Here is a 56,155-nt window from a genome sequence, read left to right on the forward strand (position 1 = left end):
GGCGGTCAGCGAGGCCCCCAGGTCGTCGTGGATGTCGCGGGCGATGTGGGCCCGCTCCTCCTCGCGCACCCGGTTGAGGTGTTCGGAGAGGCGGCGCAGCGCATCGCCGGCCTGGCTCAGGCGCGTGTTGGCCGCCGACAGTTCGGCGGTACGCTCGGCCACCCGGCGTTCCAGTTGTTCGTGTGCGGCGCGCAGCGCGGCCTCGGTGCGCTTGCGCTCGGTGATGTCGTTGAAGGTGACCACCGCCCCCACCACCGCCTCGCCGTCGCGGATCGGGTAGGAAGCATATTCCGCCGGGAACGAGGAGCCGTCGCGCCGCCACAGCACTTCATCCTCCACCCGCACGCCACGCCCTTCCTTGAAAGCCTTGAAAATGCGGCAGTCGTGCACCGGCATCAGGGCGGCATCGGGGTGGGAGTGATGGATCAGGTAGTGCATGTTGCGCCCGAGCACTTCGTCGGGCGTATAGCCGAGAATTTCCGCGCCGGCACCATTGATGAAGATGCAGCGCCCGCGCAGGTCGATGCCGTAGATGCCCTCGCCCGTCGACTCCAGCAGCATCTCGAGCTGGCGCCGCCAGGCAGCGTGGTGGGAAAGATGGTGCAGGTCAGCGAACATGGCGGCTCGGAAAAACGTACCGCCGGTGTTTCGCAAGAACAGTGCCGGAATCGCCGGGAGGCCGTGCTGCGCGGCACGGCACGTTCCTCAGGCGGGCGCGCCCTCGCCCAGGGCACCATTTCGATGCATCGCACCCGGGGCGTGCCTCCGTGCGATGCACGGCGTAAACGCACAACCCCCGGCCGAAGCCGGGGGTTGTGTGGTGCGCGGCCCCGCCGAAGCGGGCCGCAAACGAGGGCTCAGATGCGCTCGAAGATCGCCGCGATGCCCTGGCCGCCGCCGATGCACATGGTCACCAGCGCATAGCGGCCGTTGATGCGCTGCAGCTCGTACACCGCCTTGGTGGCGATGAACGCGCCGGAGCAGCCCACCGGGTGGCCCAGGGCGATGGCGCCGCCGTTGGGGTTGGTCTTCACCGGATCCAGGCCCAGGCCCTTGGAGACGGCGATGGCCTGCGCGGCGAAGGCTTCGTTGGACTCGATGACGTCCATCTGGTCCAGGCTCAGGCCAGCGCGCTTGAGCGCCAGCTTGGAGGCCGGGATCGGGCCTTCGCCCATGACGTCGTTGGGCACGCCGGCGATGGCGTAGGACACCAGACGGGCGATCGGCTTGTAGCCGGCGCTGGCGGCCAGGGCGGCGTCGGCAAGCACGAAGAAGGAGGCGCCGTCGTTGATGCCGGAAGCGTTGCCGGCGGTCACCGTGCCGTCCTTCTTGAAGGCCGGCTTCATCTTGGCCAGCGATTCCAGCGTGGTCGCGCGCGGGTGCTCGTCGGTGTCGAATACGGTCTCGCCCTTGCGGGTCTGCTGCACGATGGGCACGATCTGCGACTTGAAATGGCCGGCGGCGATGGCCGCGGCCGCGCGGTTCTGCGATTCCAGCGCGAAAGCATCCTGCTCTTCGCGGCTGATGCCCCACTTGGTCGCCAGATTTTCGGCGGTGATGCCCATGTGGCCAACGCCGAACGGGTCGGTGAGCACGGAAACCATCATGTCGATGGCCTTGGTGTCACCCATGCGCGCGCCGGTGCGCAGCGCGGGGAGCAGGTAGCCGCCGCGCGACATCACTTCCACGCCGCCGCCGATACCGTAGTCGGCGTCGCCCAGCAGGATGGACTGGGCGGTGGACACGATGGCCTGCAGGCCGGAGGAACACAGGCGGTTGACCTGCATGGCCACGGATTCGTACGGCAGGCCGGCCTGGATGGAAGCCAGGCGCGGCACGTAGGCGTAGCGCGCCTCGGTGGGAATGCAGTTGCCCACGGTCACGTAGCTGATCTGCTGGGGGTCGACGCCGGAGCGGGCAATCGCCTCGCGCATCACGGTACCGGCCAGATCTGCGGGTTCGATGTTGCTCAGCGAGCCGCCGAAACCACCGATTGCGGAGCGCACCGCGCTCAAAACCACCACTTCACGATTTGCCATCTGATACTCCCTCCAGGTCAATCAACCGCCGACCCAGCCGGCAATGCCGACCAGCGCCAGCAACAACAGGCAGAGCAGCAAGGCGCGCCAGACCAGGCCCACCGTGCTCTGCATGTAATCGGCATCGGCTTCCTCGCCGATCCCCATTTCCGGCCGTTCGAGCACCTCGCCCGAGCGGTGTACCGGCATGCCCAGCCGCACGCCCATGGCCCCGCCCCCGCTCGCGAGGAGTATACCGGAGGCCTTGTCGGCCCAAAGCATGGCCTGGGTACGCCAGCAGAACACCGCGTCCTCGAAGTCGCCGACCACCGAGAACGACGCGGCGGTGAGGCGTACCGGAACGAAATCGATCACCTCGAAGGCACGCCGCGCGAAGCTGCCGAACTCGCCGAATTCCGCATCGCGCCGCTCGCCCCATTCCTCGGCGAAGTGGCGCGCGAGGCGGTACAGCACCGCGCCGGCGGGCCCCGGCAGCACGATGAACCAGAACACTACACCGAATACGTTACGGTGCGCGGACACCAGCGCCTGCTCGATGGCCAGGCGGGCCACCTCGCTGGAGCTGGCCTCCTGATACTGGCCGCCGCGCCATTCGCCGAGCAGCACGCGGGCGCGGTCCAGTTCGCCCATGCGCAGGGCGAGATGGATGTCGGTGAAGAAATGGCTTTCCTGCCGGAAGCCCATGGTGAGGTAGAGCACGCCGACGTTGAAGGCGAAGGCGAACAGCGGGTGGATCTCGCAGAGCAGCCAGTACACCAGCACGGTCGCCAGCGTGCCGAGGCTGACCACCAGCCACCAGGCGACGCGCCCGTTGCGGGCCTGGCCGTCGTTGAAACGCTCGGTCAACAGCGCGGACAACCGGCGCAGCGGGTCCAGGACAAACTGCTGCACCGGCAGCGGACGCACCTGCTCGATCAGCAGGGCAACGATCAGCGAGAAGAGCGTCATTCGGGGTCGTCGGGGGTGGTATCGGGCCGCCGGCCCGCGCATGCGAGCCTTGCGCCGACGATACCACAACTGGGCGTCGGATAATCGCGCGGTGCGATGCCAATGCCCTGTTCATGCGGCTTCGCACACGAAGGCGGGGCATCCGGACGACGTTTCCGATGAAGACCGGCGGGTAAACGTGCGCGGGGCGCACGGCACCGGCGATCAGGCCGGCGCCGTGCGCCCCGCGTGTTTTCCTCGCCTGCTCAGTCGCGGAAGTTGCCGTACTGCAGCGGGAAATCGGTGATTTCCTTGCGCACCAGCGCGATGGCTTCCTGCAGGACATCGCGCTTGGCGCCCGACACCCGCACCGCGTCGCCCTGGATGGCGGCCTGCACCTTGAGCTTGCTGTCCTTGAGCAGCTTGACGATCTTCTTCGCCATGTCCTGCTCGACGCCCACGCGCACCTTCACTTCCTGCTTGACCTTGTTGCCGGAGACCTTCTGCACGTCGCCGTAGTCCAGGCAGCGCACATCGACCTTCTTGCCGGTCATCTCGGGCAGCAGCACGGCGGTCATCTGTTCCAGCTGGAACTGGCTGTCGGCGTGCAGGGTGAGCAGCTTGTCCACCTGCTCGATGCGCGCATCGCTGCCCTTGAAGTCGTAGCGGTTGGCGATCTTGCGGTTGGCCACGTCGACCGCGTTGCGCAACGCGACCTCATCGACCTCGGACATGATGTCGAAAGACGGCATGCTCCCCTCCCCGGCTCAGCCGAAATGGCAGACGTAGTGGTAGGGCTCGTCCGCCACCTCGATGTCGAAGGCGGAATTGCCCGGCACCGCGAAGGATTCGCCTGCGCCGTAGGTCTTCCACGCACTCTCACCCTTCAGGCGAACGCGGCAGTTGCCGCCCACGCCTTCCATGATCTCCGGCGCACCGGTATTGAAGGTGAGGCTGGCCGGCAGGATCACGCCCACCGACTTCCTCGTGCCGTCGGCCAGCACGATGGAATGGCTGACGCACTTGCCGTCGAAATACACGTTGGCCTTGGTGGTGACGGCGACGCCGTCGAACTTCTCAGTCACGCTCATTGTTCGTTCCGTTCTACTCGATGCCCATGAACTTCTGGATCAGGGCCTTGGAAACAAAACCGACGAAACCCAGCCCCAGACCGATGAACATCCACATCGCACCGTACTTGCCCGCCTTCGACTCCTTCGCCAGGTTGCCGATGATGAACAGCATGTACAGGATCAGTACGGTGAAACCGACCTTGAGGGAGATGGACTCGAACTCTTCCAGGGTCAGACCGAAGAGGAAGATGTCGCTTTCCATGCCGGTACCCGCCTCAACCCCGCTTGGCCTTCGCGTTGGCCGCGATGCGCATGCGCAGCGCGTTCAGGCGGATGAAGCCGTGCGCGTCCTTCTGGTTGTAGGCGCCGGCATCGTCCTCGAAGGTGGCGATGGTCGGATCGAACAGCGAGTCGGTCTTGGAGTCGCGTCCGGTGACGATCACGTTGCCCTTGTACAGCTTGATGCGCACCCAGCCATTGACGGTCTGCTGGGTATGGTCGATCAGCGCCTGCAGGGCCTGGCGCTCCGGGCTCCACCAGTAGCCGTTGTAGATCATGCTGGCGTAGCGCGGCATCAGGTCGTCCTTGAGGTGGGCGACTTCGCGGTCCAGGGTGATGGATTCGATGGCGCGGTGGGCGCGCAGCAGGATGGTGCCCCCCGGGGTTTCGTAGCAGCCGCGGCTCTTCATGCCGACGTAGCGGTTTTCCACCAGATCCAGGCGGCCGATGCCGTGCTTGCCGCCCAGTTCGTTGAGCCTGGCGAGCAGTTCGTGCGCCTTCATGCGGGTGCCGTTGATGGCCACCAGATCGCCCTTCTCGAATTCCAGGTCGACATATTCGGCGGCATCCGGCGCAGCTTCCGGCGACACGGTCCAGCGCCACATGTCTTCCTCGGCCTCGGCGGCCGGATTTTCCAGGTGGCGGCCCTCGAAGGAGATGTGCAGCAGGTTGGCGTCCATCGAGTACGGCGAGCCGCCCTGCTTGTGCTTCATCTCGATGGGAATGCCGGCCTTCTCGGCGTAGGCGAGCAGTTTCTCGCGCGACAGCAGATCCCATTCGCGCCACGGGGCGATCACCTTCACGCCCGGCATCAGCGCGTAGTAACCCAGTTCGAAGCGCACCTGGTCGTTGCCCTTGCCGGTGGCGCCGTGCGACACGGCATCCGCGCCGGTGGCACGGGCGATCTCGATCTGGCGCTTGGCGATCAGCGGACGGGCGATGGAGGTGCCCAGCAGGTACTCGCCTTCATAGACGGTGTTGGCGCGGAACATCGGGAAGACGAAGTCACGCACGAATTCTTCGCGCAGGTCGTCGATGAAGATGTTTTCCGGCTTGATGCCGAACTTCAGCGCCTTCTGGCGCGCCGGCTCCAGCTCCTCGCCCTGGCCCAGGTCGGCGGTGAAGGTCACCACCTCACACTGGTAGGTGTCCTGCAGCCATTTCAGGATCACCGAGGTATCCAGCCCGCCCGAGTAGGCGAGCACCACTTTGTTCACGTCGCTCATGCTCTTTCCCTGTCTTCTGCTGTGTTGCCGACGCCCGCGCCCGCAGGCACCGTGATATTCACGTAGGAGCGGGGCTTGCCCGCGATTCGTTGGCAAGCCGAACGCCGAATCGCGGGCAAGCCCGCTCCTACCGGTTAGTTCGCCTCCGCCCGGCCGAGCACCAGATACTCCATCAACGCCTTCTGCGCGTGCAGGCGATTCTCAGCCTCGTCCCACACCACCGATTGCGGGCCGTCGATGACCTCGGCGGTGACTTCCTCGCCCCGGTGGGCCGGCAGGCAGTGCATGAACAAGACATCCGGCGCGGCCACGGCCATCATTTCGGCATCCACGCACCAGTCGGCGAAAGCCTTCATGCGTGCTTCGTTCTCCGCTTCGTACCCCATCGAGGTCCACACGTCGGTGGTCACCAGATGCGCACCCTTGCAGGCTTCCAGCGGATCGGCGAACTGCTCGAAGTGGCCGGTGCCGTGCAGGCCGGCGCGCTCCGGCTCCACCTCGTAACCCGGCGGCGTGGAGACGTGCACCTTGAAGTCAAGCAACTCGGCGGCCTGCAGCCAGGTGTTGCACATGTTGTTGGAGTCGCCCACCCAGGCCACCGTCCTGCCCTGGATGGGGCCGCGGTGCTCGATGTAGGTGTAGATATCGGCGAGGATCTGGCAGGGATGGTATTCGTTGGTCAGCCCGTTGATCACCGGCACGCGCGAGTTGGCGGCGAAGCGCTCGATGATGTCCTGCTCGAAGGTGCGGATCATCACCAGGTCGCTCATGCGCGAGATGACCTGCGCGGCGTCCTCCACCGGCTCGCCGCGCCCCAGCTGGGAGTCGCGCGTGTTCAGGTAGATGGCCGAACCGCCGAGCTGCTGCATGCCGGCTTCGAAGGACAGCCGCGTGCGCGTGCTGGCCTTCTCGAAGATCATCACCAGGCTGCGGTCGAACAGCGCATGGTGCGGCTCGTAGCGCTTGTACTTGTCCTTGATCCAGCGGATGCGCTCGAACAGGTAATCGTACTCGTCGCGGGTGAAATCCTTGAATTGCAGGTAGTGCTTGAGTGCCGTCATCGGTTTCCAGCCTTCCTCATTGCGCCAGAAAGTCGCGCACCACCGGGGCGAGCAGGCTCACCAGCGCCTGCGCGTCGTCCTTGCTGAAGATCAGCGGCGGCAGCAGGCGGACCACCCGCTCGGCGGTGACGTTGATCAGCACGCCGGCTTCCAGCGCCTTGCCGACCAGCACGCCGCAGGGACGGTCCAGTTCGATGCCCAGCATCAGGCCGCGGCCGCGGATATCCACCACGCCCGGCACGCCGGCCAGCGCTTCGGCGAAGCCCTTGCGGATTGCCGCGCCGACTTCCTCGGCGTTGGCCATCAGGCCGTCGGACTCGATGACCTCCAGCGTGGTCAGGCCGGCCGCGCAGGCCAGCGGATTGCCGCCGAAGGTGGAGCCATGGTTGCCCGGGCCGAACAGGCCCTTGGCCAGGCCGGCGGTCAGGCAGGCGCCGATCGGCACGCCCGAGCCCAGGCCCTTGGCCAGCGTCATCACATCGGGCTGCACCCCGGCATGCTGCCAGCCGAACCACTGACCGGTACGGCCGACGCCGCACTGCACCTCGTCGCAGATCAGCAGCCAGCCGCGCTGGTCGCAGATCTCGCGCAGTTCGCGCTGGAACCGGTCGTCAGCGATATTGATGCCGCCCTCGCCCTGGATCATCTCGAGCATCACGGCGACCACGTTGTGATTGTGCTCGGCGACCGAGCGGATGGCATCGATGTCCTTGTACGGCACGCGCACGAAACCGCTCACCAGCGGCTCGAAGCCAGCCTGCACCTTGCGGTTGCCGGTTGCCGACAGGGTCGCCAGGGTACGCCCGTGGAAAGCGTTCTCCATGACGATGATGGTGGGCAGCTCAATGCCCTTGCGATGGCCGTGGAAGCGCGCCAGCTTGATCGCCGCCTCGTTCGCCTCACAGCCGGAATTGCTGAAGAACACCTCGTCCATGCCGGACAGCGCGGCCAGGCGGTCAGCCAGGCGCTCCTGCAGCGGAATGCGGTACACGTTGGAAGTATGCAGGACACGGCCGGCCTGCTCGGCAATGGCCTTCACCAGACGCGGATGGTTGTGCCCGAGCGTGGACACTGCGATCCCGGAGAGGGCATCCAGGTAGCGTTTGCCGGCCTCATCGTGGATCCACGCGCCGTCGCCGTGCGTGAAGGCCACGGGCAACCTGGCGTAGGTGTTCATCAGATGCGACATGGAAAACCCCGACAAAGAGGAACCATAAAACGCACACGGCGGCTGAAGCCGCCGTGTGCAGGGCAAGGCAAGGATGGTAAGGGAATCCGCGCGGGTTGTATATATTGCCCCCGCAGGGCCGCCCGGCGCGGCGCGCGGCATCGAGCGCGGCGCTTTTTCTGTTAGAATCCGCCGGCCTCGCGAGGCGCGCCCTATAACAACAGCGCCCGCGACCGACTCCAGATGTCCGCACCAATGCGAGCTATGAATCAGAAGATCGAAAGCTTCGTCATCATCGGGGTCACGAGAGAGGGAAAGACATTCCGCCCCAGCGACTGGGCGGACCGCCTGTGCGGCATCATGTCGGCCTTCGGTGCCGACCACCGCATGACGTATTCCCCCTACGTGCGCCCCGGCTGCACCCTGAAAGGCGCCAAGACGGTCCTCGTCGATGCCCGGCTCTACGACATCGAGCCGCTGGCCTACAAGTTCCTGATCAATTTCGCCAACGACAACAACCTGCAGATGGAACCGTTCGACCTCTGAGGTCGACTCCGTCTCCCCCTGGCGCCACCGTGCCACGGCGGACCTGCGGAAAACAAAACGGCGACCCTCGGGTCGCCGTTTTGACATACCGGAGAACCAGTCTGGTTCAGGCGGCAGCCATTGCCTTGATCGCGGCCGACAGGCGGCTCTTGTGGCGAGCGGCCTTGTTCTTGTGGATGATCTTCTTGTCGGCGATGCTGTCGATGGTGCTTTCGGAGATGCGGAACACCGATTGAGCCGCCGCCTTGTCGCCACCCACGATGGCCTTGCGAACGGCCTTGATCGCGGTACGCAAACGAGAGCGCAGGCTGGCGTTATGGGCGCGAGCCTTGACCGCCTGACGGGCACGCTTGCGGGCTTGTGCGGAGTTGGCCATAAGATTTACTTCCGTGTTCGGGTTTAGAAAACACGCGATTCTAACTGCCGCCCAGGCCCAGCGCAAGGCCTTTCATGACGAAAAGGACCCGTACGCCGCGATTGGAAGCCCTTCGCCAGCGGCGCATAATCGCCGCACCGCGCCTCCCGCCCGCTCCATGCCCGCCATCCTGTATCAAGACGCCCACCTGGTCGCACTCCACAAGCCGTCCGGCATGCTCGTGCACCGTTCCAAGCTCGACGCGCACGAAACCCGCTTCGCCGTGCAATGGCTGCGCGACCGCCTCGGCCGCCAGGTGCATCCCGTGCATCGGCTGGACAAGGGCACATCGGGCGTGCTGCTGTTCGCCCTCGACCGCGACACCCTGGCGCGTCTCGCCAGCCAGTTCGAAACCCGCGCGGTGGGCAAGCGCTATGTGGCCGTCGTACGCGGCCACCCACCCGAGGCCGGCCTGATCGACCATGCGCTGAGCCGCCGCTTCGACGATGCCGAACGCGCCGCCGCCGAACTGCCCGGCGCACCACAGCCCGCGCTCACCCGCTACCGCCGCCTGGCGACTGCCGAACTGCCGCATTGCGTAGACCGCTATCCCACCAGCCGCTACGCCCTGCTCGAACTGTGCCCGGAAACCGGACGGCGCCACCAGCTGCGCCGCCATCTGAAGCACATCGCCCACCCCATCATCGGCGACGCCACCTTCGGCAAGGGCCTGCACAACCGCCTGTTCCAGCAACTGTTCGACAGCCACCGCATGCTGCTGGCGTGCACCGAACTGACGCTGCGCCATCCGTGGAGCGCTGCCCCGCTTTGCCTGCGTGCCCCGCTCGACGACAGCTTCATGCGGGTGATCGACGCGCTGGGCTGGCGCGGTGCCGTGCCCGGCGGACTTCCAGCTGACATCGAAACATAGCAGAATGATCCGTTCCGCAAGCCCCACGTTTTCACCGAGACCCACATGAATCGCCTGCTTCAAGTCCGCGCCCTGGGCCAGCAGATCTGGCTGGACAACCTTTCCCGCACGCTGATCCGCGACGGCCACCTGGCCCGCTTCGTCCGCGAGGACGGGGTAACCGGGGTCACCACCAATCCGGCCATCTTCCACAAGGCGATCGCCGACGGGCGGTATTACGAAGAAGACCTCGCCGCGCTGAAATCCCGCCCGGGCGAAGCCGAGGCGCGTTATGAGGCGCTGGTGATTCCCGACGTGCGCGCGGCCTGCGATCTGCTGCGGGCGACCTGGGAGCAGAGCGCCGGCGAGCTTGGCTATGTCAGCCTGGAAGTATCCCCCGCACTGGCGCACGATCGCGCCGGCACACTGGCCGCCGGCCTGCGCCTGCGTGAAGCGGTGGCACGCGACAATCTGCTGATCAAGGTGCCGGCCACATCGGCGGGCCTCGGCGCCATCGAGGATCTGATCGCCCACGGCGTCAGCGTCAATGTCACCCTGCTGTTCTCGCTCACGCACTGCGACGCGGTGGCCAAAGCCTATCTGCGCGGCCTCGAACGCCTGCACGCGGCGGGCGGCGACCTTGGGCGCGTGTACTCGGTGGCCAGCCTGTTCCTCAGCCGGGTGGATTCGCTGATCGACCCGCAACTCGCCGCGCACGGCCCGGCCGGTGCGGCACTGGCCGGCAAGACCGCCGTGGCGATGGCCAGGCTGGCCTATGCGCGCTATCGGGCGCGCTTCCACGGCAGTGCGTTCGACGCCTTGCGCACATCGGGAGCACGCCCGCAATACATGCTGTGGGCGAGCACGGGCACCAAGAACCCGGCTTACAGCGACCTGCTGTACGTGGAACCGTTGATCGGCGCGGAAACGGTGAACACCCTGCCCGACGCCACGCTCGCCGCGCTCATCGATCACGGCCAGGTGGCGGCCACGCTGGACAGCGGCGTGGACGCGGCGCACGCGACCTTCGCCGCCCTCGGCGCGCTGGGGATCGACCTGGACGAAGCTGGCGAGCGCCTGCAGACCGAAGGGCTGCGGCAGTTCGAGGAAGCCTTTTCCCGCCTGCTCACGCTGACTGCCGACTGAACACGCGGGCCGGTTCCAAAGCCCACCGGCCCCACTCAGCCCGCGCCGCCCTCCAGGTGCGTCACCGCGCGGCCCAGCCGCTCGCTGGCGCAACGCAATGCCACCCCCTGTTCGCACATCGCAAGCAGGCGCCCTTCCATCATGCGGGTGACGCTGCGCACCGCGTTGAGCGGCGTGCCGGCCGCCGCGCGGGCACGGTCGATACACCCCTGCATCTCGCGCAGACGTCCGGCTTCTTCCTCCGGGCGTTCGCCGATGAAGCCTTCGATGACACCGCGCCGGGCGCGGAAATAGGCTTCCGGATCGCGCTCGGCAAGCGCACACCAATGATCGAAATCGAAATCCGCCACGCGCCCCCCTCTGCGGAGCACGCTGCGAATGCAAAGCCCCGCCTTACTTCATCGTAGGCAAGGGGCAGGTGGGGAACAAGCAAGACGGCCCGCCAGGCGCGGCGGGCCACACGTTTTTACAAGTCAGCGGACGGCCACCGACTGCGAAGCGTTGAGCAGGGCCGCACGCGACACACCGCGGAATTCACCCGCACCACCGAGCAGTTCCTTCATGTCGAGGATCAGCACGATCTGCCCGTTGGACAGCGTGGTCACACCGGCCACGCCCTTCGGGCGGAAGTCGTCGAGGGACTTGATCACCGCGTCCTCGCGGCCGGCGAAACTGTCGATGGCGAGGATGAAGGACAACTCGGCGGTATGCATCAGCACGCCGTATTCGGGCGAACGTTCCTGCGGCCAGCCGAGCAACCCCGCCAGCGGCAGGATCGGCAAAACCTCGCCGCGCACCACCATGGTGGCGCGCCCGCCGACCTCCTGCACCTGTTCGGTGTCGATCGGCAGGATCTCGCGCACCATCGACAGCGGCACGGCGAAGGGCTGTTCGCCCAGGCGCACCAGCAGCACCGGCAGGATCGCCAGGGTCAGCGGCAGGCTGATGATGAAGGTGGTGCCCTTGCCGAGCTGCGAGCGGATCTCGATGGAACCGTTGAGCTTCTGGATGTTGGTGCGCACCACGTCCATGCCGACGCCGCGGCCCGATACGTCGGAAACCTGCGCCGCGGTGGAGAAGCCCGGCAGGAACACCAAGTTGTAGCTCTGGCGCTCGTCCATGGTGTTGGCTTCCTCATCGGTGATGAGGCCCCTTTCCACCGCCTTGGCGCGCAGCTTCTCGGCATTCATGCCGTGGCCGTCGTCGGCCACCATGATCAGGATGTGGTCGCCCTCCTGGCGCGCTTCCAGGCGCAGGATGGATTTTTCCGGCTTGCCGGCGGCGCGGCGGTCGGTGGCCGACTCCACGCCGTGGTCCACCGCGTTGCGGATCAGGTGGATGATCGGGTCGGAAAGATCCTCGATCATCGTCTTGTCGATTTCGGTTTCCTCGCCAGCCAGCACCAGTTCGACGTCCTTGCCGAGGTTGCGCGCGAGGTCGCGGGCGATGCGCGGGTATTTCTGGAACAGCCGGCCGATGGGCTGCATGCGGGTCTTCATCACCGCGTTCTGCAGATCGGACACCAGCAGATCGAGCTGGCTCACCGCCACGTCCAGGGCATGCAGCGTCTCGGTGTCGTTGAGGCCGTTGAGGATGTCGCTGCGCAGCGCGTTGAGGCGGTTCTTGGTCAGGCCGATCTCGCCGGACAGGTTGAGCACCTGGTCCAGGCGCGCGGTATCGACGCGGATCGAGTTGTCGCGCGTCTTTTCGCTGTCGCGCCGCCCGCTCGGCGCGGAAGACCCCGGACGGTCGGAGGCACGTCGACCGATGGCGGCCTGCACCACTTCTTCCGGTTTGGTGCCCGGCGCCGCGGGCAGGCTGGCGGCCTGGGCTGGCGCCTCGACGGCAACCGGCAGGCCGGTGACCGCGTTGAACAGATTGTTCCAGTCCGGTCCGCCCTGTCCGGCGGGGGCCGCCTCAACCACCTGTACGGGTTCGGCAGCGGCCGGATCCGCCGTGCCGCCCACGAGTTCGCCGGCGATGGCGCGCTTCAGGCGGTCGATCAGGTCCGCATCGGCGGCGGGCGGCTGCACGCCCTGCTCCAGGAAGCCGAACATGTCGCGCACCACCCCGGTGGCGGCGAGGATGACGTCCATGGCCTCGGGGGTGATCGCCAGTTCACCGTTGCGCAGCTTGTCGAACAGGTTCTCGGTGAGGTGGCACAGCGTCACCAGTTCGGTGGCGTTGAGGAACCCGGCACCACCCTTGATGGTGTGGAAGCCGCGAAAGATGTCGTTGAGCAGGCTGCGATCATCGGGCGCGCGTTCCAGGTCGACCAGCTTGTTGTCGACGCCGGAGAGCAGATCGCCCGCCTCGATCAGAAAGTCCTGCAGCAACTCCTCCATGCCGGCAAAGTCACTCATGGTCCTCACGCTCCTAGATTCCGGGGCGGCCCGAGCCACTCCCGTACGCCGCCGTCCGCCGCGCGGACGGCCGGTTGTTCAATCGCCTGCCGCGCCTCAGAAACCGAGGCTCTCCAGCAGATCATCGACCTGCTCCTGGCTGGTCACCACGTCGTCGCGCCCTTCGGCGGAGATCACCGGGCCGTTCATCAGGCCGGCGTGCTTTTCCGGCACCTTGTCCGACGGGGCGACCTCCAGCAGCACCTGCAGCAGCTGGGTTTCCAGCACCTGGGCCAGATCGACGACCTTCTTGATCACCTGCCCGGTGAGATCCTGGAAATCCTGCGCCATCATGATTTCCAGCAACTGGGCGTTGGTCGCCCGGCTGCTGTCCGCCACGCCGCCGACGAACGTTCGCGTGTCGGCAGACAGGGCCTTGAATTCCTCCACGCTCAACTGGTTGGCGAACAGCTTGTCCCAGCGGGCCTTGAGCGCCGTCGCATCCGCCTCGACGCGGTCCTGGATGGGACGCGCGATGTCGGTGGCGTTGAGCACGCGGCTGGCGGCCTGCTCGGTGAGCTGGGCGATGTAGTTGAGGCGCTGGCGGGCATCGGGAATCGACGAGGCGGCCTCCTGCAACGTGGCGTCGTAGCCCAGTTCGCGCAGGGTATCGTGCACCTGGCGGGTCATCTGGCCGATGCGCTGGAACACCACCTCGTAGCTGCCCTCCACATGCGGCTCGGCAGCCACGGCCACCGGCGCGGGACGTACCGCCGGGGCGGGACGGGCGGGCGGCACGGCCGCCGGCGCCGGTTGCGGAGGGGGGTCGAACTGGCCGGCCACCGAATCGAACAGTGCCTGCAATTCGTCGCTGTCGCCATCCGCCGCCGGCCCGGGGGCGACCTCCAGCCGGGGCTTGGCCGCCGGCGCCGAGGCGATGCTGTCGAACAGCGCCTGAAGATCGTCGGAGTCTCCGGACTCGTCGAATTTCAGCTTCTTCGCCATGGTTACGAACTCCCTTGCTCGTTGTGCGCGCCGACCGTCAGGCCGTCGTCTTGCCGAACTTCTCGAAGATCTTTTCGAGCTTCTCGGCCATCGTGGCGGCGGTGAACGGTTTGACGATGTAGCCGCTCGCGCCGGCCTGCGCGGCCGCGATGATGTTTTCCTTCTTGGCCTCGGCCGTGATCATCAGTACCGGCAGGTGCTTCAGGTGAGGTGTCTGGCGGATGGTCTGCAGCAGCGTCAGGCCATCCATGTTGGGCATGTTCCAGTCGGTGACGACGAAGTCGAACGGCCCGCTGTTGAGCTTCTGCAGGGCCACCGCGCCATCCTCGGCCTCGTCCACGTTGGTGTAGCCGAGTTCCTTGAGAAGGTTGCGCACGATGCGGCGCATGGTCGAGAAGTCGTCGACGACGAGGAATTTCATTTTTGGGTCAGCCATTTTCGATCTCCGGTGTTCTGCTGCGGGCCAGACCGCTCAGTGCCCCCGATTGAGCATCGGGCGCAAGGTGTCGGCCAGCACGTCCGCGTCGAATTTTGCCACGTAAGCATCGACACCGACCCGCTTGCCCATCGCACGATTGGCCTCGGAGGACAGCGAGGAGTGCATGACCACCGGAATGCCTTCGAAGCGTGGATCGTTCTTGATGTTGCGGGTGAGCACGTAGCCGTCCATCTCGGGCATCTCGGCATCGACCAGGATCAGGTCGACTTCCTCGGCCAGCGGGCGCCCGGTCTGCTGTGCATGGCTGGCCATGCCTTCCAGGCGGGTCCAGGCTTCCAGGCCGTTCTGCGCGTGCTTGTGCTTGACGCCCAGCTTGTCGAGCACCTCGGCGATCTTGCGGCGCGCCACCGCCGAATCGTCCACGAAGAAGATATTCACGTCGTGCCCGCCGGAGATCGGCGCGATGCTGCCGATCACCGCTTCGCCGAAGGTGTTGGCGAGGATGGTCTCGACGTCGAGGATGGACACCAGGCTGCCGTCGGGCAGTTCGGTGATCGCGGTGATGAAGCTATGCACGCTGGAGGAGACGTTTTCCGGCGTGCGCACCTTGTCCCATTCCACCCGGATGATGCGGTCCACCTCCTCGACCAGGAAGCCGAGCGTGCGCTTGCTGTATTCGGTGACCATCATCGCGGCGCCCAGCGCGTCGCCCGGTGCGGCGATGTCGAGCACCTTGGCCAGCGAAAGCACCGGAATCACGTTGCCGCGCAGCGAGATCAGCCCTTCCACGCCACTGGGCATGTTGGGCGCGCGGGTGATGAAGGGCGTCTTGGAAACCTCGCGCACCTTGAACACGTTGATGCCGAAGGTTTCCTTGGTTCCCAGGGAGAACAGCAGGATCTCCATCCGGTTGGAGCCGGCCAGCATGGTCCGGCCATCGACCGCTTCGAGGAAGTTGTTTTCCGGGATTTCGAGCTTCATGGAAGACCTCGGCTCAGTTGCCGGCCTGGCCATCGGTGCGCAGCAGGCGGCGCAGCGTGGAGGCCAGACGCTGGGGTTCGAACTTGGGCACGTATTCGTCGACCCCGACCGACTTGCCCAGGTTCTGGTTGGACATGCCGGACAAGGAGGAATGCATGATCACCGGCACGCCTTCGAAGCGCGGATCGGACTTGATCGACTTGGTGAGGATGTAGCCGTCCATTTCCGGCATTTCCACGTCGGTGAGCACCAGGCTCACCAGATCCCTGACCCTGCGCCCGCTCGATTCGGCATAGGCGGCGACCTTCTTCAGTTCTTCCCAGGCCGCCCGCCCGTTCACCGAACTGACGTAGCGCACGCCCAGCGCATCCAGCGTGCGCGTGATCTGCTTGCGCGCCACCGAGGAATCGTCGGCGAAATACACCGTGTGCTCGCCGTATTCGGACGCCAGCGGCTCGATGTTCTGGAACAGGTATTCGTCATCGTAGCGCGTGGTTTCGGAGAGCACCTTCTCCACGTCGAGCATCATCACCAGCTTGTTGCCCGGCAGTTCGGTCACCGCGGTGACCAGCCCGCCCATGTTGGCCACCAGCATGTCGGGCGGCACGCGCATCTGCGCCCAGTCCAGACGCAGGATGGTATCCACCGCCTCCACCAGGAAACCCTGGGTGTGGCCGTTGTACTCGGTGACGATCATGATCTCGCGCGGCGTATCCGAGCCGATGCCGACATACTTGGCCAGGTCGACCACCGGCACCAGCACGCCACGCAGGCTCACCATGCCTTCCACCGAGGAGGGCATTTCCGGCGCGGCGGTGATGGCCGGCGTGCGCATCACCTCGCGCACCTTGAACACGTTGATGCCGAAGGTTTCGCGCCGGCCCGTGCGCTGGTCCGTGCCGAGGGTGAACAGCAGGATTTCCAGCTTGTTGGTTCCCGCGAGCTTGGTGCGGGCATCGATGTTCTTGAGCAGTTCCGACATAGGTCTCTCCGCGGAGCGGGTCCGGCGGCGCCCGAACCCCGGGCGCCTGGTTTGTTGAGCTTATCGACAGCTTACGTGGTTTCTTTAGGAAACACCGCCATGCAAATCAAGCGGCCGGATATTCTCGCATCAACGCCGATGCGCACACACCGATTCCCGCATCGCATCCCATTGTATCGGGGGCCGTCCACGCACAACCGTGGAAAAAGCGGGATTTCAGCCCTCAATCCCGGCCCACTGCGCCGCAATCAGGCCGAAACCGCCCCTCTCGCCCCGGCAAGGCGCTGCTGGATGCGCGCAGCGATCTCGCCGAGCGGGGTCACCTCGCTGGCGGCGCCAAGGCCCACCGCCTCGCGCGGCATGCCATACACCACGCAGCTGGCCTGATCCTGGGCGACGGTCCAGGCGCCGCTGCGCCGCATCGCCAGCAGGCCACGTGCGCCGTCCTTGCCCATGCCGGTGAGCAGCACGCCCAGGGCGTTGCCCCCCACCTGCTCGGCGGCGGACTCGAACAGCACGTCCACCGAAGGGCGATGGCGGTTGACCGGCTCCGAGCGCTCCAGCCTGCACTGCAGCCCGCCGGCGGGCTGGCGGACCACCGACAGGTGGGAATGTCCCGGCGCGACATACACGGTGCCGGGCTGGACACGCTCGCCATCCTCGGCCTCCTTGACGCGCAGCGCGCACAGGCTGTCCAGCCGGCGCGCGAACGAGGCGGTGAACATTTCCGGCATGTGCTGGACGATGAAGATCGGCGGCATCTCGGCCGGCAGGCCGAGCAGCACCACCTTGATCGCCTCGGTTCCTCCGGTGGAGGCCCCGATGAAGATCGGCCGTCCGCAACTCACGCCGCAAGGTGCCCTGTTGGTGGCTGCTGCGGGCGCCGCCGGGGGAGTCGACCCACCGCCGCGCGCGGCGGCTGGCGGCGTGGCGGACGGACGGGGAGATGCCGCCGCCCGGGCGCTCAGTTTTGCCTGGCTGGCCGCGCGCAGACTGTCGCCAAGACGCTGCGCGTATTCTTCCAGCGCCCGCGGGCTGCGATTCTGCGGTTTGGCCAGCACGTCCACCGCGCCCAGTTCCAGCGCGCGCAGACTGGCCTCCGAGCCGCGTTCGGTGAGGTTGGAGACCATGACCACCGGCATCGGGCGCAGGCGCATCAACTGGGCGAGAAAGTCCAGCCCGTCCATGCGCGGCATTTCCACGTCCAGGGTCAGCACGTCGGGATCCAGGCTGCGGATCATCTCGCGCGCGATCAGTGGGTCGGCGGCCGTGCCCACCACTTCCATGCCGGGCTGCCGGCCGATGAGTTCGGCCAGCAGCACGCGCATCAGCGCGGAATCGTCGCAGATCAATACCCGGATGGCCATCCTGCCTCAACCCTTCCGGCGTTCAGCCATGATCCGCATCCTTGCGCTTGTAAACAGTGCGCCCGAGCGAGCGGAACAGATCGGCGGCGTGCATGAAGCTCTCGGAATGGCCGGCGAACAGCAATCCCTCCGGACGCAGCAGCGGCACGAAGCGCTTGAGGATGCCGTACTGGGTGGGCTTGTCGAAGTAGATCATCACGTTGCGGCAGAACAGCGCGTCCAGCGGCCCCTGCACCGCCCAGTTGGGATCGAGCAGGTTGATGCGGCGGAAGGTGATCAGGCGCTGCAGTTCGGGACGCACGCGCACCTGGCCGTCCTGGCTGCCCGCACCGCGCAGGAAGAAGCGCTGCAGGCGCTGCGGCGACAGGCGCTCCACGCGTTCCTGGCGGAACACGCCGCGCTCGCCCTGGGCGAGCACGTTGGTATCGATGTCGCTGGCGATGATCTGCACCGGCGGGTTCAGGCTGTCGAAGGCCTCGCAGGCGGTGATCGCCAGCGAATACGGCTCTTCGCCGGTGGACGCCGCGCAGCACCAGATGCGTGCCGGGCGGCGCTCGTTGTCCTTCAGCTTGCGCAGATGGTCGGCGAGGATGTCGAAATGATGCGCCTCGCGGAAGAACGAGGTGAGATTGGTGGTCAGCGAATTGACGAAGGTTTCCCACTCCGCGCGGTCGCGCTCCAGGCGCTGCAGGTACTGCGCAAAGGTCTTGTCGCCGCAGGCCCGCAGCCGGCGCGCCAAGCGGCTGTAGACCATGTCCTGCTTGGCCGGCGACAGGGCGATGCCGGCATGCTGGTAGATCAGCTTGCGGATGCGCTCGAAGTCGGCATCGGTGAATTCGAATTCACGCTCGCGCGCCGCCACGGGCGGCATCACCGGCCACTGCAGTCCGCCCGCGCCCGGCCGGGTCGGCGCGCCTCCTGCCGGCTTGTCCGCCGGTCGCGTCCCGCTCTGGATGGAAGACGGGCGGGCCGCCGCAGGGGAAGACGGCCGGACGGCAGGGCCGGAAGAAGACGGGCGCGTGGTGGACGCGCCCGGTGGCTTGAGCGGCGCACGGGGGCGGTCGCCGGTGGTCATGCTCAGAACTCCTCCCATTCATCCTGCAAGGCCTTGTCGACCGCCGCGCGCTTGCGCACTTTGCTCAGCGGCGCGCCGCGCGCAGGCCGTTTCGGCAGTTTAGCAATTCCCTCGGCAACTGGCTCGGCCCGCACGCCTGCGGACGGGGGCGCCGCGCCGGTGCGGAAGGCGCCGACCGCGGCCACCAGACCCTGCGCCTGATCTTCCATGCTGGCAGCGGCTGCGGCAGCCTCCTCCACCAAGGCCGCATTGTGCTGGGTCATTTCATCCATGTGGCCCACCGCCATCGCCACCTGCTCGATGCCCAGACTCTGCTCGCGGCTCGCCTCGGCGATCTCGCCCACCAGACCCGCCACCCGCTGGAAGGCCGCAACGATCTCTTCCATCGTCCGCCCCGCTTCATCCACCAGCCGCACCCCGCCGGCCACCTTGCCCACCGAGTCGGCGATCAGCCCCTTCACCTCGCGCGCCGACTGCGCGCTGCGCTTGGCCAGCGCACGCACCTCCGCCGCCACCACCGCGAATCCGCGCCCCTGCTCGCCCGCACGCGCCGCCTCCACCGCCGCATTCACCGCCAGGATGTTGGTCTGGAACGCCAGCGCGTCGATCACCCCGATGATGTCCTCGATGCGCCGTGCCGCCTCCTCGATGGCCCCCATGGTGGTGACCACCTTGCGCATCGTCGAGCCGCCGCGCTCGGCCACCGCGTTCGCACTTTCCGTCAGCTCGCGCGCCACCCGCGCATTGTCCGCGTTCTGGTGCACCGTGGCGTTGAGTTCTTCCATCGCGCTGGCCGTCTCTTCCAGCGAACCGGCCTGTGCCTCGGTGCGCGCGCTCAGCTCGCCGTTGCCCGCGGCGATCTCCCGCGAGGCCGCGCTGATCGCTTCGGCCGAGTCCTTGATGCGTTCGACCACTTCGCGCAGGCGCACCACCGTGGCGTTGGTGTCGTCCTTCAGCCGGCCCAGCGTGCCGCGGTACTCGCCGGCGATCTGCTCGGTCAGTTCGCCGCGCGCCACCGCGTCGAGCACCCGCGCAACATCCTCCACGCTGCCCGAGACCACCTCCATCAGCCGGTTCAGCCCCTCCGCCAGTTGCAGGAAGAACCCCTTCTTGCCATCCACCGAGACACGGCCGGAAAAATCACCCGCCGCCGCGCTGTCCACCAGACCGGTCAGTTCAGCCTCGGTCGCCAGTTCATCGGTGCGGTCGCGCCATTCACCCACGGTGCCGAGCATGCGCCCGTCCGCATCGATGATGGGGTTGGTGGTCACCAAAAAATGGCGGCCGCCGATGCGCATATCCACGCGCGCCTGTTCGCGCTGGGTGGCCAGCTGGCGCACGGCGGCCTGCGGATCGGGGTACAGCGTGCCGATGTTGCTGCCGACGAAGCGTTCGGTGCTGAAACCCGGCACTTCCTGCTGGATGCGCGCCTCCACCCGGCGCAGCGTGCGCATCAGCGCCGGGTTGGCGTAGATGACCTTGCCGTCCACGTCGGCGATGCGCACATTGGTTTCCACGCACTCCAGCGCCTCGCGGATGCGCCGGTTCTCCGCCGCCGTACGGCGCTGCTCTTCCACCGCATAGCCCAGGCGGATCTTCATCGATTTGAGCGATTGCAGCAGGCGGCCCATCTCGTCGTTGCGGATCGCCGAGAATTCCGCCTGGAAGTTGCCGGCCGCCATGCGCTGCAAGGCGGCGTGCGCATCGGCGAGCGGACGGGTGATGGTATTGGCCACCAGCCACACCAGCCCCGCACAGACGGCCGCGAAGGCCAGCATGCCGCCGGCCAGCAGGCCACGCACCCAGCCGCCCCCGTTCCAGTCCGCTGTCGCATGGCCCACCGCATGCCAGCCCGCGCCCGCCATGCCGAACACCAGCAGCATGGCCAGCAGCAGCGACCACCACAGTTTGCCGACCAGCGGGTAGTCGGCATACCAGCGCGCGAAACGCGCGAACAGGCTGTTGCCGCTCACGCGGCCGTGGCGGATCACCCCGCCGCCTTCGCGCAGGCGGCGATAGGCACGCTCGGCCTCGTCCACCTGCTCGCGCGGCGCGCGGCCGCGCACCGAAATGTAGCCGGTGATGCGCCCGCCCTCGACGATGGGCGCGATGTTGGCGAGCATCCAGTAATGGTCGCCGTTGCGGCAGCGGTTCTTGACCAGGCCGGACCACGGCCGGCCGGCCTTCAGGTCGCGCCACATGTCGGCGAACAGCGCTTCGGGCATGTCCGGATGGCGCAGCAGATTGTGCTCTGCGCCGATCAGTTCGCTCTCGGCAAACCCGCTCAGCTCGATGAAATCCCGGCTGACGTGGGTGATGCGCCCGCTGGCGTCGGTGCGGGAGACGATGGTGCGTTGCGCGCCGACCTCGACTTCCCGGCCGGTCACCGGCTGGTTGTTTCTCATGCTCGTTCCCCGTGCTTGCTCATCCGCGCGGCGCCCAGGGCGCGGCGCGCTGCGGGCCGGTGCGGAAGGCGCCGACGGCTTCCACCAGGCCCTGCGCCTGCGCCTCCAGGCTGGCCGCCGAAGCCGCCGCCTCTTCCACCAGTGCCGCGTTGTGTTGCGTCATTTCGTCCATCTGGCCGACCGACACCGCCACCTGCTCGATGCCCAGACTCTGCTCGCGGCTCGCCTCGGCGATCTCGCCTACCAGCCCCGCCACCCGCTGGAAGGCCGCAACGATCTCTTCCATCGTCCGCCCCGCTTCATCCACCAGCCGCACCCCGCCGGCCACCTTGCCCACCGAGTCGGCGATCAGCCCCTTCACCTCGCGCGCCGACTGCGCGCTGCGCTTGGCCAGCGCACGCACCTCCGCCGCCACCACCGCGAATCCGCGCCCCTGCTCGCCCGCACGCGCCGCTTCCACCGCCGCATTCACCGCCAGGATGTTGGTCTGGAAGGCCAGCGCATCGATCACCCCGATGATGTCCTCGATGCGCCGTGCCGCCTCCTCGATGGCCCCCATGGTGGTGACCACCTTGCGCATCGTCGAGCCGCCGCGCTCGGCCACCGCGTTCGCACTTTCCGTCAGCTCGCGCGCCACCCGCGCATTGTCCGCGTTCTGGTGCACCGTGGCGTTGAGCTCTTCCATCGCACTGGCCGTCTCTTCCAGCGAACCGGCCTGCGCCTCGGTGCGCGCGCTCAGCTCGCCGTTGCCCGCGGCGATCTCCCGCGAGGCCGCGCTGATCGCTTCGGCCGAATCCTTGATGCGTTCGACCACTTCGCGCAGGCGCACCACCGTGGCGTTGGTGTCGTCCTTCAGCCGGCCCAGCGTGCCGCGGTACTCGCCGGCGATCTGCTCGGTCAGTTCGCCGCGCGCCACCGCGTCGAGCACCCGCGCCACATCCTCCACGCTGCCCGAGACCACCTCCATCAGCCGGTTCAGCCCCTCCGCCAGTTGCAGGAAGAACCCCTTCTTGCCGTCCACCGAGACACGGCCGGAAAAATCACCCGCCGCCGCGCTGCCGATCAGCGCAGCCAGTTCGGCGCGCAGCGCGGCCTCATCGGTGCGGTCATACCATTCCACCACGGTACCGGTGCGCTCGCCCCGCGTGTCATAGACCGGATTGACGACCAGTTGGAACGAGAAATCCCCCAGGCGGATCTCGCTCACGTGCGTGTCACGCAGCCCGGCGATCAGCTTGCTCAGGCCCGGCCCGCGGTGAAAGAGATCGAAATGCCGGCCGGTGATGTGCTTCGCGTGCCCGCCGCCCGGCAATGCCCCGCCCATGCTCTGTTCGGCACGCTGCAGGATGCCGATCGCCGAGGCGTTCAGGTAGGTGATCACCCCATCCAGGTCGGCCAGCATCAGGCTGACCCGGGCCGTGTCCAGCGCGCGGCGCACGCGCAGGTTCTCCTCGGCCGCGCGCCCTTCCTCCTCGCAGCGGCGCGCCAGTTGCTCGCGCATTTCTTCGAGCGCGCACAGCATGGCGCCGATTTCCCCGCCGCCCTCGATCTTCGCAGGCAAGGCATCAAAACGTCCGGCGCCGATCTCTTCGGCGATCTGCCGCGCAATCCGCAACCTCGCGGCCTGTCTGCGCGCCAGCACAAGCGCCGCGGCGCAGGCCAGCACCAGCGCGCCGAGCAGCAGCACCGCGAGCAGGACGGGCTGGTCGGTCCGGGTGAGCGCCAGCACGGGCCCCGCGAACAGCGCGCCGGTGAGCAGCACCAGCGCACACAGAAGCCCGGAGAACGGGAGCGAATCGAATGCTTTCATGATCTGCGCGCGTCCATGTTCATGTTCCCCCACGCTCCGGGCCGCCGGCAAACAGCGCCAGTTCGGGCGAGCACATCAGTGCCTCGATATCCAGCACCACCAGGGTCTGCCCCTCCACCTCGGCCAGCCCGCGCACATGGCGGATGCCCGCGCCGAACTCGGGTGCCGGGCGGATGGCCGCCGGCTCCAGCGCCACCACGTCGGCCAGCGCATCCACCTGCACGCCGACCAGGCGTTCATCGATCTGCAGCACCACGATCACCGTCGCCGGCCCGACCTGCGCCGCGCCCAGCCCGAGATGCAGGCGCAGATCGACCACCGGCACGATCACCCCGCGCAGGTTGATCACCCCGCGCACCACCGGCGGTGCGCCGGCGATGCGGGTGGCCGGTTCATGGGCACGAATCTCGCGCACGCTGAGGATATCGACGGCATACATCTCGTCGGCCAGCGCAAAGGCGATGAATTCGCGCGCGGTGGCCGACGGCGTGTCGTCGCGGTCCGCCGCGGGCTCGGCGTCGAACATGGTGATGCGTTTCCTGAATGGCTACGTACGGATTTACGGCAGATGGCCGGGCTTCTGAAGCCCTTCCGCGCTACGTTCTTTTGATGGGGTCCGTTGCCCCGTCAGGCGGATCGATGTCAGGCGGCGAGACCCGCGGCGCGCGCGCCATCGATCAGCGCAGCGACGTCGAGGATCAGCGCCACCTTGCCGTTGCCCAGCACGGTGGCCGCGGAAAAGCCGGCCACCTTGCGGAAATTGGCCTCCAGGCTCTTGATGACCACCTGGCGCTGATCGACCAGCGTATCGACCAGCAGCGCCGCCCGCGCGCCGTTGGCTTCCACCAGCACCATGATGCCCTCGGTCCACTCCGCATGCGCGCCGGGCACCGCGAAACGGCGGCCCAGTTCGATCACCGGCAGGTAATCGCCCTGCACGCGCAGGGTGCGCGGCTGCCCGCCGATGCGTCCGATGGCCTCTGGCGGGGCCTGCAGCGTTTCGCCGACGAAACCCAGCGGAATCACGTACAGCTCGTCGCCCACCCCGACCACCAGCCCGTCGGCGATCGCCAAGGTGAGCGGCAGGCGCACGCCGATGCGGGTGCCGCGCCCGGGCAGCGAGCGTATCTCCACCTGCCCGCCCAGCTCGGCGATGTTGCGCTTGACCACATCCATGCCGACACCGCGCCCGGACACCTCGGTGACCGTCTCGGCAGTGGACAGGCCGGGCTCGAAGATCAATTGCCAGACTTCCGCGTCGCTCAGCGCGTCGGACGCCGGCAGACCGCGGGCACGGGCGCTCGCCAGGATGCGCTCGCGCGACAGGCCCGCACCGTCGTCCTCGACCTCGACCAGGATGTAGCTGCCCTGGTGCAGCGCGCGCAGCACCAGTTCGCCCTCTTCGGGTTTGCCGGCAGCGCGGCGCGCCGCCGGACTCTCGATGCCATGATCGAGCGCGTTGCGCACCAGATGGGTGAGCGGATCGACGATGCGCTCCACCAGGCTCTTGTCCAGCTCGGCCTGCTCGCCTTCCAGGCGCAGACGCACGCGTTTGCCCAGGCGCGCGCCCAGGTCATGCACCAGGCGCGGGAAGCGCGCGAACACGTTGGCAACCGGCACCATGCGGATGGCCATCACCGAGGACTGCAGCTCACGGGTATTGCGCTCCAGCAGGCCCAGTCCGTTCATCAGCCGGTCGAACAGTTCGGTGGCCTCCATCTCGCCGGCCAGTTCATTCAGGATCGAGCGGGTGATGACCAGTTCACCGACCAGGTTGGCCAGTTCCTCGACCTTGTCCACGCTGACGCGGATCGACGCATCGGCCCCGCCGCGCGACATCGCGTGTGCTTCCTGCGGCGGCGCCGTGTCCCCATCCACGGCTTCCGGCCGCGGCTCGTCATGGGCCGGCACGTCGGCGGGCAACTGCGGGAAAGGCTCGAACAGCGTATAGCTGCCATCCTCGGCCTCTTCCTCGTAGGGCGTTTCATCCGCAGTGGGCGCCGGCGGTGCATCGACGGCCCGGATGACGAGTTCCCCCGGGTCGGTGACCAGTTCCAGCACCGCGCGCAGGCCGGCTTCATCCTCGGGTCCATGGATGCGGACGCGCCAACTGCCGTCGCCGCCCAGCGGCCCGGGGCGCTCGAGCACCTCGCATGCCCCCAGCCGGGCGAGTTCCTGCAGCATGTTGTCGACCAGCAATTCACTGCCGGCCACCACCCGCGCCAGGCGGAACACGGCCTCCCAGGCCGTTCCCACGTCCTTGCCGGCCACCGCCCCGGCCGTGGCGGACGGGGCCGCTCCCTGCGCCAGCGCGGCCAGCCGGGCAGCGGCCTCCCGGGCACGCGCGGCATCGGCCGGCGGGCCGCCACGCCGGGCATCGAGCAGGTTGCGCAGCGCATCGCAGGCCGCGAGACCGGCCTCGACCATGCGCTCGTCGAAGGGCAGTTCGCCCTTGCGCACACGGTCGAGCAGCTCTTCCATGGCATGCATCAGCGCCGCCACGTCCTCGAAGCCGAACGTGGCCCCGGAGCCCTTGATCGAATGCGCAGCGCGGAAGATCTCGGCGACGTCCTCCTGCGCCGCGTGGCGCGGATCGATGCGCAGCAGGATCGCCTCGATGTTCTGCAGATGTTCCCCGGCCTCCTCGAAGAACAGCTGGTGGAACTGGCTCAGATCCAGGCTCATCGCGCGCTCCGTCCGCTCAGCCGAGCACCCGCGCAGCCACTTCGAGCAGGCGCGCCGGCTCGAACGGCTTGACCAGCCAGCCGCTCGCGCCGGCCGCGCGGCCACGCGCCTTGGCTTCGCCGGACGATTCGGTGCTGAGCACGAGGATGGGCACGCGGCGATACTCGGGACGGCCGCGCAGGCGGGCGATCAGCGCCAAGCCATCCATGCGCGGCATGTTGAGGTCCGTGAGCACCAGATCGAAACGCGCCGCCTCGGCCTTCTCGGCGGCGTCGACGCCATCGACCGCCTCGGTGACGCTGTAGCCCGCCGCGCGCAGGGTATAGCCCACCGCCTGCCGGATGGCGGCCGAATCGTCGACCGCGAGAATGCGTTTGGTCATGGCCGGATTCCAGGAAATTGCAATGGAGCCGCCGCAACGCGGGCTCCCCGGGAGTTTATCGACGCCGCCGGCCGGCGACTTTAGCGCAGGTTCAAGGAAGGGGCGCGGACGCGCCGTCGGCGGCGGGCGCCAGGGAGCCCGGATCGAGCGGCGCATCGCCGCCGACCAGCACCTCGCGCCCTTCGCTGCGCAAGGCTTCCTCGGTTTCCTTGTTCATGACGATGATGGAAATCCGCCGGTTGGCGGGATCGAGGGGGTTTTCCCGGTTGAGGTGGATGGTGTCGGCCAGGCCGACCACGCGCAGCACCTTGCCGCTGTCCAGCCCGCCCGCCAGCAATTCACGCCGGGAAGCGTTCGCGCGGTTGCTCGACAGTTCCCAGTTGGAAAAGCTCAGTTCGCCGCCCGCGTAGGGCGCGGAATCGGTATGCCCCGACAGGCTGATCCGGTTGGGCACCTCGTTGAGCGCCCGCCCGATGGCATGCAGCAGGTCGCGCGTATACGGGCGCAGTACCGCGCTGCCGGTCAGGAACATCGGCCGGTTGTGTTCGTCGATCAGCTGGATGCGCAGCCCTTCCAGGGTGATGTCCATGAGAATCTGGTCGCGGAACTGCCGCAGCGAGGCGTCGGCCTCGATGATCGCCTCGATGCGCCCCTTCAGGTCGATCAGGCGCGCGCGCTCCACCCGGCGCTCCTGCGCCGTGGCGTCCTCGACCTCGGGCGGCAGGCGGTGGCGGCCGGTGGCCGCATCGAGGTTGATGGTGCGCCGGCCTTCCACGTCGCCGCGCTTGACCTGCCCCACCGAACGGGTCAGATCCTCGCCGCCGCCGCTCACCACGCTGGAGCTGTCGCCCACCCCGCTGCCGCCTTGCAGCGAGAGCTTGAGCGGGTTCTGGAAGTAATCCGCGATGCCTTCGAGATCGCCCTGCGCCGTGGAGCCGAGCAGCCACATCAGCAGGAAGAAGGCCATCATCGCGGTGACGAAGTCCGCATAGGCGATCTTCCAGGCGCCGCCATGGCCGGCCGCACCGCCCTTCTTGATGCGTTTGACGACAATGGGCTGCTGGGTATCGTCGCTCATGTGCGCGCCTCAGCCGACGCGGCGGGCGGGACACGGAAAGGACAGCCGGCGCGCAGAAGGCCCATCTTGCCGTACGCCCTCAGCCCTTGCGGCTCTTGATGTCCTCCTCCAGCTCGGAGAAGGTCGGCCGGTCGGTGGAGAACAGCACCTTGCGGCCGAACTCGACGGCCACCTGCGGCGCGTAGCCGTTCATGCTGGCCAGCAGCACCACCTTCATGCACTGGAAGATCTTGCCGGCCTCTTCGGCCTTCTGCTCCAACTGGCCGGCGATCGGCTGCACGAAGCCGTAGGACAGCAGGATGCCGAGGAAGGTACCCACCAGCGCGCCGCCGATCATCTTGCCCAGTACGGCGGGCGGTTCGCCCACCGAGCCCATCACGTTCACCACGCCCATCACCGCCACGACGATGCCGAAGGCCGGCAGCGCGTCGCCGACCTTGGCGACGATGTGCGCGGGGCCGTGGGCTTCCTGATGGTGGGTTTCGATTTCCATGTCCATCAGGTTCTCGATCTCGAAGGCGTTCAGGTTGCCGCCCACCATCATGCGCAGGTAATCGGTGAGGAACTCGATGGCGTGATGGTCGGCCATCACGCTCGGATACTTGGAGAAGATCGGGCTGGATTCCGGGTTGTCCACGTCGTTCTCGATGGACATCAGGCCTTCCTTGCGCACCTTGGCGAGGATCTCGTACAGCAAGGCGAGCACTTCCATGTACAGTGCCTTGTTGTAGCGCGAGCCCTTGAGCGCCGAGGGCAGCGCCTTCAGCGTGGCGCGCATGCTGCGCCCGCTGTTGCTCGCGACGAAGCCGCCGATGAGCAAGCCGACGATGGCCATGTATTCCACGGGCACCCAGATCGCCGCCAGGCTGCCATGCAGCGAGTAGGTACCCACCGAGGCAAGCAGCACAATCACGTAACCGACGATCAGTAACACCCGCCACTCCCATTCAAGACAGCCGCTGCAAAGCCGGCAGACATGCCGTCCGGCGCCCCGACGGCAACACAGGAAAATACTTTGAAACTAACGTCGCTGCAAAGTGAAACTTGAACCCGACTGCCAAAAAAGAACGGGGCCGCCCGCATCGCGGACGGCCCCGTGCTGCACGGCGTCAAACGCCGGATGGATCAGAGCCTGTCTACGCTCTTTTCATGGGTCCCGTTTCCCCGCCAGGCCGGTCGATGCAAGGCACAAAACGCAGTCGGGCTGGTGGCCCGGCGAGTATTTGTAACGCCGCAGCGGCCGGCCTGGCGGGGCAACCCGTAGGGCAGTCGCCCAAAGCGCCCCGCTCCGCGTTGCGCGCCTTGCCAAGACCACCGGTATTGGCTGCGCCGCGCGCCTTGAGCGGAACACTTTGGGCGGCTGCGGGACCCATGAAAAGAGCGTAGACAGGCTCTCAGACCAGTTCGGCCTTGGCGCGGCGCGCGGCGCGCTTGGTCTTGCCGGCGCGCGAGGGCATGTTGCACAGGCCGCAGACGAAGTTCTGCGTCGGGTCGTAGGCATGCGCCACGTAATGGCCGCCGCAGCAGGTGCACGGCGCCATCTGGATCAGATCGGCATCGTAGAAACGCACCAGGGTCCAGGCGCGGGTCAGGCTCAGCACCGGCTCCATCTGATCCGACTCGATGTGGTCGAGATACAGGTGATAGGCCTTCAGGATGGAATCCAGCCCGCGCAGACCGGCGCGATCGCTGAAGAAACGGTAGAAGCCCATGAACAGCGACGAATGCACGTTCGGCTGCCAGGTCATGAACCAGTCGGTGGAAAACGGCAGCATGCCCTTCGGGGGCGACACGCCGCGCACTTCCTTGTAGATCTTCAGCAGGCGCTCGCGGCTGAGCTTGGTCTCGGCCTCGAGCATCTGCATGCGCGCGCCGAGGCGCACCATTTCGACGGCGCGCTGGATGTCCTCGGCTTCCTGGATGATGCTCTTGTTCTTCATTGTTCCGCTCCCTGAAACTGCTCCTCGAGCGGCCTGGACGCCGCGATGATCGCCGCGTGCAGCCCGGAAGTCGCCGCGTCGCGGCCGTTGCCCGCCATCAGCCCGGCCAGCATGCCGTCGTCGAAACGGAAGCGCGGCAGCAGCGTCTGGCTGCCGGCCATGCGTACCAGCTTGGCGGCGGACAGGCCCAGAATCAGATCGGCCATCTCGCCGCCGATGCCGAGCCGGTACATGGCGGTTTCGCGATCGCTGCGCAACATCTGCTGCGCGAGCATCAGATAGGCCAGGTTCAATTCACGGATTTCGGCCTGAAAATCGGGGCGATCCATTTATAAGCTCCCAATCAGGGACAAGCTACTCGAAGTTAAAGTGAATTCTGAAGAATTGCAACCTACCTGCCCATCGGTGTAACAGGAAATTTACAGTAGCAACAAAAAGAAAACGCCTGTAAGGAATTCCCTTACAGGCGCTCGATCCGTCTACCGGTTCACGGTCGAACGCGGCCCGACTTTAGCGGATTTTCCCGCCAATAGCGCCAAGGGGCGCGGTTTTGCGGGATTTTCCGGGAGGGAATGTTGCGTAAACGCCCGCCTCATGCCCACCTACGCGCCCGGCATGACCCCATCCGCCCTGCCGGCGGGCGCAAGGCGTTCAGCACGGGGGCGTGGAAAACACCAGGCGTTCGAGCGGTACCGGACGGCTGAAGTGGAAGCCTTGCAGGAAATCGCAGCCCGCGGCGCGCAGCACCTCGGCCTGCTCGGCGGTCTCCACCCCTTCGGCGATGGTGGACAGGCGCAGATTGCCGGCGAGCGCGATGATCGCGCGCACGATGGCGGCATCGCCCTCGTCCTCGCACAGATCGCGCACGAAGGACTTGTCGATCTTGACGATGTCAATCGGCAGGCGCTTCAGATAGGACAGCGACGAATAACCGGTGCCGAAGTCATCCACCGCCACCTGCACGCCCATGTTCTTCAGCGCGCGCAGCATGCCGACGGCCGACTCCACGTCGGTCATCAGCGAACTCTCGGTGATCTCCAGCACCAGGCTGGCCGGCGGCAGCGCGCTGTCGCGCAATGCGTCGGCGACCACCTCGAGCAGGCGAGGCTGGGCGAACTGGACGGCGGAGACGTTGACCGACACCCGCACGCGCTCGTGCCCGACCTCCAGCCAGCGGCGCGCCTGGCGCGTGGCCTCGCCGAGCACCCAGGCGCCGATATCCACGATCAGGCCGGTCTCGTCGGCCATCGGGATGAAGCGGTCGGGCGACAGGCGCCCGAGGCGCGGATGCTGCCAGCGCACCAGCACTTCGGCACCGACGGCCCCCAGGTGGCGCGCGCTGATCACCGGCTGGTATTCGAGGAACAGTTCGCCGCGCTCCACGGCGTGGCGCAGGTCGCTTTCCAGCGCGAGGCGCTCGGCGGACGCGGCATTCATCGTGCGCTCGTAGAAGCGCACGCCGTTGCCCCCGTCGCGCTTGATCTGGCGGATGGCGGTCTCCGCGTTCATCAGCAGATCGAGCACGGCCTCGCCGTCGGTGGGAATCATGGCGACGCCGACGCTGGCGGTGAGGAACAGCTCGATGCGGTCCTTCATCAGCGGGCGGTCGAAGCTGCGCACGATCCAGCCGGCGAGCATTTCCACGCTGCCACGATCGCCGGCACCCGGCAGGAACACGCCGAATTCGTCGCCGCCCAGGCGCGCCAGCACCACTTCCGGCCCCAGCCCTTCCCGCAGGCGCTGGCCGATGTGGCGCAGCAGTTCGTTGCCGGTCTCGTAGCCGAAGCTGGCGTTGATGCGCATGAAGCGGTCGATGTCCACTACCAGCACCGCCCCGGCGGGCGGGCGTCCGCGTTCCTGGCTGTCGCGGATGGCGTCATTGACCTTGTTGCAGAACAGGTGGTGGTTGGGCAGCGCGGAGAGGCCGTCGAAGAAGGCCAGTTGCTGGATGCGCGAATCGGCATGGCGCACCGCGCGGCGGGCGCGGGCGCCGCGCAGTTCGCGCTCGATGACCGGCACCAGGCGCTCGTAATCGCCCTTGCTGACGTAGTCGTCCACCCCGTCGTACATGGCCGAGATCGCCTGGCGGCTGGAAATCTGCCCGGAATGGATGATGAAGGGCACATCGCGCGCGCTGCGCTTGAGCACGTCGAGCGCGGCCAGGGCGTCGAAACCCGGCATGTGATGGTCGGCCAGGACGATGTCCCAGTCTTCCGCGGCCAGCGCGGCGGCCATGTCGAGCGCGCAATCGACCCGGCGGCATTCGATCGCCATCCCCCGCCGGCCGAGTTCGGCGCGCAGCAGGTAGGCGTCGTCCTCGCTGTCGTCGACCAGCAGCACGCGTACGGGGGCATCGGTGCGCAACGGCAGTTCCTCGTTCATGCGCCCCATCGATCCAGGACTGTGCACCCGGCGAGCCTCACCGCCCATCACTCCGCCCGTGCTGCAACTGCACTGCTTCGGTGCGATTGCGGCCAAGCTGCTTGGCGCGGTAGGCGCCCTGGTCCGCGCGCTTGATCAGCGCGTCGAGGTCGGCCATGGCGGCCTCGCGTACCGCCACGCCGATGCTGATGCTCACCCGGATGAGCTTGTCGCCGATCCGTACGGTAAGCCCATCGACCGCGTGACGCAGGCGCTCGCCGCACACCAGCGCGGATTGCAGTTCGGTGTCCGGGCAGATGGCGAGGAATTCGTCGCCACCGGTGCGGCAGATCACGTCCTGGCCGCGCAGCGCCCCGCGCAGCGCATCGGCGGCGGCGCGCAGCACCGCATCGCCGGCGTCGTGGCCGAGGGTGTCGTTGATGCGCTTGAACTCGTCGATGTCGATGATCATGCACGACAGCGGCCGTCCGCTGCGGCTGGAGCCCTGCCATTCCTGCTGCATGCGCTCGATGGCATAGCGGCGGTTGGGGAAGCCCGTCAGCGCGTCGGTGAGCGCGGCTTCCTGCAGGCGCCGGTTGCTCACCGCCAGTTCGGCGGCGAAGCGGCGGATTTCCTCGCGGTCGTGCTCCAGCTCCTGCTGCAGGCGCACCACGCGCAGCGCGGCCCGCATGCGGGCGGCGAGCACGCGCGGGTTCAGCGGCTTGCCGATGAAGTCGTCGGCGCCGGCTTCGAAAGCCTCGATGAGCCCCTCGTCCTCTTCCGTCTCGGTCAGCAGCAGGATGTAGAGATTGCGGCCGATGCGCGTCGCGCGCAGCGCGCGGATCAACTCCAGCCCGTCCATGCCGGGCATGGCCGAATCGCACAGCAGCACGTCGGGCTGCAATTCCAGGGCGGATTCCATGCCGGCATGCCCGTCGGTGGCCTCATGCACCGCGTAGGAGGCCTCTTCCAGCACGGCGCGCAGTTGGGCACGCACCTCGGCATCATCCTCGACCACCAGCACGCGTACGGCCGACTCTTCGTCCTCCTCGGCGGCGCTGCCCTCCTCGGCCGGCTCTTCGCGCACCGGCTGCGGCATGCGCAACGTCTGCGGCCCGCCCCCCTGCTCCAGCAAGGCCTTGAAATCCGGCGCATCGACCGGTTCCAGCTGCAGCATGCCGCGCCATTCCAGCCAGAGCGTGGCGATATGCTCGCCCGCGGAAGCCAGTTCGGCCGGCGGCAGATCGATGGTCGCGCCCAGTTCGATCATGCGCGCGGCAATCTCTGCATGCCCTTCGCGCGGCGCCTGGCACAGGTCGGCCACCATGCCGCCCAGCACCAGGGTATTCAACAGCATGTGGATGCGCGTACCGGGCGCGCAGCTCATGCGTTCCGGCGTTTCGTAGAGGCTCACCGGTTCGATGAGCACCTTCGGCACACCCCAGTCGCTGAGCATGGCGGCGCCCAGTTCGGTGTGCGTCATCGCGAAGGCGCGGTGCTCCAGATCGCTCAGGCGCAGTTCGGGAAAGCGGCGCGCCTCCACCAGCACCTGGCCGTACTCGACCGGATACAGCGTGGCCAGCGCCAGCCGCCCCACGTCGGCGAGCAGTCCCAGGCTGAACAGTTCGTCCGGCGCGCCGGCGCGGTTGCGCTGCGCAAGCACCTGGGTGGCCAGCGCCATGGCCAGCGAGCGCGACCAGAACAGGCCGTAATCGAAGCCGCGGCAGGCGCCCCGGCGATAGTTGGAAAGCAGCGAGAAACCCAGCGCCATGCTGCGCACGGCCGGCAGGCCGAGCACCATCAGCGCTTCCTGCACCGACACCACCGGCCGGCGGGTCAGCGCCACGATGCCGTTGGCGGCCTTGATCAGGCGGCCGACGAAGGCCGGATCGCTCTTGATCACCCGCGCCAGTTCGACCATCGACACTTCGTCGTGCTGGGTCAGGCGGATGATGGCCAGCGCCACGCCGCGCGGGGACGGCAGATCCCCGGAGGCCTTCAGTTGTTCGTAACGCTTTGAATCGAACGTGTTGGTCATGGTGCATCCATTTCGGTACCGCGGCGCGTCCCGAGTTCGCGATGCGGAGCGGACGGGGGCGGCGCCCCGTCCGGGGAGGGACTATGAAGCATCTGCGCCGCGGAGGGAAGCGTTTGCCCGAACCCGCTCCTCCACGCCCCGGGAATCCACCTCGCCACCCGTCATGCGACAGCACTGCGCGTGCGGAAAAGCGGGCTAGAATCCGCGCATCGACAATCCGGCCTTCCCCCATGAAGTTCTGTTCCGATTGCGGCACGCCGGTGGATCTGCGCATCCCGGCGGGCGACTCCCTGCCCCGCCACGTCTGTCCCGCGTGCGGCAGCATCCACTATCAGAATCCCAAGCTGGTGGTCGGCGCGCTGGCCGAATGGGAAGGCCGCGTGCTGCTCTGCCGCCGCGCCATCGAGCCGCGCCACGGCTACTGGACATTGCCTGCCGGCTTCATGGAGAACCAGGAAAGCACCGCCGACGCCGCCGCGCGCGAAACACTGGAGGAAGCCTGCGCGCGCATCGAGGTCGGCGAGATGTTCACGCTGTACGACATTCCCCACATCAGCCAGGTGCATATCGTCTACCGTGCCCGGCTGCTCGACCTCGATTTCCGCCCCGGCGAGGAATCGCTCGAGGTGGGCCTGTTCGACGAAGCCGACATCCCCTGGGAGCAGCTCGCCTTCCGCTCCATCGAGTTCACCCTGCGGCGCTACTACGAAGACCGCCGCCAGGGGAGCTACCGCTTCCACACCGGACGCATCTCCCCGCCGCTCGGGCTCTGACCCATCCGCCACACCTGACCTGTAAACACCGGCAGCGCTTGCCGTCGCCCCCCGCGATCTGTTCTGATTGCACGATCGCCGGCGACATCCACGCCCGCCGGGATGCATTGCGCGGGAGGTCCTGTGCGGGTTGCAGCCGATTCATCCTTGTCAGCGTCCAGGCATCCGGACAGCCCGGCCGTCTTCCCATGGATTCTCGCCCTCGACGTCCACGGCCAGCCGCGCCGCTGGATCGGCTGGCAGGATGCCTGCCACTACCATGCGCGCGGCCTGGTGGCCTGGAGCCTGGGCGAACGCCAGTTCCGCATCCGCGGCGGGCTGTGCCGCGCCACCGGGCAGCGCTCGGAGATCACCACGCACAGCATCATCGCCATCCAGGGGCGCGCACCCTGGCTCGGCGATCAGGCACACGCGCCGCGCCTGGACAACCGTGAACTGTTCCGCCGCGACCGGCAGCTGTGCGCCTACTGCGGCCGGCACTACGGCATCGCCACCCTCACCCGCGACCACATCCACCCGCTCTCGCAGGGCGGACGCGACGCCTGGATGAACGTGGTGACCGCCTGCCGGGCCTGCAACCAGAAGAAAAGCGGACGCACGCCGGAGCAGGCCGGCATGCCCCTGCTGTACGCCCCCTATGTGCCCAGCAAGGCCGAATACCTGATCCTGTGCAATCGCGGCATTCTCGCCGACCAGATGGACTTCCTCGCCCTCCATGTGCCGCGCCCGAGCCGCGTGCGCAGGACGGACTGAACGGTCCTTCCCCCTCGCGCACGGACCCGATGCGCGCATGCGGGTGCCGCAATCCGTAACCTCGGGGTAAACTCCGCGCCTGAACCGCCGGCACGCCGGCACGCGAACTCGCCGAAAGCTCCCGCGAGCACCGCGAAAGCACAGAAAATTCAGGGAATTGCCGGACACGATGAGCTCACCCAGCCCGACCGCGGGCACCACGCCCCGCCTCAGGCTCGCCGGCATCCGCAAGGTCTATCCGACCGTGGTCGCCAACGACGGCATCGATCTCACCGTCGAGCCGGGCGAAATCCACGCGGTGCTGGGCGAAAACGGCGCCGGCAAATCCACGCTGATGAAGATCATCTACGGCGTCACCCGTCCGAGCGCCGGCGAGATCCACTGGGAAGGCGAACGCGTGGAGGTCGCCAACCCGGCGCGCGCCCGCGCGCTGGGCATCGGCATGGTGTTCCAGCACTTCTCGCTGTTCGAGACCCTCACGGTGGCGGAAAACGTCGCCCTCGCCCTGCCCGGCCGCCCGCCGCTGGCCGAACTGACGCAGCGCATCGCCGAGGTCTCCGAACACTACGGGCTGCCGGTGGATCCGCGCCGCCACGTGCATGCCCTGTCGGTGGGCGAACGCCAGCGCGTGGAGATCATCCGCTGCCTGCTGCAGAACCCCAGGCTGCTGATCATGGACGAGCCCACCTCGGTGCTCACCCCGCAGGCCGTGCGCCGCCTGTTCGACACCCTGCGCATGCTGTCGGTGGAAGGCTGTTCCATCCTCTACATCAGCCACAAGCTCGACGAGATCCAGGAACTCTGCCACACCGCCACGGTGCTACGCGGCGGCCGGGTCACCGGGCACTGCAAGCCCGCCGAGGAAACCCCGCAGTCGATGGCGCGGCTGATGATCGGCAAGGATCTGCCGGTATGCGAGCATGGCCCGGCGGCCACCGGCGGCGAAGCCCGCCTGCAGCTGTCCGGCCTCTCGCACGCCAGCGACGATCCCTTCGGCACCGATCTGCGCGACATCCATCTGGATGTGCACGCGGGCGAGATCGTCGGCATCGCCGGGGTCTCCGGCAACGGCCAGCAGGAGCTGCTGCGCGCCATCTCCGGTGAGGAACGCATCGCCGAGAAATTCCCGGTGCGCATCGGCGGCGTGGAGGCCGGCCGCCTGAACGCCGCGCAACGCCGCCGCCTGGGCCTCTGTTTCGTGCCCGAGGAACGCCTCGGGCGCGGCGCGGTGCCGTCGATGTCGCTGGCCGACAACGCCGTGCTCACCGCTGCGCGCAATGCCGGCCTGGTACGCGGCGGCTTTCTGTCGTTCGCCCGCGCGCGCCGTTTCGCCGCCGAATGCATCGAGCGCTTCGACGTGCGCTCGGGCGGGCCGCGCGCCGCCGCCAAGTCGCTGTCGGGCGGCAATCTGCAGAAATTCATCGTCGGCCGCGAAGTCCTGCAGACCCCGCGACTGCTGGTCTGCGCGCAGCCCACCTGGGGGGTGGACGTGGGCGCGGCGGCCTTCATCCGCCAGGCGCTGATCGACCTGCGCAACCGGGGCTGCGCGGTGCTGGTGATTTCCGAGGAACTGGACGAGCTGTTCGAGATCTGCGACCGCATCGCGGTGATCGCCAAGGGCCGGCTGTCCCCCGCGCGGCCGGTGGCGGAAACCAGCGTGGAAGACATCGGCGTGTGGATGAGCGGCCTGTGGCCGGGCGCCGAACCCCTGCCGGCGGAGGTGGCCGATGCTGCGGCTTGAAGCGCGCGCGGAGCCCTCGCGGCTGATGAGCTGGTGCTCGCCGCTGCTCGCGGCCGTGCTCACCCTGCTCGCCGGCATGATCATCTTCTGGCTGCTCGGCAAGGATCCGCTGCAGGGCCTGCGTTATTTCCTGATCCATCCCGTGAAGGATCTGTACGGGGTCTCCGAACTGCTGCTCAAAGCCACGCCGCTGATGCTGTGCGCCATCGGCCTGGCGGTGGGCTTCCGCGCCAACGTATGGAACATCGGCGCGGAGGGCCAGTTCATGCTCGGCGCGGTGGGCGCCACCGGCGTGGCGCTGTACTTCGCCGAGTCGGACAGCGCGCTGATCCTGCCGGCCATGGTGGTCGCCGGTGCAGCCGCCGGCGCGGCCTGGGCGGCGATTCCGGCGCTGCTGAAGACGCGCTTCAACGCCAACGAGATTCTGGTGTCGCTGATGCTGGTGTATGTGGCGCAGCTGTCGGTGTCCTGGCTGGTATTCGGGCCGTGGCGCGACCCGATGGGCTTCGGCTTCCCGCAGACCGCCATGTTCCACGATGCCGCGCTGCTGCCCGCCGTGCTGGAGGGCACCCGCCTGCATCTGGGCTTCGGCTTCGCGCTGGCGGCGCTGGCGGCCGGCTACGTGTTCATAAACCGCAGCTACACCGGCTTCAAGATGCGCGTGGCCGGCGAGGCCGCAGAGGCCGCGCGCTACGCCGGCTTTTCCGCGCGCCGGGTGATCTGGATCGGCCTGCTCACCGGCGGCGCGGCGGCCGGCGTGGCGGGCATGGCCGAGGTGGCCGGGCCGATGGGCCAGCTCACCGACAAGATCAGCTTCGGCTACGGCTTCGCGGCCATCATCGTGGCCTTCGTCGGCCGCCTGAGCGCGCCGGGCATCTTCCTCGCCAGCCTGCTGATGGCGCTGCTGTTCATCGGCGGCGAACAGGTGCAGCAGTACATGAACCTGCCCAGCTCGATCTCCATGGTGTTCCAGGGCCTGCTGCTGTTCTTCCTGCTCGGCTCGGACGTGTTCATCCACTATCGCCTGCGTTTCGGCCGGGCCGGGGCCTAGATCATGGACGGCGCCTTGTTCACCAACATGCTGTTCGCCACCGTGGTGGCCGGCACCCCGCTGATCATCGTCGCGCTCGGCCTGCTGGTCAGCGAGCGCGCCGGCGTGCTCAACCTCGGCGCCGAAGGCATGATGGCGATGGGCGCGGTGGCCGCCTTCGCCGTCACCCACGCCACCGGCAGCCCCTGGCTGGGCGTGCTCGCCGGGCTGGGCGCGGGCATGGCGATGGCGCTGGTGTTCGGTTTCCTCACGCTCACCCTGCAGGCCAACCAGGTGGCCTCGGGCCTCGCCCTGGCGATCTTCGGCGTGGGCCTGTCGGCCTTCATCGGCAAGCCCTTCGAATCGGTGGCCCTGCCCACCGTGCCGGCCATCCGCATTCCCTTCATCGCCGACATTCCGCTGATCGGCGAGGCGCTCTACAACCAGCAGGCGCTGGTGTATTTCTCCTGGGCGCTGTTCTGGGCGGTGCTGTGGTTCCTCGCCCGAAGCCGCGCCGGGCTGGTGCTGCGCGCGGTGGGCGAATCGCCCGCGGCGGCGCATGCCATCGGCTACCCGGTGGTGCTGATCCGCTATCTGGCGGTGCTCTTCGGCGGCGCCATGGCGGGCGTGGGCGGCGCCTTCCTGTCGGTGTATTACACGCCGATGTGGATGGAAGGCATGGTCGCCGGACGCGGCTGGATCGCCCTGGCGCTGGTGGTGTTCGCCACCTGGCGGCCGCTGCGCGTGCTGGTCGGCGCCTACCTGTTCGGCGGGGTGATGATCACCCAGCTGTTCATCCAGGGCTCGGGGCTGCAGATCGACTTTCCGTCGCAGTTCCTTTCGTCGCTGCCCTATTGGGCCACCATCGTGGTGCTGGTGGTCATCTCGCGCAACCCGAATCTGATCCGCCTGAACTCGCCGGCCTCGCTGGGCCGATCGTACCGGCCGGATGCCTGACCGTCCCTTTCCTTCATCGCTTGTACCTACGGAGACTCCTTCCATGACCGATCGTCGCCAGTTCATGCTGTCCGCCAGCGCTGCCGCGCTGGCCGCCGCGCTGCCGGGCAGCCTGCTCGCCCAGGAAGCCACCCGCATCGGCTTCGTCTACGTCAGCCCCATCGGCGACGCCGGCTGGACCTTCCAGCACGACGAGGCGCGCAAGGAGATGGAAGCCAAGCTTGGCAACAGCATCCAGACCAAGTACGTGGAGAACGTCGCCGAAGGCGCGGACGCCGAGCGCGTGATCCGCGAGTTCGCCGCCAGCGGCAGCAAGATCGTCTTCGCCACCAGCTTCGGCTACATGAACTACGTGGAGCGCGTGGCCCGCCAGTTCCCCAACGTCACCTTCCTGCACGCCACCGGCTACAAGTCCGGCAAGAACTTCGGCCATTACAACGCGCGCTTCTACGAAGGCCGCTACCTCAACGGGGTGATCGCCGGGCGCATGACCAAGTCCAACATCCTGGGCTACGTCGGCGCCTTCCCGATCCCCGAGGTGCTGCAGGGCATCAACGCCTTCACGCGCGGCGCGCGCAGCGTCAACCCGAACGTCGAAGTGCGGGTGATCTGGGCCAACAGCTGGTACGACCCGGGCAAGGAGCGCGAGGCCGCGATGACCCTGATCAGCCAGGGCGCCGACGTGGTCACCCAGCACACCGACTCCACCGCCGTGGTGCAGGCCGCCGAGGAACGCGGCGTGTACGCCTTCGGCTACCACTCCGACATGTCCAAGTACGGCCCCAGGGCGCACCTGACCGCCACCACCCACCACTGGGGTGATTTCTACGTGCGCACCGTGCGCGAAGTGCTGGCCGGCACCTGGAAGCCCGAGAGCATCTGGGGCGGCTTCAAGGACGACATGGTGCGCCTGGCGCCGCTCAACCCGGCGATTCCGGCCGAAGTGCGCGCCGAGGTGGCGCAGATCGAGGAACAGCTGAAGGCGGGCAGCTTCCATCCGTTCGCCGGCCCGGTCATCGACCAGTCCGGCAAGGAGCGCCTGTCGGCCGGTGCCGTCATGGACGACGTCGCGCTGGGCAAGATGGACTTCTTCGTCCAGGGCGTGGCCTCGCGCCTGCCCAACACCCGCTGAGCATCCTCCCCGGGAGTCATTCCTGAACGGCGGCCACCGCGTCCTCTCCGGCGCGGTGGCCGCCGCCACATCGGAGTCCGCGCATGCCTGCCGCCTTTCCGCTTCGCGCGCTACGCGCGGAAATCGTCCACTTCCTCGCCGACCCCGCGGAGCGTGGTGCCGATGCGCTGCAGCACTTTGCCGACGGCCTGCTGGTGCTGCGCGACGGCCGCGTCGCCGAATGCGGCCCGGCCGCCGATCTGCTCGCCACGCTGCCGGCCGACACGCCGGTGGAAGACCTGCGCGGGCGGATGATCCTGCCCGGCTTCGTGGACACCCACGTGCATTACGCGCAGACCGACATCATCGCCAGCCACGGCGAGCAGTTGCTGGCCTGGCTGGAGAAATACACCTTTCCCGCCGAGCGCCGCTTCGCCGACCCGGCGCACGCCGCCGAGGTGGCCGGCTTCTTCTGCGACGAACTGTTGAGAAACGGCACCACCACCGCGATGGCCTTCGCCACCGTGCATCCGGCATCGGTGGATGCCCTGTTCGAAGCCGCGCAGGCGCGGCGCATGCGGCTGATCGCCGGCAAGGTGCTGATGGACCGCAACTGCCCGGACTTCCTGCGCGACACGGCCGAATCGGGCGAGCGCGAATCGCGCGCGCTGATCGAGCGCTGGCACGGCCGCGAGCGCCTGCTGTACGCCGTCACCCCGCGCTTCGCGCCCACCTCCACACCCGCGCAGATGGACACCGCCGGCCGGCTGTTCGCCGAGTACCCGGGGCTGTACCTGCAATCGCACGTCGCCGAGAACCGCGGCGAGGTGGCCTGGGTGGCCGAACTGCACCCCGAGGCGCGCAGCTATCTGGACGTCTATGAACGCCACGGCCAGCTCGGCCCGCGCAGCGTGTACGCGCACTGCATCTGGCTGGACGACATCGACCGCGCGCGCATGGCGGCCACCGGCAGCGCGATGAGCTTCTGCCCGACCTCCAACCTGTTCCTCGGCTCCGGCCTGTTCGACCTGGAGCGCGCCCACGCGCTGGGCGTGCGCGTCGGCCTGGGCACCGACGTGGGCGGCGGCACCAGCTTCTCTATGCTGGCGACGCTCAACGAGGCCTACAAGGTGCTCCAGCTCAACGGCCAGAACCTGTCCGCGGAACGCGCCTTCTACCTCGCCACCCTGGGCGGCGCGCGCAGCCTCTATCTGGACGAGCGCATCGGCAGCTTCGCGCCGGGGCGCGAGGCCGACTTCATCGTGCTCGACCCTGCCGCCACACCGCTGCTGGAACGCCGTCTGGCACGGGCCGAAACGCTTTCCGAGCGCCTGTTCGCGCTGATGATGCTGGGCGACGACCGCTGCATCGCGGAAACCCATGTGCTCGGCGAACGCCGCTGGGTACGCAGCGGCAAGCTGAAAGGACATATTCAGGCAAAGTAATTGCTACAGTCTTCCGGCCCGGATTCCGTTGATGTACGGACCTGCTCACGGAGACTCTCCCATGAAATCTCTCCAGACCAAGCTGATCGCCTTCGTCGTGGCGATGATTCTGCTGACCGCCACGGTCAGCGGCGCCCTTTCCTACTTCCAGCTGCGCGGCCTGCTGCTCGACAGCGTCGGCCGCGAAGGTCACGGGGTGGCCGCCGGCTACGCGGAACTGGTGGCCGAGTGGGTGGAATCGCGCACCCGCCAGGTCACCGCGCTGCGCCCGGTGGCGCTCGACGAGGAGGTCGGGCCCTGGCTGCGCCGCATCCACGAGGCCGGCGGCTTCGATCTGGTGTATGTCGGCCATGCCGACCGGCGCACGGAGTTCAGCACGCCGATCGACCTGCCCGCGGGCTACGACCCGACCCAGCGGCCGTGGTACCAGGGCGCGGCGACCGCCGGGGACCAGCCCTTCATCTCCAAGCCCTATGCCGATGCCTCATCGGGCGAACTGGTCGTCTCGCTGTCTTCCGCCGTGCGGCATGGCGGCCGCGTCGAGGCCGTGGTGGCCGCCGACGTATCGATGAATTCGCTGGTACGCGCGCTGCTCGACAAGCAGGTGCCCGGCGAGGGGCAGTCCTTCCTGCTGCATCGGGACGGCACCATTCTGGCGCACGCCAACCCCGGGCTGGTGCTCAAGCCGGTGAGCGAACTGTCCGCCGGGCTGGATGCCGCACGCCTGGTTGCGCTCGCTGGCAGCCGGGGGCTTGCCGAAGCGACCATCGGCGGGGATGAGCAGTTCGTGCTGGCCCTGCCGGTGCGGGGCACCGAATGGCTGCTCGGCCTGACCATGAAACGCGATGTGGTGCTGGCTCCGCTGCGCACCCTGCTGATCGGCTTCGCCGTGGTGCTCGCGCTGGCCGGCGCGGTCGCCGCCGGCATCGCCTCGGCCGTGCTCGCCCGCCTGCTCGCCGGCCTGCGCACCATCCGCCGCGCGCTGGCCGACATCGCCCAGGGCGAAGGCGATCTGACCGCCCGCCTGGACATCCGCTCCGACGACGAGATCGGCAAGGTGGCGCAGGCCTTCAACACCTTCCTGGGCCGCCTGCACGAGATGTTCCGCTCCCTCAGCGGCGAAACCGCCCAGCTCACCGCCGGCGTGCGCGAACTCGAACGTACCATGGGCACCATCGCCGCCGAATCCAGCCAGTTGGCGGACATTTCCAGCGCCAACGCAGCCACCATCGAGCAGATCACCGTGGCCGTCTCGCACATCGCCGACAACGCCGGCGACGCCGACCGGCTGATGCGCGAGACCGGGGAACTGTCGACCAGCGGCGTCGAGCAGGTGCGCGAGGCCGCCGGCAACGCCGAGCGCACCATGGGCGAGGTGAACGCCCTGTCCGGCGTGCTGGAACAGCTGGAAAGCAGTTCCGGGCAGATCAGCGGCATCGTCGAGGTGATCCGCGAGATCGCCGACCAGACCAATCTGCTGGCGCTCAATGCGGCCATCGAGGCGGCGCGCGCCGGCGAACAGGGGCGCGGCTTCGCCGTGGTTGCCGACGAGGTGCGCAAGCTCGCCGAGCGCACCTCCGGCGCCACGCTGGAAATCAGCCACATGATCGAGCGGGTGCGCACCGACACCAGCCAGGCCGCCACCCGCATGCGCACCACCACCAGCGAAGTGCAGACCAGCGTGGAGCTGAGCCACACCGCCGCCGAGCGCATCGCCGAAATGCAGGAACGCCTGCAGGAAGCGGTCGAGCGCATCGGCGAGATCGCCCTGTCCACCCGCGAACAGACCCAGGCGACCACGCAGATGGCGCAGAGCACCGAGCAGATCAATGCCCGCCTGCTGGCCGCCGACGACGCACTGCAGGTCTCGCGCAAAACCCTGGCGGGCATGCGCACGGTGGCCGACACCACGGAAAAGCAGCTCTCCAGCTTCCGCCTGTAAAAACGGCCGAAGCGGCGGGATCACCCCGCCGCTTCGTTTTTTCTGCAGGCGCTCAGATCCGGAAACGCGACACCGAACGTTCCAGCATCCTCGAAACGTCCGCCAGCGTCCGGGAAGTACCGGCCACGTTGGCCACCGCTGCGGCCCCCTCTTCCGACATCTCGGCAATGCGCTCGACGTTCTGCGAGATCGCGGTGGCCGCTGCCGACTGTTCCTGCGTGGCGCTCTGGATGTCCCCCACCAGCCTCATGCAGCGCTCCGCCGCACCCTGGATCGCCGCCAGCGCGCCACGCGCGGACTCGGTGAGCTGCACCCCGGATTGCACCTGCGCCTCGGCATTCTTGGCGCCGCTCGCGGCCTGGCGGGTTTCGTCGCGCAGGGCATCGAGAATCTGCGAGATTTCCGCAGTGGCCGTGCCGGTACGCTCGGCGAGCTTGCGCACTTCGTCGGCGACCACGGCGAAGCCGCGCCCCTGTTCGCCGGCGCGCGCCGCCTCGATGGCCGCATTGAGCGCCAGCAGATTGGTCTGGTCGGCGATCTCGCGGATCACCGTGGCAATGCGCCCGATGTCTTCCGAGGAAGCGTTCAGGCGGTCCATGGCCTGCGCGGTCAGTTCCGCCGTGCGCGCCACCTTGCCGATCTCGTCGGCCGCCAGACCCACGCGTCCCAGCCCCTCGCTGGCCAGCGTGGAGGATTCGCGCGCCACCTCGGCGGCGGTGCGCGCGTGCTCGGCCACCTCGTTGATCGCCACGGTGACCTGCTGGATCACCGCCGCGGTGGACGAGGCCGCCTCGCTGGAGGCCGCCGCGCCGCCGGACACCTCCTCGCTGCTGCTCGCCAGCACGCCGGACTGCGTGGCCACCCGGCAGGCGGACTGCTGGATGGACACCAGGATGGTCTGCATGTTGGCCACCATGCAGTTGAACGCATCGGCCAGCCGGCCGATCTCGTCGTTGCGCGTGACACGCACCACCCGGCGCAGATCGCCCTCGCGCTGCGCCAGCACCACCATCTGTTCCAGTTCGCGCAGGTCGCGCACCACGCCGCGCACGTAGAGGAACAGATACGCCTCGAAGGCCAGCACCAGCAGGATCAGTGTGCCGAACAGGGCCAGCGCTCCCTGGTAGCGCCCCTCGGCCGCGTGCATCTCCTCCTCGCCCACGCGCAGTTGCACATCGACCAGGCTGTCGAGCAGGCTGGCCATGCGCTCGTGATCGAAGCGCGCGTCGTCGCGCGACAGAAGACGCGCCGCCACCGGATCATTGGCGGCCAGCAAGCGCCGGCCATCGTCCACATAGCGGAAGAAGCTGCTGAACAGCCCGTCGAGATCGTCGGCCAGACGGCGTTCGTCGGGCAACAGCGGGGTGGCGCGGTACTCCTGCCAGCGCACGCGCAGACGCTCGGCCTCGGTGTCGATGCGGGCCATCCGCTCGGCCAGCATGTCATCGTCGGCGGTCGCCAGCACCATGCGCGCCTGATTGGCCGCATCGCGCACGTCGGCCAGTTCGCTGACCACCAGCAAGCGGTTGTTGTACACCGACTGCATGGCATCGCTGGCGGCCTTGAGGCCCACGTAGCCGGTTACCCCGGCGGCCAGCACGGCGAGCAGGATGGCCACCATGCCGACGGCCAGGCGCGCACGCATGCTCATGCCAAGCAGGCCGCCGAGCAACCCGGTACGCACCACCTGGCCATTGCGGATCGCCAGCCCGCGCGCCCGTCCTGCGCGGAAACGCCGGTACAGGCGCTCCACTGCCCGCACGCGCGCCGGATCGGCACGCCGCCGCACCGACTCGTAGCCGACGATCTGGCCGTTCTCGCGCACCGGCGAGGCAAAGGCTTCCACCCAGTAGTAGCCGCCATCCTTGCGCCGGTTCTTCACGAATCCGCGCCACACCTCGCCGCCCTTCAGGCAGTTCCACAGGTCGGCGAAGGCCTCCGCCGGCATGTCGGGATGACGGATCAGGTTGTGCGGCTGGCCGATCAGTTCCTCGCGGGTGAACCCGGAAAGCTCGATGAACAGATCGTTGGCATCGACGATGCGTCCCTTCAGATCCGTGCGGCTGTGGATGAAGCGCCCGTCGGGGACTTCGGTTTCGACATCGGTGACCGGTTGATTCACTCTCATGGTGTCTCCCCCTACCGCTCGGATACCCGCTCGCCAGGCCGGGAAGCGGAAGCGCCCCGGCCCCGCCCGGACAGCCCGCGCAGGCGGCGGAAAGCACCGTTCGGCGGGCATTGGCAACAATCCTGCACCGTCGGGAAACACCTTGCAACGCCTGAAAAATTAATAACTTATCGCTTTTGGAGAAGCTTCCACGGCACCCTTTCGGCATGCAGGAATAGCCATTCCGAGCATCCCGGAATCCCTGCCTGGCCAGCGCGAACAAGGTATCCACGCATTCGCACGTATATTGCGAAGGGCATATCAGGACGCTTCTTGCATACGACTTTGCGGAGCAATCCGCAAATCGCCCGAAAACCGCGAAAGTACGTGCTAATCTGCCTCCCCGCTTTTTGTCCGGCTGATTCATGGCTGCTTCACCACGCACCGGGGCGGCCTTCGCTCCGCGCTCGCCGCTCGATCTGTTCCTCACTTTCACCGCCCTCGCCCTGCAGGGTTTCGGTGGCGTGCTGGCGATCGCCCAACGCGAACTGGTGGAACGCAAGCGCTGGCTGAGCCGGGAAGAATTCATCGAGGTCTACGCGCTCTCCCAACTGCTGCCCGGCCCCAACATCGTCACCATGGCGCTGCTGCTGGGCGACCGTTTCTTTGGCTGGCGCGGAGCCGCCGCCGCACTGGCCGGCATGCTGGGTGCCCCGCTGGCCATCGTGCTGGTGCTCGCCGCCGGCTACGTGCGCTTCGCGGAATTGCCCGCGGTGGCCGACGCGTTGCGCGGAATGGGCGCGGTGGCCGCCGGGTTGATCGCGGGCACGGCGATCAAGCTGATCGGCGGACTGCGCGGCAACCCGCTCGGCGTGGCGGGCTGCGCCGCGCTGGTTCTCGCCACGCTGGTCGCGGTGGCCATTCTGCGCGTTCCATTGCCCTGGGCGGTCGGCGGACTCGGCGGCCTGGGCTGGTGGCTGGCCTGGAGACGCCTGCGCCGTGCGGGAGAGGGGCAATGAACGCGCTGCCGCTTGCCGACCTGGCGGATCTGCTCGGGCGCCTGCTGGTGCTCTCGCTGCTGTCCATCGGCGGCGCGATGGCGACGGCGCCGGAACTGCACCGCTATCTGGTCGACGGGCGGGGCTGGCTGGACGATGCCACGTTTTCCTCGGCGGTCGCGCTCGCGCAGGCCGCACCGGGGCCCAACGTGCTGTTCGTGCCCTTGCTGGGCTATCAACTGGCCGGCCTGACCGGGGCATTCGCCACCCTGGCAGGCATTCTGCTGCCCTCCACCCTGCTTTCGCTGAGCATCGGACGCTGGGCGCGGGCGCATCGCCATACCGCCGGCGCCCGCGCATTCACCGCCGGCCTCGCGCCGGTGGCCATTGGCCTGCTGCTGGCCACCGGCTGGCTGATCGCCCGGCCCTATCTCGCCAATGCCGGGCAGCGCGTCGGCACGCTGGCGCTCATCGCTATCACCCTGGGAATACTGCTGAAAACCCGCGTGGCACCGATCTGGCTGCTGATGCTGGGCGCGCTGGCCGGTCTGCTCGGTCTGGCCTGAGCCCTTTCCACAAGACACAAATCGCCACATTTCATTTGAAGACGGGCGTGACCTACGTCACGGGCAATCCAATCAACATCATCGTAAATAATGATGTTCTTATGGGGCAAGTTATTACGTTCGTGCTAGGCTTTCCCGCATAATAAACCGGCTCCGGTCCCGGTCCGTACCAGAACGGACAGCCGAATCAGCGGGTTGGGCGGCGGATCGCGCCCCTCGCACCCCTCCCCTCGTGAGAGCCATGCGCAAGAACCTCCCCGTCAACAACGTAGAAACCTTGCTACCGGAAGGCGAGTTCATCTACTCGCGCACCGACCTGCAAAGCATCATCGTCGAAGCCAACGACGCCTTCGCGAAGATCAGCGGATACCAGCGCGAGGACATGATCGGCCAGCCGCACAACATGGTGCGCCATCCGGACATGCCGCCCGAGGCCTTCGCCGACATGTGGCGCGATCTGCAGGACGGACGCCCGTGGCGCGGCCTGGTGAAGAACCGGCGCAGCGACGGCGGCTACTACTGGGTGGTGGCCAACGCCTCCCCCGTGCGCGAGAACGGCCGCGTGGTGGGCTACCAGTCGGTGCGCTCGCGGCCCACGCGCGAAGAAGTCTCGGCGGCGGAAAACGCTTACCGGCGCATCCGTTCCGGAGACCGTTCGATCACCGTGCTGCACGGCCGCGTCGTACCCGCGCGCATCTCCCTGCCGGCCCGCCTGCGTTCCGCCCCGGTGCAACTGGCCGGTGCCGGCGTGCTGCTGCTGGCGCTGGCCGGCGCCGCGCTCACCGCAGGGCTGAACGCCACCGGGATCGGCGCCCTGCTCGGCATCGGCGCGGGCTCGGTCGGCCTGCTGTGGGCACTGTACTTCCTCTTCGGCTTCCTGCCCGGCCTGCATGCCGATACGGCCGCCCTGCGCGACTACCTGGGCGGGCTGCTGGCCTCCGGCGACCTGCGCCGGCGCTTCGAGCTGAAGCGTCGTGACGGGCTCGGCGACATCGCACTCGAAGTGGATCGCTTCGTGTCCTCCGTGCAGGCCACCATGCAAGGCATGGGCGATACCGCCGAGCAGGTCGCCAAGGTGTCTTCCGAGGTCGGCAGCGGCGTGGGCCGGGTCAACGATGCCGCGCAGGTGCAGGGCGAAGCCACCTCCAGCGCGGCAGCCGGCATCCAGCAGATCACCGTCTCCATCGGCGAGGTCGCCGAGCATGCCGCCGCCACGCGCAGCGCGGCGCAGACCGCCAGCGAGGTTTCCGAGCGCGGCGCGGAACTGTCCTCCAAGGCCAGCGCGACCATCCACGACCTTGCCTGCACCGTGCGCGACACCGCCGAGCAGGTGGAACTGCTGGGCTCGCAATCCGCGGAGATCTCCCGCATCACCGGCGTCATCCGCGAGATCGCCGACCAGACCAATCTGCTGGCGCTCAACGCGGCCATCGAGGCGGCGCGCGCCGGCGAACAGGGGCGCGGCTTCGCCGTGGTCGCCGACGAGGTGCGCAAGCTCGCCGAACGCACCAGCCAGGCCACCGCCGAAATCGGCGGCATGGTCGGCGCCATCCAGGTCGAGACGCAGAAGGCCGTGGACGGCATGCGCTCCGGCGCCCAGCAGGTGGAAAGCGGGGTGACCCTGGTGCAGGAGGCCCAGCATGCGCTGCGCGACATCAACCAGCAGATGCGTCTGACGCTGGAGATGGTCAACGACATCTCGCACTCCTCCGCCGAACAGCAGGACGCGATGGTCTCCATGGCACAGAACGTCGAGCGCGTGGCCAGCATGACCGACCGCAACATGGCCGTGGTCAGCGAAACCCACGGCGCCGTCTCCAGCCTGGAACAGGCCGTGGGGCGCATGCGCAAGTCCGTCGGCCAGTTCAGCATCTGAACGTCGCCGCCCGCCGTGCGTGGGCGGTGGGCGGCTCCCGGGCGCGCTCTTTTCAATCCTCCGCCGGCAGCACCGGCGGTATCCGCTCGCCGCGCGCATCGGCAGTCGCCTCGTCATCCGCCGGCTTCCCCGCGTGCAGGCAGGCGGCGATGGCGGTGGCCAGCTCGTCGGCCATGCGCGCCTGATGGAGCGGGTCGGCCAGGCGCAGCTCCTCTGCGCGGTGGCGGATCACTCCGCCCTCGAACAGCACCGCTGGCATCCGCGCATGGCGCAGCACCGCGAGTTCATCGTAGTAATGCACCGCATGGGCATGGTCCGCATATTCGCGGCGCTGCCCGTTCTTGTGCGTGGGCGCGAACCCGCCGCGCTGCAGCCGCGCGCCCATCGCCCGCGCGCACAGCACGCTGCGCGCGGTGTCCAGGTTGGCGCGCGAGACGAACAGCGAATGGCCGGCCCAGCGGTCGCTGTAGAACTGCCGGCGGCCGGCCCAGTGCCAGGCCCGCAACTCGTGCTCGCCGACCGAATCGTGGTGGATGGACACGAGGAAATCCGCGCCCGCCCCGGCCGCCGCGCGCGGGCGCTCCTGCAGGGAGGCGATGCGCCCGTCGGCGTTGATCAGCAAGGTGCGCAGGCCGCGCGCCCGCAGCGCCTCCACCAGATGCGCGGCCAGTTCGCGGTTGAAGGACAGCTCGCTACGCCCGCGCGCGCTCATCGCGCCCGGCGCCGCCTCGGTATGGCCGATATCCACCGCCACCAGCGGCGCGGCAGCGCCGGATGCCGGCGCGCAGGGCGCGACGCCGCACAACGCGAACATAGCGGAAGCGACGCGGACGGCAAGTGGACGCATCGGGACGGGCATGCGGGGAGACAAATGGAAACAATGCCCCAGTCTACCCGCACCCGCCGCCCGTCGCGCCGGCGTTCCAGGGCCGGCATAATCACCTCGTGATATTTGCTGGGAGCGGCACATGAAAACCATCACCCTGCTGGTACCGGTACTCGCCGTGGCGGCGCTGGCTGGCTGCACCAAGCTCACCGCCGAGAACTACAACCGCCTCAAGCCCGGCATGAGCTACGAGGAAGTGCGCGCCATCCTCGGCAAGCCGGACAGCTGCAGCGACCTGCTCGCCGCGCGCAACTGCACCTGGGGCAACGAGCAGCGCTCGATCAATGTCAGCTTCGTCGGCGATCAGGCCGTGCTGTTCCAGTCCGACAACATCCGCTGAAGCCGCTGCGGCGCACCATGAGCAAGCGCGCGCACCACCGACCTCCCCACGGCGGTGCGCAAGCACACTTCGCGTAGCGCGAAGTTGGTCTCATTTTCCAGACTTTCACCGCATTTCGACGCAAAACACCCCTTGGCACGCTGAATGCTTTGTCTGGCCTGACTGGTCTGACCGGTCGGTCCTGTTCAATCAGCGCATCCATCGTCCATGCCCAGCGTCTCCAGCATTGCCGCCCAAGCCCTCCAGCGCCGCATCGTCTCGGGTGAATTCGCCCAGGGCGCGATGCTGCCCGCCCAGCGCGAACTGGCCGAGAGCCTGAACATCAGCCGCGCCTCGCTGCGCGAGGCCGTCTCGATGCTCGAAGCCCTCGGCCTGGTGCGCGCCCAGGCGGGCAAGGGCGTGCTGGTGACCTGGGGCCGCAAGGCCGATCCGGAGCACGTGCCCGCCGGGCCGTCGGCGGTGCCGCCCAACGCCCTGTTCGAGTTCCGCCAGGCGCTCGAACCGGCCTGGGCGGGCCTCGCCGCGCAGCGCGCCAGCGCCGCCGACCACGCGGAACTGCACGCCATCCAGCAGGAAATGGAAAACGCGCTGGCGGCCGGCGATCTGGTGCACGCCTCGGAGATGGATCTGCGCTTCCACCTGCGCCTGGCGGGCCTGTCCGGCAATCCGCTGATGCGCGCGGCGGCCGCGCAGTTCTCCGCCCAGATCGCCCACTGCCTGCGCCTGCCGTTCGCCGACGTGGGCGGCATGTGGGCGCCCGCCGACGAGCACCGCGCCATCCTCGCGGCCATCGAGGCGGGCGACGGCGCGGCGGCGGCGCGGGCCATGCGCGCGCATCTGGATTCGGCCGCGGCACGAACAGGCATCGACTTCGCCAGACCCGACACCCCTTCTTCCCCCCGTCCCTAGGAGCCTTGCCATGTCCAACCAACGCCGCAACTTCCTCCGCAGCGCCCTCGCCGGTGCCGCCCTGCTGGCCTGCGCCAGCCTGCCCGCCCACGCCGACACCCTGGCCGACATCCAGCGCAACGGCACGCTGCGCGTCGCCGTGCCGCAGGATTTCCCGCCCTTCGGCAGCGTGGGCACCGACCTCAAGCCACAGGGCTACGACATCGACACCGCCGCGCTGATCGCCAGGGAGCTGGGCGTGAAGGTGGAGCTGATTCCGGTGACCAGCACCAACCGCATCCCCTTCCTGACCACCGGCAAGGCTGATCTGGTGATCTCCAGCCTGGGCAAGAACGCCGAGCGCGAACTGGTGATCGATTTCTCCGACGCCTACGCGCCCTTCTTCAACGGCGTGTTCGGCCCCGAGGATGCGGCGGTGGCAACGGTCGCCGACCTGGACGGCAAGACCGTGGGCGTGACCCGCGGCTCGGTGGAAGACCTGGAACTGAGCAAGATCGCCTCCGACAAGGTGACCATCCGCCGCTTCGAGGACAACAACGCCACCATCTCCGCCTACCTCACCGGCCAGGTGCAGTTCATCGCCACCGGCAACGTGGTGGCCGCGGCGGTCAATGACCTGACCAAGCTGCGCCGCCTGTCCGCCAAGTTCCTCATCAAGAACTCGCCGTGCTACGTGGGCGTGGCCAAGGGCCAGTCCGCCCTGCTCACCCGCGTCAATGAAATCATCGCCAAGGCCAAGACCGACGGTTCCCTGGAAGCCGTCTCCCAGCGCTGGCTGAAGGCCCCCCTGCCGGCCGATCTGTAAGCCGCCGCGCGCCGGGCGCCGCGTGCGGCGCCCGGCCATCTCTTCCCGTACGCCACAGGACGATCCATGGCCTACCAGTTCGACTTCGCCCCGGTGCTGGCGCATACCGACCTGCTGCTGCAGGGCGCGGCCGCCACCCTGGGCCTGACCGCCGCCGGCGCCGTGCTGGGCATCGCCCTCGGTGTGCTCGGCGCCATCTGCCGCGCGTGGCGCATCCAGCCGTTTTCGGCCGCATTCGGCGTGTATGTGGAGGCCATCCGCAACACGCCTTTCCTGGTGCAGCTGTTTTTCATCTTCTTCGGTCTGCCCGCGCTGGGCGTCAAGCTCTCCGGCTGGGAAGCCTCGATTCTCGCCATGGTGATCAACCTGGGCGCCTATTCCACCGAGATCATCCGCGCCGGCATCGAAGCCACTCCGCACGGACAGATGGAAGCCGCCGCCTCGCTGGCGCTGAACCGCGCGCAGACCTTCGTTTACGTGGTACTGCGCCCCGCGCTGGCGCGCGTGTGGCCGGCGCTGGTGAGCCAGGTGATCATCGTCATGCTGGGCTCGGCGGTGTGCTCGCAGATCGCCGCCGAGGAACTCACCTTCGCGGCCAACTTCATTCAGTCGCGCAACTTCCGCGCCTTCGAAACCTTCTTCCTCGCCACCGCCCTGTACTTCGCCATGGCCCTGCTGGTGCGCCAGTTGCTGATGCGCCTGGGGCAGCGCTTCATCGTCGGGAGGCCGCGCTGATGTTCGTCCAATTCACCACCTGGGACATCGTCCGCAACCTGCTGGAAGGCGGCAAGTGGACGCTGGCCCTGTCGCTGATCGCCTTCGTGCTGGGGGGCACGGCCGGTCTGCTGGTGCTCTTCCTGCGCATGGCGCGCAACCGCGTGGCGCAGGCGCTGGCCAAGGGCTACATCGAACTGTTCCAGGGCACGCCGCTGCTGATGCAGCTCTTCATCGTGTTCTTCGGCCTGCCGCTCGCGGGCATCGACGTTTCGCCCTGGCTGGCCGCCGCGCTGGGCCTCACGCTGTTCACCAGCGCCTATCTCGCGGAAATCTGGCGCGGCTGCGTGGAATCCGTGCCGCGCGGGCAGTGGGAGGCCTCCGCCAGCCTGGCGCTGGGCTTCACCCAGCAGATGCGCCACGTGATCCTGCCCCAGGCGCTGCGCGTGGCCATCGCGCCCACCGTCGGCTTCTCGGTGCAGGTGGTCAAGGGCACGGCGGTGACCTCCATCATCGGCTTCACCGAACTCACCAAGACCGGCTCGATGCTGGCCAACGCCACCTTCCAGCCCTTCCTGGTGTTCGGGCTGGTGGCCGCCGGCTACTTCGCCCTGTGCTATCCCCTGTCGCTCTACGCGAAAAGCCTGGAGAGGAAATTCCATGTCGCTCGTTAGCATTTCCGGCCTGCACAAGCATTTCGGCACCAACCACGTCCTCAAGGGCATCGACCTGCAGGTCGAGCAAGGCGACGTGATCGCCCTGATCGGCCGCAGCGGCTCGGGCAAGAGCACCCTGCTGCGCACCATCAACGGCCTGGAGAGCATCGACGAGGGCGAACTGGTGGTCGACGGCACCGCCCTGCACCACGGCGAGGGCGACCTGCGCGCGCTGCGCCAGAAGGTCGGCATGGTATTCCAGCAGTTCAACCTGTTCCCGCACCTGACCGCCGGGCAGAACGTCATGCTGGCGCCCACCGTGGTGAAGAAATTATCCAAAAAGGAAACCGAAGACATCGCCAAGGAGATGCTGCTCAAGGTCGGCCTGTCGGACAAGTTCCACGCCTTCCCCGACCAGCTTTCCGGCGGCCAGCAGCAGCGCGTGGCGATCGCCCGCGCGCTGGCCATGCGCCCCAAGGTGATGCTGTGCGACGAAATCACGTCGGCGCTGGACCCGGAACTGGTCAATGAAGTGCTGGCGGTGGTGCAGCAACTGGCCGCCGAGGGCATGACGCTGATCATGGTCACCCACGAAATGCGCTTCGCGCGCGACGTGGGCAACAAGCTCATCTTCATGCACCACGGGCGCATCCATGAAAGCGGCGACCCCAGGATCATCCTTGCCGACCCGCAGACGCCCGAACTGGCAAACTTCACCCGCGCGGTCATGTAAGCCCGCCGGTCCCTTACCCGACGAACCCCGCAACAGGAACACCACGACCATGCTGATCGCCCCCCCCGCCGACCTGCCCGACTGGGCCCGCCGCTCGGTCAACCTCGCCGACCCGCGCCTGGGCGCGCGCGCGCTGTACGCCAGCGACGACTTCTTCGCCGACGTCTCGCGCATGCTCAACCCCGAACCGGCGGTGTTCATCCCCGGCAAGTACGACGACAACGGCAAATGGATGGACGGCTGGGAAACCCGCCGCAAGCGCACCGCCGGCCATGACTGGTGCCTGGTCAAGCTGGCCCGCCCCGGCGTCATTTACGGCTTCGACGTGGACACCGCCCACTTCACCGGCAACTACGCGCCCGCCGTGGCCATCGAGGCGGTTTCCGCCGCCACCGACGACCCGGATGAACTCGCCAAACTGGAATGGACCCCCGTGCTGGCGTCCACCGGCCTGGGGCCGAACGCCCATCACGTGCTCAAGGTGGAATCCGCCGGCACCTGGACCCATCTGCGTGTGCACATCTATCCGGACGGCGGCATCGCCCGCCTGCGCGTCTATGGCCGCCCGCAGGCGCGTTTCGACGGCGCCGGCAGGAACGGCCTGCACGACCTCGCCGCGCTGGAAAACGGTGGCTACGCGGTGGCCTGGAACGACTCGCACTACGGCTCGGTGGCCAATCTGCTGCTGCCCGGGCGCGGCGTGGACATGGGCGACGGCTGGGAAACCCGCCGCCGCCGCGAACCGGGCAACGACTGGTGCATCGTCGCGCTGGGCGCGCCGGGCAGCATCGCGCGCGTGGAACTCGACACCGCGCACTACAAGGGCAACTACCCGGACCGCGCCAGCATCCAGGCCGCGCGCGTGGAAGGCGGCGACGAGCGCTCCATCGTCGCGCAGAGCATGTTCTGGCCCATCCTGCTGCCGGAGCAGAAGCTTTCCGCCGACGCCATCCACGAGTTCGCCGCCGAACTGGCGGCCCTGGGCACGGTGACCCATGTGCGCATCAACGTGATCCCGGACGGCGGCCTGTCGCGCGTGCGTCTGTGGGGCACGCCGGCCGCATGAAGCCGCTGCGCGCCACGGCGCTGGACGCGGCGGCCTTCGCGCCGTTCGGCGAAGTCATCGAGGCCGGCGCCGCCACGCGCCAGTTCCCCATCAACCAGGGCAGCACGGTGCGCTACCACGATCTGGCGCGCATCGATCCGGGCGAGGACGGGCACGCCATCGTGTCCATCTTCCGCGCCCAGCCACGCGCGCTGCCCTTCGAGGTGAGCATGCTGGAGCGCCACCCGCGCGGCAGCCAGGCCTTCATGCCGCTCTCGGGCCGGCCCTATCTGGTGGTCGTGGCGCCGCCGGGCGAACGCCCGGCCACGGAGAATCTGCGGGTATTCCTGGCGCGCGCGGACCAGGGCGTGAACTACGCCGCCGGGGTGTGGCACCACCCCTTGCTGGCGCTGCAGGCGGAAAGCGACTTCCTGGTGATCGACCGCGCCGGCCCCGGCGCGAACTGCGACGAGATCACGCTGGACGAAGCGGTGTACATCGACCTCGGCTGAACGCCGCCGCCCCGCACGGGGCGGCGTGCGCACGCGGAAGACTCAGGCTTCCGGCAGGGCGATGCGGTGCTCGGTGGAGAACTGGTAGTCGTGGAACACGTGCTCGGCGGAGAGGATGCGGTAGCGGCCGTCCTCGTCCTTGCGCGTGGTGTCCTTGAGGCGGTGGGTGTAGTGCCCGCAGGTCCACAGGTCGAAATTGCGCATGTGGGTACACAGGCAGGTCTTGTCCCACACCTTGACCTTCATGCCCTCCGGCAACTGCGCCATCTCGCGGTTGTAGGCATCGATGTACTGACAGCTACCCTTGGCATCGAGCAGGTAGCCGTAGGCCTCACAGTTGGGGCGGATGCCGTTGCCGATCGCCGGGCTGCCCTTGAGCATGCGCATCGGATAGCCGGTGGGCGAAATCAGGTTGACCTCGATGTCGTCCTCGCTGGCGCGCAGGTATTCCTGCTGCACGTCTTCCGGCAGGCCGCACTCCTTGGTCACGGTGAAGCGCGTGGCCACCTGCACGGCGGCCGCGCCGGCCTCCAGGAAGGCCGCCGCGTCGCTGCCGGTGAAGATGCCGCCGGCGGGAATCAGCGGAATGTCGAGCTGTTCGGCCTGCAGCCAGGCGCGGATCTCGGCGACGATGGT

At 67.9% G+C, this 56,155-nt stretch carries 54 protein-coding genes (2 of these 54 only partly in view); 22 read left to right on the forward strand and 32 right to left on the reverse strand.

Translation table 11 applies throughout. From position 1 onward, the window contains the following. From E6C76_RS06500 to E6C76_RS06540, 9 genes are all read right to left on the reverse strand, one after another. Positions 1-618: the 5' portion of a PAS domain-containing sensor histidine kinase gene (locus E6C76_RS06500; protein ID WP_136347426.1), read on the reverse strand. Its footprint begins 546 nt before the window's first position; 618 of the gene's 1,164 nt are visible here — the first part of the coding sequence; it begins with the start codon at positions 616-618; its stop codon lies off the left edge, out of view. Positions 619-857: 239 nt separating this feature from the next. Beyond that, positions 858-2,039 carry an acetyl-CoA C-acyltransferase family protein gene (locus tag E6C76_RS06505; RefSeq protein WP_136347427.1) on the reverse strand — a complete coding sequence of 394 codons (1,182 nt, stop codon included), beginning with the start codon at positions 2,037-2,039 and terminating at the stop codon, positions 858-860. A 21-nt stretch (positions 2,040-2,060) separates the two neighbouring features. Then, positions 2,061-2,987: a CobD/CbiB family protein gene (locus tag E6C76_RS06510; protein WP_136347428.1), complete on the reverse strand. Its 927-nt coding sequence runs from the start codon at positions 2,985-2,987 to the stop codon at positions 2,061-2,063. 245 nt (positions 2,988-3,232) lie between these two features. Beyond that, positions 3,233-3,718, reverse strand: a complete 486-nt coding sequence (locus E6C76_RS06515) for a YajQ family cyclic di-GMP-binding protein (RefSeq protein WP_136347429.1) — start codon at positions 3,716-3,718, stop codon at positions 3,233-3,235. 15 nt (positions 3,719-3,733) lie between these two features. Continuing rightward, positions 3,734-4,057: a pyrimidine/purine nucleoside phosphorylase gene (gene ppnP / locus E6C76_RS06520; protein WP_136347430.1), complete on the reverse strand. Its 324-nt coding sequence runs from the start codon at positions 4,055-4,057 to the stop codon at positions 3,734-3,736. A gap of 13 nt (positions 4,058-4,070) precedes the next feature. Further along, a complete protein-coding gene (locus tag E6C76_RS06525; RefSeq protein ID WP_136347431.1) occupies positions 4,071-4,301 on the reverse strand; it encodes a DUF2788 domain-containing protein in 231 nt (76 codons plus the stop codon). A gap of 13 nt (positions 4,302-4,314) precedes the next feature. Continuing rightward, positions 4,315-5,544 carry an argininosuccinate synthase gene (locus E6C76_RS06530; RefSeq protein WP_136347432.1) on the reverse strand — a complete coding sequence of 410 codons (1,230 nt, stop codon included), beginning with the start codon at positions 5,542-5,544 and terminating at the stop codon, positions 4,315-4,317. A gap of 134 nt (positions 5,545-5,678) precedes the next feature. Further along, the gene (gene argF / locus E6C76_RS06535; RefSeq protein WP_136347433.1) at positions 5,679-6,605 is read right to left on the reverse strand and encodes an ornithine carbamoyltransferase; all 927 of its coding nucleotides are present in this window, start codon (positions 6,603-6,605) and stop codon (positions 5,679-5,681) included. A gap of 16 nt (positions 6,606-6,621) precedes the next feature. Next, a complete protein-coding gene (locus E6C76_RS06540) occupies positions 6,622-7,794 on the reverse strand; it encodes an aspartate aminotransferase family protein (protein ID WP_136347434.1) in 1,173 nt (390 codons plus the stop codon). Between the two features lie 243 nt (positions 7,795-8,037). On the opposite strand from E6C76_RS06540, the gene E6C76_RS06545 reads away from it, so the two are divergent. Continuing rightward, the gene (locus E6C76_RS06545; RefSeq protein ID WP_136347435.1) at positions 8,038-8,319 is read left to right on the forward strand and encodes a DUF3579 domain-containing protein; all 282 of its coding nucleotides are present in this window, start codon (positions 8,038-8,040) and stop codon (positions 8,317-8,319) included. 106 nt (positions 8,320-8,425) lie between these two features. Here E6C76_RS06545 and rpsT read toward each other — a convergent pair whose 3' ends face one another. Then, a complete protein-coding gene (gene rpsT / locus E6C76_RS06550; protein WP_136347436.1) occupies positions 8,426-8,695 on the reverse strand; it encodes a 30S ribosomal protein S20 in 270 nt (89 codons plus the stop codon). A gap of 157 nt (positions 8,696-8,852) precedes the next feature. Here rpsT and E6C76_RS06555 point away from each other — a divergent pair, with 157 nt between their 5' ends. After that, a complete protein-coding gene (locus E6C76_RS06555; protein WP_136347437.1) occupies positions 8,853-9,605 on the forward strand; it encodes a pseudouridine synthase in 753 nt (250 codons plus the stop codon). A gap of 45 nt (positions 9,606-9,650) precedes the next feature. Further along, positions 9,651-10,730, forward strand: a complete 1,080-nt coding sequence (gene tal, locus E6C76_RS06560) for a transaldolase (RefSeq protein WP_136347438.1) — start codon at positions 9,651-9,653, stop codon at positions 10,728-10,730. Positions 10,731-10,765: 35 nt separating this feature from the next. Here tal and E6C76_RS06565 read toward each other — a convergent pair whose 3' ends face one another. From E6C76_RS06565 to E6C76_RS06655, 19 genes are all read right to left on the reverse strand, one after another. Then, entirely contained in the window at positions 10,766-11,101 is a 336-nt protein-coding gene (locus E6C76_RS06565; protein ID WP_211090126.1) for a DUF3135 domain-containing protein, read from the reverse strand. A 102-nt stretch (positions 11,102-11,203) separates the two neighbouring features. Beyond that, positions 11,204-13,093 carry a chemotaxis protein CheA gene (locus tag E6C76_RS06570; protein ID WP_211090127.1) on the reverse strand — a complete coding sequence of 630 codons (1,890 nt, stop codon included), beginning with the start codon at positions 13,091-13,093 and terminating at the stop codon, positions 11,204-11,206. A gap of 96 nt (positions 13,094-13,189) precedes the next feature. After that, entirely contained in the window at positions 13,190-14,077 is an 888-nt protein-coding gene (gene cheZ, locus E6C76_RS06575) for a protein phosphatase CheZ (protein WP_136347439.1), read from the reverse strand. A gap of 37 nt (positions 14,078-14,114) precedes the next feature. Then, on the reverse strand, positions 14,115-14,513 hold the full coding sequence (gene cheY / locus E6C76_RS06580) for a chemotaxis response regulator CheY (protein WP_136347440.1): 399 nt from the start codon (positions 14,511-14,513) through the stop codon (positions 14,115-14,117). 36 nt (positions 14,514-14,549) lie between these two features. Next, positions 14,550-15,497 (reverse strand): chemotaxis protein, encoded by a 948-nt coding sequence (locus tag E6C76_RS06585; protein WP_136347441.1) that lies wholly within the window; start codon positions 15,495-15,497, stop codon positions 14,550-14,552. A gap of 13 nt (positions 15,498-15,510) precedes the next feature. After that, positions 15,511-16,479, reverse strand: a complete 969-nt coding sequence (locus E6C76_RS06590) for a chemotaxis protein (RefSeq protein ID WP_136347442.1) — start codon at positions 16,477-16,479, stop codon at positions 15,511-15,513. A gap of 248 nt (positions 16,480-16,727) precedes the next feature. Continuing rightward, positions 16,728-17,846 (reverse strand): protein-glutamate methylesterase/protein-glutamine glutaminase, encoded by a 1,119-nt coding sequence (locus tag E6C76_RS06595; protein WP_136347443.1) that lies wholly within the window; start codon positions 17,844-17,846, stop codon positions 16,728-16,730. Between the two features lie 22 nt (positions 17,847-17,868). Continuing rightward, complete coding sequence (locus tag E6C76_RS06600) at positions 17,869-18,921, reverse strand: CheR family methyltransferase (RefSeq protein ID WP_408003466.1); 1,053 nt, start codon at positions 18,919-18,921, stop codon at positions 17,869-17,871. 2 nt (positions 18,922-18,923) lie between these two features. Further along, positions 18,924-21,326, reverse strand: coding sequence for a methyl-accepting chemotaxis protein (locus E6C76_RS06605; RefSeq protein WP_136347444.1), 2,403 nt, complete (start codon positions 21,324-21,326; stop codon positions 18,924-18,926). A gap of 19 nt (positions 21,327-21,345) precedes the next feature. Then, positions 21,346-23,136, reverse strand: a complete 1,791-nt coding sequence (locus tag E6C76_RS06610) for a methyl-accepting chemotaxis protein (RefSeq protein WP_168734259.1) — start codon at positions 23,134-23,136, stop codon at positions 21,346-21,348. Positions 23,137-23,155: 19 nt separating this feature from the next. After that, positions 23,156-23,662, reverse strand: a complete 507-nt coding sequence (locus E6C76_RS06615; RefSeq protein ID WP_136347445.1) for a chemotaxis protein CheW — start codon at positions 23,660-23,662, stop codon at positions 23,156-23,158. A 116-nt stretch (positions 23,663-23,778) separates the two neighbouring features. Then, on the reverse strand, positions 23,779-25,821 hold the full coding sequence (locus tag E6C76_RS06620; RefSeq protein WP_136347446.1) for a chemotaxis protein CheA: 2,043 nt from the start codon (positions 25,819-25,821) through the stop codon (positions 23,779-23,781). Between the two features lie 16 nt (positions 25,822-25,837). Continuing rightward, entirely contained in the window at positions 25,838-26,203 is a 366-nt protein-coding gene (locus E6C76_RS06625; RefSeq protein WP_136347447.1) for a response regulator, read from the reverse strand. Between the two features lie 91 nt (positions 26,204-26,294). Next, positions 26,295-27,281: a flagellar motor protein MotB gene (gene motB, locus E6C76_RS06630; RefSeq protein WP_136347448.1), complete on the reverse strand. Its 987-nt coding sequence runs from the start codon at positions 27,279-27,281 to the stop codon at positions 26,295-26,297. A 79-nt stretch (positions 27,282-27,360) separates the two neighbouring features. Then, positions 27,361-28,215, reverse strand: coding sequence for a flagellar motor stator protein MotA (motA, locus tag E6C76_RS06635; protein ID WP_136347449.1), 855 nt, complete (start codon positions 28,213-28,215; stop codon positions 27,361-27,363). Between the two features lie 460 nt (positions 28,216-28,675). After that, positions 28,676-29,221, reverse strand: coding sequence for a flagellar transcriptional regulator FlhC (flhC, locus tag E6C76_RS06640; protein WP_136347450.1), 546 nt, complete (start codon positions 29,219-29,221; stop codon positions 28,676-28,678). Further along, positions 29,218-29,550, reverse strand: coding sequence for a flagellar transcriptional regulator FlhD (flhD, locus tag E6C76_RS06645; protein ID WP_136347451.1), 333 nt, complete (start codon positions 29,548-29,550; stop codon positions 29,218-29,220). Before flhD ends, flhC begins: the two co-directional genes overlap by 4 nt. 322 nt (positions 29,551-29,872) lie before the next feature. Further along, the gene (locus tag E6C76_RS06650; protein WP_230976171.1) at positions 29,873-31,603 is read right to left on the reverse strand and encodes a putative bifunctional diguanylate cyclase/phosphodiesterase; all 1,731 of its coding nucleotides are present in this window, start codon (positions 31,601-31,603) and stop codon (positions 29,873-29,875) included. A gap of 37 nt (positions 31,604-31,640) precedes the next feature. After that, positions 31,641-33,620 (reverse strand): diguanylate cyclase, encoded by a 1,980-nt coding sequence (locus E6C76_RS06655; RefSeq protein WP_136347452.1) that lies wholly within the window; start codon positions 33,618-33,620, stop codon positions 31,641-31,643. Between the two features lie 230 nt (positions 33,621-33,850). Here E6C76_RS06655 and E6C76_RS06660 point away from each other — a divergent pair, with 230 nt between their 5' ends. The 8 genes from E6C76_RS06660 to E6C76_RS06695 all read left to right on the forward strand — a co-directional run bounded on the left by E6C76_RS06660 (position 33,851) and on the right by E6C76_RS06695 (position 43,372). Beyond that, the gene (locus E6C76_RS06660) at positions 33,851-34,393 is read left to right on the forward strand and encodes an NUDIX hydrolase (RefSeq protein WP_136347453.1); all 543 of its coding nucleotides are present in this window, start codon (positions 33,851-33,853) and stop codon (positions 34,391-34,393) included. Between the two features lie 147 nt (positions 34,394-34,540). Beyond that, positions 34,541-35,146 carry an HNH endonuclease gene (locus E6C76_RS06665; RefSeq protein ID WP_230976172.1) on the forward strand — a complete coding sequence of 202 codons (606 nt, stop codon included), beginning with the start codon at positions 34,541-34,543 and terminating at the stop codon, positions 35,144-35,146. A 169-nt stretch (positions 35,147-35,315) separates the two neighbouring features. Continuing rightward, positions 35,316-36,887, forward strand: coding sequence for an ABC transporter ATP-binding protein (locus tag E6C76_RS06670; protein WP_136347455.1), 1,572 nt, complete (start codon positions 35,316-35,318; stop codon positions 36,885-36,887). Then, positions 36,874-37,938, forward strand: a complete 1,065-nt coding sequence (locus E6C76_RS06675) for an ABC transporter permease (RefSeq protein WP_136347456.1) — start codon at positions 36,874-36,876, stop codon at positions 37,936-37,938. The genes E6C76_RS06670 and E6C76_RS06675 overlap by 14 nt, the downstream gene beginning before the upstream one ends. A 3-nt stretch (positions 37,939-37,941) precedes the next feature. Further along, a complete protein-coding gene (locus tag E6C76_RS06680) occupies positions 37,942-38,874 on the forward strand; it encodes an ABC transporter permease (RefSeq protein ID WP_136347457.1) in 933 nt (310 codons plus the stop codon). A 43-nt stretch (positions 38,875-38,917) separates the two neighbouring features. Beyond that, positions 38,918-40,006 (forward strand): BMP family ABC transporter substrate-binding protein, encoded by a 1,089-nt coding sequence (locus E6C76_RS06685; RefSeq protein WP_136347458.1) that lies wholly within the window; start codon positions 38,918-38,920, stop codon positions 40,004-40,006. An 83-nt stretch (positions 40,007-40,089) separates the two neighbouring features. Next, positions 40,090-41,430 carry a guanine deaminase gene (gene guaD / locus E6C76_RS06690; protein ID WP_136347459.1) on the forward strand — a complete coding sequence of 447 codons (1,341 nt, stop codon included), beginning with the start codon at positions 40,090-40,092 and terminating at the stop codon, positions 41,428-41,430. Between the two features lie 61 nt (positions 41,431-41,491). Next, positions 41,492-43,372 (forward strand): methyl-accepting chemotaxis protein, encoded by a 1,881-nt coding sequence (locus E6C76_RS06695; RefSeq protein WP_168734260.1) that lies wholly within the window; start codon positions 41,492-41,494, stop codon positions 43,370-43,372. 52 nt (positions 43,373-43,424) lie between these two features. Here E6C76_RS06695 and E6C76_RS06700 read toward each other — a convergent pair whose 3' ends face one another. Further along, on the reverse strand, positions 43,425-45,500 hold the full coding sequence (locus E6C76_RS06700; RefSeq protein ID WP_168734261.1) for a methyl-accepting chemotaxis protein: 2,076 nt from the start codon (positions 45,498-45,500) through the stop codon (positions 43,425-43,427). Between the two features lie 404 nt (positions 45,501-45,904). Between E6C76_RS06700 and E6C76_RS06705 the strand changes: the two genes are divergently transcribed. From E6C76_RS06705 to E6C76_RS06715, 3 genes are all read left to right on the forward strand, one after another. Beyond that, a complete protein-coding gene (locus tag E6C76_RS06705) occupies positions 45,905-46,498 on the forward strand; it encodes a chromate transporter (protein WP_136347462.1) in 594 nt (197 codons plus the stop codon). Next, positions 46,495-47,043, forward strand: a complete 549-nt coding sequence (locus E6C76_RS06710) for a chromate transporter (protein ID WP_136347463.1) — start codon at positions 46,495-46,497, stop codon at positions 47,041-47,043. The genes E6C76_RS06705 and E6C76_RS06710 overlap by 4 nt, the downstream gene beginning before the upstream one ends. A 241-nt stretch (positions 47,044-47,284) precedes the next feature. Then, positions 47,285-48,919, forward strand: coding sequence for a methyl-accepting chemotaxis protein (locus E6C76_RS06715; protein ID WP_136347464.1), 1,635 nt, complete (start codon positions 47,285-47,287; stop codon positions 48,917-48,919). Between the two features lie 52 nt (positions 48,920-48,971). Here the strand turns inward: E6C76_RS06715 and E6C76_RS06720 are convergent, their stop codons facing one another. After that, on the reverse strand, positions 48,972-49,766 hold the full coding sequence (locus E6C76_RS06720) for an N-acetylmuramoyl-L-alanine amidase family protein (protein ID WP_136347465.1): 795 nt from the start codon (positions 49,764-49,766) through the stop codon (positions 48,972-48,974). A 121-nt stretch (positions 49,767-49,887) separates the two neighbouring features. Here E6C76_RS06720 and E6C76_RS06725 point away from each other — a divergent pair, with 121 nt between their 5' ends. The 8 genes from E6C76_RS06725 to E6C76_RS06760 all read left to right on the forward strand — a co-directional run bounded on the left by E6C76_RS06725 (position 49,888) and on the right by E6C76_RS06760 (position 55,519). Beyond that, positions 49,888-50,145: a DUF3862 domain-containing protein gene (locus E6C76_RS06725; RefSeq protein ID WP_136347466.1), complete on the forward strand. Its 258-nt coding sequence runs from the start codon at positions 49,888-49,890 to the stop codon at positions 50,143-50,145. Positions 50,146-50,352: 207 nt separating this feature from the next. Then, positions 50,353-51,054 (forward strand): FadR/GntR family transcriptional regulator, encoded by a 702-nt coding sequence (locus E6C76_RS06730; protein WP_136347467.1) that lies wholly within the window; start codon positions 50,353-50,355, stop codon positions 51,052-51,054. Between the two features lie 10 nt (positions 51,055-51,064). Further along, the gene (locus tag E6C76_RS06735) at positions 51,065-51,859 is read left to right on the forward strand and encodes a transporter substrate-binding domain-containing protein (RefSeq protein WP_136347468.1); all 795 of its coding nucleotides are present in this window, start codon (positions 51,065-51,067) and stop codon (positions 51,857-51,859) included. A gap of 66 nt (positions 51,860-51,925) precedes the next feature. Further along, the gene (locus E6C76_RS06740; protein WP_136347469.1) at positions 51,926-52,594 is read left to right on the forward strand and encodes an amino acid ABC transporter permease; all 669 of its coding nucleotides are present in this window, start codon (positions 51,926-51,928) and stop codon (positions 52,592-52,594) included. Further along, positions 52,594-53,247 carry an amino acid ABC transporter permease gene (locus E6C76_RS06745; RefSeq protein ID WP_136347470.1) on the forward strand — a complete coding sequence of 218 codons (654 nt, stop codon included), beginning with the start codon at positions 52,594-52,596 and terminating at the stop codon, positions 53,245-53,247. Before E6C76_RS06740 ends, E6C76_RS06745 begins: the two co-directional genes overlap by 1 nt. Next, complete coding sequence (locus E6C76_RS06750) at positions 53,234-53,962, forward strand: amino acid ABC transporter ATP-binding protein (RefSeq protein ID WP_136347471.1); 729 nt, start codon at positions 53,234-53,236, stop codon at positions 53,960-53,962. Before E6C76_RS06745 ends, E6C76_RS06750 begins: the two co-directional genes overlap by 14 nt. Positions 53,963-54,011: 49 nt before the next feature. Further along, on the forward strand, positions 54,012-55,028 hold the full coding sequence (gene alc / locus E6C76_RS06755) for an allantoicase (RefSeq protein ID WP_136347472.1): 1,017 nt from the start codon (positions 54,012-54,014) through the stop codon (positions 55,026-55,028). Next, positions 55,025-55,519 (forward strand): ureidoglycolate lyase, encoded by a 495-nt coding sequence (locus tag E6C76_RS06760; protein ID WP_136347473.1) that lies wholly within the window; start codon positions 55,025-55,027, stop codon positions 55,517-55,519. Before alc ends, E6C76_RS06760 begins: the two co-directional genes overlap by 4 nt. Positions 55,520-55,561: 42 nt before the next feature. Here E6C76_RS06760 and E6C76_RS06765 read toward each other — a convergent pair whose 3' ends face one another. Beyond that, a protein-coding gene (locus tag E6C76_RS06765; RefSeq protein ID WP_136347474.1) for a nitronate monooxygenase crosses the window boundary here: on the reverse strand, positions 55,562-56,155 show its final stretch. The gene runs 654 nt beyond the window's last position; the window shows 594 of its 1,248 coding nt (coding positions 655-1,248); its start codon lies beyond the right edge, outside the window; its stop codon occupies positions 55,562-55,564.

The sequence above is a fragment of the Pseudothauera nasutitermitis genome, from assembly GCF_004801295.1.
GTDB classification, from domain to species: domain Bacteria; phylum Pseudomonadota; class Gammaproteobacteria; order Burkholderiales; family Rhodocyclaceae; genus Pseudothauera; species Pseudothauera nasutitermitis.

Excerpts from the sequence above, each read along its gene's own strand:
- E6C76_RS06505 (WP_136347427.1), bottom strand. The coding sequence starts at position 2,039 with ATGGCAAATCGTGAAGTGGTGGTTTTGAGCGCGGTGCGCTCCGCAATC.
- E6C76_RS06510 (WP_136347428.1), bottom strand. The coding sequence starts at position 2,987 with ATGACGCTCTTCTCGCTGATCGTTGCCCTGCTGATCGAGCAGGTGCGT.
- E6C76_RS06515 (WP_136347429.1), bottom strand. The coding sequence starts at position 3,718 with ATGCCGTCTTTCGACATCATGTCCGAGGTCGATGAGGTCGCGTTGCGC.
- ppnP (WP_136347430.1), bottom strand. The coding sequence starts at position 4,057 with ATGAGCGTGACTGAGAAGTTCGACGGCGTCGCCGTCACCACCAAGGCC.
- E6C76_RS06525 (WP_136347431.1), bottom strand. The coding sequence starts at position 4,301 with ATGGAAAGCGACATCTTCCTCTTCGGTCTGACCCTGGAAGAGTTCGAG.
- E6C76_RS06530 (WP_136347432.1), bottom strand. The coding sequence starts at position 5,544 with ATGAGCGACGTGAACAAAGTGGTGCTCGCCTACTCGGGCGGGCTGGAT.
- argF (WP_136347433.1), bottom strand. The coding sequence starts at position 6,605 with ATGACGGCACTCAAGCACTACCTGCAATTCAAGGATTTCACCCGCGAC.
- E6C76_RS06540 (WP_136347434.1), bottom strand. The coding sequence starts at position 7,794 with ATGTCGCATCTGATGAACACCTACGCCAGGTTGCCCGTGGCCTTCACG.
- E6C76_RS06545 (WP_136347435.1), top strand. The coding sequence starts at position 8,038 with ATGAATCAGAAGATCGAAAGCTTCGTCATCATCGGGGTCACGAGAGAG.
- rpsT (WP_136347436.1), bottom strand. The coding sequence starts at position 8,695 with ATGGCCAACTCCGCACAAGCCCGCAAGCGTGCCCGTCAGGCGGTCAAG.
- E6C76_RS06555 (WP_136347437.1), top strand. The coding sequence starts at position 8,853 with ATGCCCGCCATCCTGTATCAAGACGCCCACCTGGTCGCACTCCACAAG.
- tal (WP_136347438.1), top strand. The coding sequence starts at position 9,651 with ATGAATCGCCTGCTTCAAGTCCGCGCCCTGGGCCAGCAGATCTGGCTG.
- E6C76_RS06570 (WP_211090127.1), bottom strand. The coding sequence starts at position 13,093 with ATGAGTGACTTTGCCGGCATGGAGGAGTTGCTGCAGGACTTTCTGATC.
- cheZ (WP_136347439.1), bottom strand. The coding sequence starts at position 14,077 with ATGGCGAAGAAGCTGAAATTCGACGAGTCCGGAGACTCCGACGATCTT.
- cheY (WP_136347440.1), bottom strand. The coding sequence starts at position 14,513 with ATGGCTGACCCAAAAATGAAATTCCTCGTCGTCGACGACTTCTCGACC.
- E6C76_RS06585 (WP_136347441.1), bottom strand. The coding sequence starts at position 15,497 with ATGAAGCTCGAAATCCCGGAAAACAACTTCCTCGAAGCGGTCGATGGC.
- E6C76_RS06590 (WP_136347442.1), bottom strand. The coding sequence starts at position 16,479 with ATGTCGGAACTGCTCAAGAACATCGATGCCCGCACCAAGCTCGCGGGA.
- E6C76_RS06595 (WP_136347443.1), bottom strand. The coding sequence starts at position 17,846 with ATGGCCATCCGGGTATTGATCTGCGACGATTCCGCGCTGATGCGCGTG.
- E6C76_RS06600 (WP_408003466.1), bottom strand. The coding sequence starts at position 18,921 with ATGACCACCGGCGACCGCCCCCGTGCGCCGCTCAAGCCACCGGGCGCG.
- E6C76_RS06605 (WP_136347444.1), bottom strand. The coding sequence starts at position 21,326 with ATGAGAAACAACCAGCCGGTGACCGGCCGGGAAGTCGAGGTCGGCGCG.
- E6C76_RS06610 (WP_168734259.1), bottom strand. The coding sequence starts at position 23,136 with ATGAAAGCATTCGATTCGCTCCCGTTCTCCGGGCTTCTGTGTGCGCTG.
- E6C76_RS06615 (WP_136347445.1), bottom strand. The coding sequence starts at position 23,662 with ATGTTCGACGCCGAGCCCGCGGCGGACCGCGACGACACGCCGTCGGCC.
- E6C76_RS06620 (WP_136347446.1), bottom strand. The coding sequence starts at position 25,821 with ATGAGCCTGGATCTGAGCCAGTTCCACCAGCTGTTCTTCGAGGAGGCC.
- E6C76_RS06625 (WP_136347447.1), bottom strand. The coding sequence starts at position 26,203 with ATGACCAAACGCATTCTCGCGGTCGACGATTCGGCCGCCATCCGGCAG.
- motB (WP_136347448.1), bottom strand. The coding sequence starts at position 27,281 with ATGAGCGACGATACCCAGCAGCCCATTGTCGTCAAACGCATCAAGAAG.
- flhC (WP_136347450.1), bottom strand. The coding sequence starts at position 29,221 with ATGAAGAACAAGAGCATCATCCAGGAAGCCGAGGACATCCAGCGCGCC.
- flhD (WP_136347451.1), bottom strand. The coding sequence starts at position 29,550 with ATGGATCGCCCCGATTTTCAGGCCGAAATCCGTGAATTGAACCTGGCC.
- E6C76_RS06650 (WP_230976171.1), bottom strand. The coding sequence starts at position 31,603 with ATGAACGAGGAACTGCCGTTGCGCACCGATGCCCCCGTACGCGTGCTG.
- E6C76_RS06655 (WP_136347452.1), bottom strand. The coding sequence starts at position 33,620 with ATGACCAACACGTTCGATTCAAAGCGTTACGAACAACTGAAGGCCTCC.
- E6C76_RS06660 (WP_136347453.1), top strand. The coding sequence starts at position 33,851 with ATGAAGTTCTGTTCCGATTGCGGCACGCCGGTGGATCTGCGCATCCCG.
- E6C76_RS06670 (WP_136347455.1), top strand. The coding sequence starts at position 35,316 with ATGAGCTCACCCAGCCCGACCGCGGGCACCACGCCCCGCCTCAGGCTC.
- E6C76_RS06675 (WP_136347456.1), top strand. The coding sequence starts at position 36,874 with ATGCTGCGGCTTGAAGCGCGCGCGGAGCCCTCGCGGCTGATGAGCTGG.
- E6C76_RS06680 (WP_136347457.1), top strand. The coding sequence starts at position 37,942 with ATGGACGGCGCCTTGTTCACCAACATGCTGTTCGCCACCGTGGTGGCC.
- E6C76_RS06685 (WP_136347458.1), top strand. The coding sequence starts at position 38,918 with ATGACCGATCGTCGCCAGTTCATGCTGTCCGCCAGCGCTGCCGCGCTG.
- guaD (WP_136347459.1), top strand. The coding sequence starts at position 40,090 with ATGCCTGCCGCCTTTCCGCTTCGCGCGCTACGCGCGGAAATCGTCCAC.
- E6C76_RS06695 (WP_168734260.1), top strand. The coding sequence starts at position 41,492 with ATGAAATCTCTCCAGACCAAGCTGATCGCCTTCGTCGTGGCGATGATT.
- E6C76_RS06700 (WP_168734261.1), bottom strand. The coding sequence starts at position 45,500 with ATGAGAGTGAATCAACCGGTCACCGATGTCGAAACCGAAGTCCCCGAC.
- E6C76_RS06705 (WP_136347462.1), top strand. The coding sequence starts at position 45,905 with ATGGCTGCTTCACCACGCACCGGGGCGGCCTTCGCTCCGCGCTCGCCG.
- E6C76_RS06710 (WP_136347463.1), top strand. The coding sequence starts at position 46,495 with ATGAACGCGCTGCCGCTTGCCGACCTGGCGGATCTGCTCGGGCGCCTG.
- E6C76_RS06715 (WP_136347464.1), top strand. The coding sequence starts at position 47,285 with ATGCGCAAGAACCTCCCCGTCAACAACGTAGAAACCTTGCTACCGGAA.
- E6C76_RS06720 (WP_136347465.1), bottom strand. The coding sequence starts at position 49,766 with ATGCGTCCACTTGCCGTCCGCGTCGCTTCCGCTATGTTCGCGTTGTGC.
- E6C76_RS06725 (WP_136347466.1), top strand. The coding sequence starts at position 49,888 with ATGAAAACCATCACCCTGCTGGTACCGGTACTCGCCGTGGCGGCGCTG.
- E6C76_RS06730 (WP_136347467.1), top strand. The coding sequence starts at position 50,353 with ATGCCCAGCGTCTCCAGCATTGCCGCCCAAGCCCTCCAGCGCCGCATC.
- E6C76_RS06735 (WP_136347468.1), top strand. The coding sequence starts at position 51,065 with ATGTCCAACCAACGCCGCAACTTCCTCCGCAGCGCCCTCGCCGGTGCC.
- E6C76_RS06740 (WP_136347469.1), top strand. The coding sequence starts at position 51,926 with ATGGCCTACCAGTTCGACTTCGCCCCGGTGCTGGCGCATACCGACCTG.
- E6C76_RS06745 (WP_136347470.1), top strand. The coding sequence starts at position 52,594 with ATGTTCGTCCAATTCACCACCTGGGACATCGTCCGCAACCTGCTGGAA.
- E6C76_RS06750 (WP_136347471.1), top strand. The coding sequence starts at position 53,234 with ATGTCGCTCGTTAGCATTTCCGGCCTGCACAAGCATTTCGGCACCAAC.
- alc (WP_136347472.1), top strand. The coding sequence starts at position 54,012 with ATGCTGATCGCCCCCCCCGCCGACCTGCCCGACTGGGCCCGCCGCTCG.
- E6C76_RS06760 (WP_136347473.1), top strand. The coding sequence starts at position 55,025 with ATGAAGCCGCTGCGCGCCACGGCGCTGGACGCGGCGGCCTTCGCGCCG.